This is a genomic window from Rhodococcus sp. NPDC019050 (assembly GCF_055664235.1).
The window spans coordinates 477714-534217 of sequence record NZ_JBVOON010000001.1; the positions used below are offsets into that span (position 1 = coordinate 477714).

Consider the following 56504-nt stretch of genomic DNA (forward strand, 5'->3'; position numbering starts at 1 on the left):
TACTGCAACCTCTACCTCGAGGACTGCACCGAGCAGCCGATCACCACGCTCGACGTGCCGGCGGGTTACCCGCTCCAGTTGTCGCTTCCGGCGGAGGTCTCCGACGCGCCGTGGCGGCTCATCGCCGTGTACGGCGACACCGAGACAGGACAGACGTATCTGGACGGCGTGATGTTCGAGTCCGGTGCGCAGCGCGCGGTCACCGTCCCGAGCGACCCGTCGATGCAGTTGCTGGGCGTCGAAATCCAGCTTCCGTCGGCTGTCGTCGACGAGGCGGGCGAGCCGATCGCGCACGCCGTGTGGGCCATTCAGACGTTCTGACCCGAACCACGGTCGAAGGTCCGAGAAAACAACGATGGCGCGTGTGGTCCGGTCCGGACCGCACGCGCCATCGCTTTCACGAAATCAGTGATCGAGTTCCCGGGCGATCGCGCGCATGACCTCGGAGATCGTCTGCCCCGCCTTGCGGTCCGGGTAGCGACCGCGCCCCAGATTCGGCTGAACCGTCGCCTCGAGCAGCTTGATCATGTCTTCGATCATGCTGTGCAACTCGTCGGGCGAGCGCCGCTGCTTCTGTTGCGGTGCTGCCTCCCGGCGACCCGCGGTCTGGCGGAGCGTCGGCTGCTCGAGCAGTTCGACCTTGAGGGCCTGCGGGCCTCGGCGGCCGGCGGCCATACCGAATTCGACGCGCTGTCCGGGCTTGAGCGCCTCGACGCCTTCCGGCAGCGCGGAGGCGCGGACGTAGACGTCCTCACCGTCGTCCTGGGACAGGAATCCGAATCCCTTTTCGACGTCGTACCACTTCACCTTGCCGGTTGGCACCGCGCTCACCCGCTCCTCGACAGCCGCGCCCCGTGGGCACGCGTGGATTGCACAACAACTGGACATGCACAACGCGCCCCGACTCGGTTGGAGCGGGACGCGTAGACGATTCCCAGTGTACCCCGAGTCATTTGCCCGGTTCCTTTTGCAGAGGACTACCGTGGACGGCGTGGGTAATTCTTCCTCCGCTTCCTCCAAAGCTCCCGGCAACGGCCTCCTCAAGGCCGCCGTTGCGTGTTTCGTCGTCGGTGTCGTCGCGGTCGTGGCCATCTTCCTGGTCCCCGCGCTGACGGACGGGACGCCCGGTCTGCTGCTGTATCTGCTCACGCTCGCGTGGCCGCTCGGATTCGCCCTGGCTGTCGCATTCGCCCTGAAGTCGGGCCGCCGCGCCCGGGACGGTAGGAATACATGAGGGTCCTGCTCAACATCATCTGGCTGGTCTTCGGTGGCTTGTGGCTCGCGCTCGGCTACTTTCTGGCCGGCGTGATCTGCTGCATCCTCATCATCACGATCCCGTTCGGGATCGCGTCGTTCCGGATCGGTGTCTATGCGCTGTGGCCGTTCGGCAAAACGACCGTCGAGAAGCCCGGTGCGGGCGCCGCGTCGCTGATCGGGAACGTCATCTGGATTCTGGTGGCGGGTATCTGGCTGGCGCTCGCCCACATCACCACCGCGATCGCCATGGCGATCACGATCATCGGCATTCCTCTGGCAATCGCCAACCTGAAGATGGTCCCGATCTCTCTGATGCCCCTCGGCCGGGAAATCGTTTCGGTGGACGCACGTCCCCAGTACCTGTGACCTTAGTCACATCACGGCGCAGTAACAAACCGGCCTCGATAGAGGATTGAGTCATAACGCACGCGACTACCTGCGCCTTCGCATGCCTCCCGCCCCTGATACCCGGAGTCCCGGCCGAATAGTCGCGCGTTATCAAATGGTGACACTCGACCGTCGAACCGTTACGGTCATGACCGGTCGAACCGCCTGGTTCGGCCGGTCCGAATCCGCCGCGCCAAATTCCTGTCCCGCGGATTCGGAGGTCCCGACGAAAGATCCACGGGGACAGGAAACGGGGGACCCAACCGGTCTCCCAGGGAATCGCCCGGTTCGCCGAACGATTTCCAGGAGGCCCGGACCGACGCCAGCGCCGGTCCTAGGGGTGAAGCCGTACCGCTCCCAGGAGCATGCGATCCGTCACCGACGGAACGCGACGGCCGGGCTACCTCTTCAGCCCGAACCCGACAGCTGACCTCGTAGGTGCGTACGGAGAGGAAATCCCGATCATGAGCGGACGCCATCGCAAGCCCTCCAACACCGGTCGTACCGTCGCGAAGTTCGCGCTGACCGGCGCAGTCCTCGGTGTCACCGGCGTCGCCTTCGGCGGCACCGCTGCGGCAGCACCCGATTCGGACTGGGACCGCCTCGCACAGTGCGAGTCCGGCGGCAACTGGGCCATCAACACCGGCAATGGCTACCACGGTGGCCTGCAGTTCTCCCCCAGCACCTGGAACGCGTACGGCGGCAACGAATACGCCCCCACCGCAGAGCAGGCCAGCCGCGAGCAGCAGATCGCTGTTGCCGAGCGCGTCCTCGCCGGCCAGGGATGGGGCGCATGGCCGTCCTGCTCCTCGAGCCTGGGCCTGTCCAGCGCCGCTACCCAGCGCGCTGTCGACGCGACCCCGAGCACGCCGTCCACGCCCGCTGCCCCGAGCGTCAGCAACGCGGTGCCGCAGCTTCCCGAGACCGCCGCACTGCCCCCCGAGGCCCAGAACATCATCGCCGGCTTCGAGCAGGGCGTCGAAGCCCTCCAGGATGCCGGCATCCAGCTCGATCCGAGCGTCCTCGACGCCGTCCGCGCCGTTCTTCCTCAGTAGTTCTTCACGGCACAGCAAAGAGCCCCGCACCGATGCCGGTGCGGGGCTCTTTGCTGTGCCGTGAAGGTGAACGAAGCGTCCACCGTCGATACGCCCGGCCCCTTCCGGGGCCGGGCACGACGAAGAATCAGCGGTTGATGACCGTGCGGGGATGCGTGTAGGGCAGGTCCTCGACCGGCAGAGGGAAGTGCATGTCCTCGCCGTAGGGCGAGAGCGGGCCGGTGCGCGTGGAGGACAGTTCGGTGACCGCATGGTCTCCGTCCGCCAGCTCCGGCCATCCGCGGTCGACGTACTGTTTCTTCGAAGAGGTAGCCATGCCGCCCATTTTGGCAGGTGAGTTCGTGGTGGGCCACCTCAGGTCTCTAATCTGAAACGGATGACCTCGACCACCCCCGCGCCCGACACCGCACCGGACTCCCTCGCCCTCTGGTTGTCGGGCCGACGCGACACCGAACTGGCCGCTGCCCTGCACGCGCGGCCCGACCTCGTCGTCCCGCCACCTGCGACGATGGCCGTCCTGGCGAGCCGCGCGCAGCAACGCGCGTCGGTCTTCCGGGCCGCCGACGACCTGACCACCGCAGACTTCGGCATCATCGCCGCGCTCGCCGGTCTCGGCGCGGTCGACGCGGCCGTGTCCCGCACCGACCTGCTCGAGGTGCTCGACGGACGCATCCCCGTCAAGGCGACCGACCGGATCCTGGGCAAGCTCCGTGGGCTGTTGCTCGTGTGGGGACCCGCCGAAAGCCTTCGGCTCGTCCCCGCCGCGGTGGACACCGTTCCGTGGCGGATCGGACGCACCGGCGACGTCGACCTGCCGTCGCGGGAAGAACTCGAGGCCATGCTCGACGAACTGGAGCCCGCACAGCGCGGGATCCTCGACACTCTGGCCCGCACTTCGCCGGTGGGGCGCACCCGTGATGCTGCTCCGGGCACCCCCGAGGACAGGCCCGTCCAGAAGCTTCTCGCTGCGGGACTACTCATCCGCATCGACGACGAGACCGTGGAACTGCCCCACCGCGTGGGTCAGGCGATCCGCGGGGACGCGCCGTTCGATCCCGGGTCGCTGACCGCACCCCGCGCGCCCAAGGCCGTGCGCGCCCTCGCGGACGTCAACGCCACCGCTGCCGGTGCCGCGCTCGAACTCCTCCGTCATTGTGAGGATCTGCTCTCGGCCCTGGGCGACCAACCCGCGCCCGTCCTCAAGGCCGGAGGGCTGGGAGTGCGGGAACTCCACCGCCTGGCGAAGACGGTCGGTATCGAAGATCAACATGCCGCGCTGCTCGTCGAGGTGCTCTCGGCCGCCGGGCTTCTCGCCCGCGGAATCCCCGACCCGCCTCCCCCCGGGGACATCGACGACCACTGGGCTCCCACCACCTCGGCCGACGCGTGGCTCACCGCCCCCACCGCGCACCGCTGGGCGGTTCTGGCGGGGGCGTGGCTGGGCATGGCCCGTCGGCCGTGGATGGCCGGCCGGCGCGACCAGAGCGACAAGCCGATAGCCGCGCTGTCCGACGAAGTGAAGTCCACGACCGCCGTCCGCGACCGGCGACTGCTGCTGGAGGTGCTCGCCGACGTCCCCGGTTCCGCACCGGACATCGCGGAGATACGAGCCGTTGCCGCGTGGCGCCGGCCGCGCTGGGCAGGCCGCTTCGACCTCGACACGGTGACCGAAACGGTGCGTGAGGCCACCGCGCTCGCTCTGGTCGCGCACGGCAGTCTCGCGTCGGCCGGAAAAGCCCTTCTGCACGGCGGAGACGCCGAGTCGGAGATCGCCGCCGCCCTACCCGAGCCCGTCGACGACGTGCTCGTGCAGGCAGACCTGACGGTCGTTGCGCCCGGGCGGCTCGTGCCCGAACTCGCCGATCGGATCGCACTCGTCGCCGACATCGAATCCGCCGGCGCCGCGACGGTGTACCGCATCAGCGATGCCAGCGTCCGTCGCGCGCTCGACGCCGGTGTGGGTGCAGGCGACCTGCACGCCCTGTTCGCCGCCCATTCGCGCACCCCGGTGCCGCAGGCGCTCACCTATCTGATCGACGACGTCGCGCGCCGGCACGGTCGGCTGCGCGCCGGAGTCGCCAGTTCGTTCGTGCGTGCCGACGATCCGGCACTTCTCGCGGAAGTGCTTTCTGCGCCTGTCGCGACCACGCTGGCCCTGCGCGCGGTCGCTCCGACCGTCGCGATATCGCAGGCGCCGCTCGCCGAGGTACTCACCGAGTTGCGGGCGGCGGGATTCGCGCCCGCGGGCGAGGATTCGTCGGGCGCGGTGGTGGATCTGCGTCCGCGCGGAGCGCGGGTCACGGTGCCCCGCAGCCGGGCCCGGTATGCGGGTCCCACTCCCCCGAACGAGGAACAACTCGCGACGCTCGTGCGCACGCTGCGTGCCGGAGATCGCACGGAGTCCGCGTCATCGGGCGCCTCCGCGCGGGGTGACGGTAGCCGTACCGGTGGCGCTGCGACGCTCGCGCTGCTGCAACTGGCGTTGCACGCGCACCGCAGCATCACGCTCGGTTACGTCGATGCACAGGGCGTGGCGACACGTCGCATCGTCGATCCCGTGGCGGTCGGCGGTGGGCAACTCGAGGCCTTCGATCCGGCCACCGGGTCGGTTCGTAGTTTCGTGCTCCACCGGGTGACCTCCGTCGCGCTCGTCGACTGAGCGCAACAGCCGGAGAACGCGCGAAATGCCCGACAGCTGAGCCCATTTCGGCGACGACCTAGACGACACCGTTGTCGTCGCGGACGAGCACGAACGGTGAGGCAGCCACCCGTGACCACGCGCCGCCCGCGAAGGTCATGCCGAGCAGCGTGCCGTCGTCGAGAGCGCGGAACTCGTCTCGCACCCAGCGCCAGGGCACCGGCGCGGCATGCTGCGGGTCGGTGCCGTACGAGACGACCAGTGCGTCCCCGCCGTCCAGCCAGGACGTGTCCACGAAGGTTCGCGTGGGCAGGATGTCGTGCACGGTGCCGTCGGCACCCCGGACCAGATTGACGGCACCACCCGTACCGTCGAACCGCTTGCCGTACCAGCGGCGCATGCCCGCGAGCGCGATGGCACGGGGCGCGACCGCACGCAGGATCGCGGGACCGACGAAGACCGCACGGTACGTCCCGTGGACCTCGCCGGGCGCGGGCGCCCGAAGGTCCGTGAACCGCGATCGCAGTTGCCCCAGGGACCGCGGCAACGTGTCGATCGCACTTACCTGTTCACCGTGCACGAGATCCTCCTTCGACGGCCGCACGTGCGCGGCGCAGTGTTCGCCGTCACAACCTACCGTCGCCCCCGTTCTGCACGAAAGCGCGGGGCGATCGGCGGTCCACCGGGCAACTGGCTTTTTTTATAAAATCCGTTATGGTCTGGACTTGTCGAATGTTCGACCATTCCCGAAAGGAACCAAAAATGGCCGACAAGGGCAAAACTTTGAAGAAGCCGTCGCAGTCCCTGAAGGAGCGACGTGCAGAAAAGCGCCAGAAGCAGGTCGAGGAGACCGAATTCATCAAGAAGCGCAAGCGGCACTGAGAGACCTCCGACGCACGACGACCTCCGGACACGACGTGAACACATCCTCAACCACCCTCCTCGACGACCTGTACGAGCACTTCACAGCCCTAGCCGAACGCGCGGGAGCCGATGACTCCCCTCCCCCTTTCGTGAACGGCTTCCGGTCGGGACTGGCGCGCGCCCGCCTGTTCGTGCTCGACGCACAAGCCGGCGAGTACTCCCGGACGGTGTGATTTCCGGAAGTTTTCCGGAAATTCGGCAACAAAAGAAGCGAAAGACGGGAATCGAAAAGTGAAAAGGACGATGTCGGCCCTGGACAGAATTCAGGAACGCCTCGAACACGAATTGGATTCTTCACCCGCCCTGTCGGAAAAGGACGCGGGTTACCGCTCCGGAATTTCGGAGGCGCTCGTGTGCTTGATGGAGGTGCGGCGCTCGCTCACAGGGTGACCTCGGCGGCACCGATGGCCCGTGGGTGGCGCACCGTGCCTCCGGCCGGGAGAATAGGAGAGTTCTACTCTCGAACCCAGGAGGCATTCGTGGCCGACGGACCCTTGATCGTCCAGTCCGACAAGACCGTGCTGCTCGAGGTCGACCACCCACGTGCCGCCGAAGCCAGACAAGCCATCGCGCCGTTCGCCGAACTCGAGCGAGCCCCTGAGCACATCCACACCTATCGGGTGACACCGCTCGCCCTCTGGAATGCGCGGGCGGCGGGCCACGACGCAGAGCAGGTCGTCGATGCGCTGGTCAGCCACTCCCGGTTCGCGGTTCCGCAACCGCTGCTCGTCGACATCGTCGACACCATGGGCCGGTACGGGCGACTGCAACTGGTCAAGAGCCCCGTCCACGGCCTCACGCTGGTGAGCCTGGACCGCGCGGTGCTCGAAGAAGTGCTGCGAAACAAGAAGATCGCTCCCATGCTGGGCGCGCGCATCGATGACGACACCGTCGTGGTGCATCCCAGCGAGCGCGGCCGCGTCAAGCAGATGCTGCTCAAGATCGGGTGGCCCGCCGAGGACCTCGCGGGTTACGTGGACGGCGAGGCACACCCGATCACGCTCGACACGGAGTCGAACCCCTGGCACCTGCGCGACTACCAGGAGATGGCGGCCGACGCGTTCTGGGCCGGCGGATCGGGCGTCGTGGTGCTGCCGTGCGGAGCGGGAAAGACGATGGTCGGCGCCGCCGCCATGGCAAAGGCCGGAGCCACGACGCTCATCCTGGTCACCAACACCGTTGCCGGGCGGCAGTGGAAGCGCGAGTTGATCGCGCGTACCTCCCTCACCGAGGAAGAGATCGGCGAGTACTCCGGCGAGAAGAAGGAGATCCGCCCGGTCACGATCGCCACGTACCAGGTGATCACCCGCAAGACGAAGGGCGAGTACCGCAACCTCGAACTGTTCGACTCCCGCGACTGGGGTCTGATGATCTACGACGAGGTGCACCTGCTTCCCGCACCGGTGTTCCGGATGACGGCCGACCTCCAGTCGCGGCGACGCCTGGGGCTCACCGCAACCCTCGTGCGTGAGGACGGCCGTGAAGGTGACGTGTTCTCCCTGATCGGCCCGAAGCGCTACGACGCGCCGTGGAAGGACATCGAGGCACAGGGGTGGATCGCCCCGGCGGACTGCGTCGAGGTGCGGGTCACGCTCACCGACGCGGAGCGGATGGCCTACGCGGTCGCCGAGCCGGAGGAACGGTACAAGCTGTGCTCGACCGCGCGCACCAAGATTCCGGTGGTCAAGTCGATTCTGGCGCAACACGCGGGCGCTCCGACCCTCGTCATCGGCGCCTACATCGATCAGCTCGACGAGCTGGGTGCGGCCCTCGACGCCCCTGTCATCAAGGGGTCCACGCGCAACAAGGAACGGGAGGCGCTGTTCGACCGGTTCCGGTCCGGCGAGCTCGAAGTGCTCGTGGTCTCGAAGGTCGCGAACTTCTCCATCGACCTGCCGGAGGCGTCGGTCGCCGTGCAGGTGTCCGGAACGTTCGGCTCACGGCAGGAGGAGGCGCAGCGTCTCGGGCGGCTGCTGCGGCCCAAGCACGACGGCGGGCAGGCCCACTTCTATTCGGTGGTCGCGCGCGACACGCTCGACGCCGAGTACGCGGCCCATCGGCAGCGCTTTCTGGCGGAGCAGGGGTACGCGTACCGGATCACCGACGCGGACGACCTGCTCGGGCCGCAGATCGGCTGACACCTCTCACGTTCCGCAGACGGTTCCGCCGAGTTGCCCTGCATCCGCGTCCAATATGCTGGGCCACGTGCGCCGATTCGAGTTTCCCGTCGACCTGTCCCACGCCAAGGCCGTCAACCAGACGCTCGCGGAGGTGCATAGCCTCCGCCGGTCCGCGGTGATCGTGGCGCTGCTGTGCGGCGCGGGTGCGGCGTGGCTCTTCGTCCTGGGGCACACCTGGTCGTACATCGTCGGCTCGGTGCTCGTCGTGGCTGCCGCAACGTCGGTGTGGGTCGCGCTGTGGGCTCCCCGCAAGGTCGGCACGATCGAGGAGCTCTACCACGACAGCCCGCTGGTTCCGGCTCTGGTCGCGAGGACACGGGCCCGTGGCCTGACGCTGCTCGCGCTGATCGACATCGCCAAACCGACCGAGGGCGCGGCCGAGGGCGCGCAGCGGCACCATTACGCCCTCGTCACCCGCGACGTCCAGGCCATCCCCGGCCACCGCGCGAAGGTGGGCGAGCGTGTGCCGTGCGTCGCCGTCCTGTCCGACCGCACCACGCGCAACAAGTCCGGCGTGTGGCAGATGGTCAGCCCCATGCCGATCGCATGGGCCACTCGCGATGCCTCGGTCCTCGCACGAGCCACCGCAGCGATCGACGAAGCGGAATGGACGCTGCTGAAGTCGAAACTGTCGTCCGCGGACGAAATCAATGCCAGCAACGAGCGCCGGGTCGAGCTCGAGCTGAAAGAACTTCCGCCGGGACTTCGCTGACATGCAGCCCTCGGTCCTGACCGACGGCACGGTCGTCCTCTCGGTCCCCGATAGCGGTGACGTCGACGCGATCACGGAGGGATGCCGTGATGCGGAAGTCGCGGCCTGGACCACCGTTCCGCACCCGTACAGCCGCACCGACGCCGTCCGTTTCGTGGAAGACATCGTTCCGAGCAAGTGGGCCGACGGTCTCCCCGACTGGGGAATCCGGATCGGTACCGACGGACCGCTGCTGGGGATGATCGGCTTCGTGCAGCACGGAAGCGGCGCGCCCGAGATCGGTTTCTGGATGGCTCCCGGGGCACGTGGCCGCGGTGTCGCCACCGCCGCCGCACGCCTGGTGTGCGACTTCGCCTTCGCCCGAGAGGGCTTGCACACCTGGCGCGTCGAGTGGCGCGCACTGGTCGGCAACGTGCCGTCCGCCGCCGTCGCGCGCCGTCTCGGGTTCCGGTACGAGGGGGTCGCCCGGCACGGCACCCTGCAGCGGGGCACGCCGCGCGACGTGTGGGTCGCGGCCCTGCTGCCGGACGACCCCCGCGAACCGGCGGACGGCTGGCCGATCTGAGCGCCCCTACGCGAGGTGCGGGAGAACTTCCTTCTCGAGCAGTTCGATGCCGGTTGTGTCGTAGGCCGCCTCGGGAAAGTAGAAGATGGCGTATTCGAGGCCTTGCTTCTTCAGTGCCGTGAGGTTCTCGACGATCTGCTCGGGCGTACCCACGGCGGGCATCCCCCGGAACGCGTTCAGCGACTCGTCCGCCTTCTCTGCGCCGACGATCGGTTCGAGTCGTGCCTTCAGCGCCTCGAGCCTGTCCTGCACCTCTCGTTCGGTGCGTCCGATCGCTACGTTGTAGTTGGCCGACCGCACGATCGCGTCGAAATCCGTACCGACGTCGGCACAGTGCTCACGCAGAATCTGCGATTTGTGGGCGAACCCTTCGGGAGTGCCGTCGAAGTTGGTGTACTGCGCGTACTTTGCCGCGATCTTCAACGTCACCTTCTCGCCGCCCCCGGCGATCCACAGCGGGATGCCACCCTCCTGGAGGGGCAGTGGCCGCACGATCGCCCCGTCGACCTGGTAGTGCTTGCCGTCGAGTGTCGCCTTTCCCGTGGTCCACGCCTGCTTGAAGATCTGCACGCCTTCGTCGAGGCGTCGCAGCCGTTCTCCGGCGGACGGGAAACCGTAACCGTAGGCGCGCCATTCCTGCTCGTACCATCCGCCGCCGATACCCATCTCCACTCGTCCGCCGGAGATGATGTCGGCGGTCGCTGCCACCTTCGCGAGGTAGGCGGGGTTGCGGTAGCTCATCGCAGTACACATCTGGCCGAGCCGGACGCGGTCGGTCACCGCACCGAATGCGGACACGAGCGTCCAGGCTTCGTGGGTGGCCTCGTCGGTGGGTTCGGGAACGGTGTGGAAATGGTCGTAGACCCAGATCGATTCCCACGGGCCGCGGTCGGCGCGCATCGCGAGATCGCGCATGACCGGCCACTGATGGGCGGGATCGATCCCGACCAGATCCAATCTCCAGCCCTGAGGGATGAAAAGTCCGAATCGCATGGGGTCCTCACTCGAGTCGATGGTCTGTGCCCATTGTTGCCGGGCCGAGTATTCCGAGTACGGTACGGGCGGTGCCCGTCCGTCCGCCCGCCGGGAGCGGGCCGGCGACATTTATCGTCCGGAACCGCCTGGGGTCGAGTGCTATTCGGTGCGGTAGAACCGCCCCACGTCGTCGAGCCGCGCGCGTAACGCCACCAGGATCGGACGTTGGCCCTTCACCAGTTTGTTTTCGGCATCGGACATCGTGATCCAGCGCGCGTCGTCGACTTCGGGAATCGTGAGCTTCTTCCCCGAGCGCGGCGGCCACTCGATTTCACACGTGTTGCTCGAGACGAACCGGAGGTCGGCCGACGTCTCCCCCGTGTAGACACTCACCACCTTGCCGGACGCCTGGCGATAACGACCGAGCAACGCCAGCGGCACCTCCGGGGCCGGAAAGCCGCACTCCTCGTCGAACTCGCGCAACGCGACCTCCCGAGGGTCCTCCTCGGGTCCGTACTCACCTTTGGGCACCGACCACGCGGCAGTGTTCTTGCCCTTCCAGTACGGCCCACCGGGATGTACGAGCCAGAGTTCGAGCAGTCCGGTGTCGTCGATGCGGTAGAGCAGCAGACCTGCGCTCGTCACCGGCATCGCTCACCTCCGTGGACCCTCCGGACGCGCCCGGACTCCGGTCCGTGACGGTGATCCTGCTCGTAGCATCGAGAATATGCGCGCTTCCGGGCTTGCGGAATCATTCGAGGAACACCGCGTTCACCTGTTGTCGGTCGCCTATCGCCTCACCGGGAGCGTCGCCGACGCCGAAGACGCCGTCCAGGACTCCTGGCTCCGCCTCGCGACCGTCGATGCCTCGCAGATCGGCGATCTGCGCGCGTGGCTCACCACCGTCGTGGGGCGGCTGTGTCTCGACAAACTCCGGTCCGCGGCGGTACGACGCGAGAAGTACGTGGGCCAGTGGCTACCCGAACCGATCGTGACCCCACTCGCCGGCACCCACCCGCCCGATCCGCTCGAGCAGGTGGTGCAGAACGAGGACAACCGGCTCGCAGCACTGATCGTCCTCGATGTCCTTCCACCGGCCCAGCGCATCGCTTTCGTGTTGCACGACGGATTCGGGGTGCCCTTCGACGAGATAGCGCGCATTCTCGGCGTCGCATCACCGGCGGCGCGGCAACTCGCGTCCCGCGCTCGGCGTGCCGTGGCCGATACTCCGCCTCCGACGTCGGCCACCGAGCACGACGATGCGGTGGCGGCGCTGATGGCGGCCTTCGCTGCGGGCGACATCGACGGCGTGATCGCGGTTCTGCATCCCGAGGCCCGCCTGATCGGCGACGCCGGCGGCACCACCTCGACCGCACTCAACGTGGTGCTCGGGGCCGACAAGTTCGCTCGCTTCTTCATCGGGCTGACCCGCCGTTACGGCGCGGACGCGTTCGCCGTGTTCGAACCGGTCCGTGTCAACGGTGAACTCGGCCTTCTCAACCACGGTGTGCGCGCGGATACCGGTAAGCGCGGATACCCGCCGCGGGTGACGGCGTGCACGGTCCGCGACGGCCGCGTGTGGGCCGCCTACGATCTGGCCAACCCGGCGAAACTCCGTCGCGGGGTCCTCGTGCCGTTGGGCCACAGCTGATTCCGTGCCTGGACCGACGATCGCCTCTAGGCTCGGCACTATGGAACAACGCCTCAGCTTGGTGACTCTCGCGGTCGAGGACGTCGACCGCGCCCGCGAGTTCTACATGGACGGGTTGGGTTGGTCCGCGGTGATCGAAGAACCCGGCGAGGTGGTGATGATCCGCGTCGGTGCGCACGTGATCCTGTCGTTGTGGGCCCGCACCGAATTCGAGGCGGAGGTCGGCCCGACATCGTGGAGCGGGGTTCCACCGGTCACCCTCGCCCACAACGTCGCGACCCGCGACGAAGTGGACGTGGTGCTCGAGACCGCCCGCCGGGCAGGCGCCGATCCGGTGTCGGGCGGCACCGAACGGGTGTGGGGCGGTTACACGGGCTACTTCGCCGATCCCGACGGCTTTCGGTGGGAGGTCGCCTGGAATCCCGGATCCATCGCCGCCATCGTGTTGCCCGAATGACTCACCGCTTCGTCGACATGAGTCACTGCTCCGTCGCCACGAGTCACTGCTCCGTCGCCACAGCACTCTCCGACCACGGCACACGGCACGCGTCGGTGCTGAATCCCTGATCGTAGATGCCGAGCGCCGAGTTCATCCGAGCGCGCATGTTCTCGAGGGCGATCTGATAGGTCAGTTCCACCGCACCCGCCGGCCCGAACCTTCGTTCGAGGTCCGAGACCTGCTCGTCGGTCACCGTCGCCGCGACGTCACCGGTCATTGCGTCCGCATAGGCGATCGCGGCCTTCTCGTCGTCGCTGTACAGGTCGGAGGTCGCGTAGTCGGCGATGTGGGCGAGGCGATCGGTGTCGAGACCTCCCAACCGCTGCAGCATCGTGCCGAAGTCGATGCACCAGGAGCATCCGAGTGTCCATGCGACTCGGTACACCGCGATCTCCCGTACGTTCGCCGGCAGCACCTTCGAGGCCCGTTCGACCAGCATTTCGTGCACCCCGGATGCCCGTATCAGTGGGGGATGGTGTGCGAGCACCGTGAACGGTTCGGGAACAACCCCGTAGCGGCGTGCAGCGTAGGCGTAGGTCGCGCGTGTGACGCGACTTGCCCGGTCGGGGGTGACCGGTTCGATTCGTGGCATGACGTCCTCCTGGTCTCGTCGCGGCCCGGAACTCCTCACCGGTTCCGTAGGAGCCGTTTCCATAGGGACGAGGCGGCAGGCCCGAACGTGACACGCCGGACGCTAGGCTTCACGCGTGGCTGATTCGACGAGACCGGGGACAGGACGCACCGTCGCCCGGTTACGACCGTTCGCGTCGACGATCTTCGCCGAGATGACCGATCTGGCGATCCGGCACGGGGCCATCAATCTGGGCCAGGGTTTCCCCGACGTCGACGGACCCCCGGAGATGCTCGAAGTCGCGCGGCAAGCCATCGCCGACGGCGTCAACCAGTACCCGCCGGGGTCCGGGATCCCGGCGCTGCGCGAGGCCGTCTCCGCCGACCGCGCCGCCCGCTACGGACTCGCGCACGATCCCGACGGGGAAGTACTCGTCACTGTCGGGGCGACGGAGGCGATCAGCGCGGCCGTCCTCGGTCTCGTCGAACCCGGCGAGGAGGTGCTGCTCACCGAGCCGTACTACGACTCCTATGCCGCGGCGGTGGCGCTGGCCGGCGCGACGCGCCGCACGGTCCCGCTCACCCGCGCCGGGGCCGGCTTCGTGCTCGACGTGGATGCGCTGCGCGCCGCGATCACCGACCGGACACGCATGATCGTCGTCAACACCCCGCACAACCCCACCGGCACCGTGTACGACGAGGAGGCGTTGACCGCCCTCGCCGAACTCGCATGCGAACGCGACCTGCTGGTGCTCTCGGACGAGGTGTACGAGCACCTGGTGTTCGACGGACGGCGGCACATCCCGCTCGCGTCCCTGCCGGGAATGGCGGAGCGTACGGTCACCGTGTCGAGTGCCGCGAAGACGTTCAACGTCACCGGATGGAAGATCGGCTGGGCACTCGGCCCGCGTGAGCTGATCGACGGAGTCCGCGCCGCGAAGCAGTTCCTGACTTTCGTGGGCGGCGCACCGTTCCAGCCCGCTGTTGCCCACGCCCTGAACCACGAACAGGCGTGGATCAGCTCGATGCGCGACGACCTGCAACGCAAACGCACCCTGCTGTCCGATGCCCTGAAAGATGCCGGATTCGGCGTGCTGGATTCGGCCGGAACATATTTCGTGTGTGCCGATCTCACACCTTTCGGCTATCGCGACGGTGTCGCATTCTGCCGGGAACTCCCGGAACGCATCGGTGTCGCCGCGGTCCCCGTCAGTGTGTTCGTCGACGATACGAAAGCCTGGAACCACCTGGTGAGATTCGCATTCTGCAAACGAGACGACGTACTCGCCGACGCGGTCGGCCGGTTGCGCACTCTGCAGGAGGCCGTTTAGACCATGTCGCGGCCCACCATTCCGTCCGACTTCGTGTCGCGGGCGGTGCGCACCGGCGCCGACGCGGGAATCGACCTGCAACCCGCGCTGGACGCAGCCCGGATCAGTCGCGCGGTGCTCGCCCATCCTCACGCGCGCCTGACGCCGGCGCAGGTCAGCCGCTTCACGCAGGTCGTATGGCAGATCACCGACGACGAATTGTTCGGGCTCGCACCGGGTCCGGTACCTCGCGGCATGTTCCGCGTCATGTGCCTGACGCTGATCCACTGCCCCGATCTCGCCCACGCCCTCACCCGCATGGTCGAGGTCAACCGCGTGGTGCGTTCGCTCCCCCAGTTGTCGCTGACTCGGGGCGATGCGACCACCCATCTCGATGTGGCGCTGCCCGACGTCGTCGACGAGAAAACGCGCGTGACCGTCGATTTCCTGCTCATGCTTCTGCACCGCTTCGCCGCGTGGCTGGTCGGGGGAAGAATCCGCCTCGAGTCCGTGATGCTGCCGTATGCCGAACCCGACCACGTACTCGCACGGAGCTACGACGCGATGTTCGGCGTCCCCGTGACGTTCGGTGCCGGGCGCGCGGCATTGGAAATCCACAATTCCGCGCTCACGTCGCCGCTCGTGCAATCCGAGGCATCGCTCGACGAGTATCTCCGCGACTCACCCAATCTCATTCTCTCCGAGCGGGATTACGAATCGACGGTGTCGGCACAGGTGCGGCGCATCTTCGAATCCGGTATCAACGGGCGCACCGCGACGGCGGAGGACATCGCGGGGATGCTCACGGTGAGCCCACCGCACCTGCGCCGCTTGCTGCGTCAGGAGGGCACGTCGCTCGGGCAACTGCGCGAGGAAGTGCTGCGTGATCTCGCGATCGCCGGATTGCGACGCGGTGAGCCCGTCGACGACCTGTCGGCCCGCCTCGGATTCTCCGAGCCGAGTGCCTTCCGGCGCGCATTCAAAAGGTGGACGGGAAACACGCCGAGCACCTACCGCGCGCACCGCTGACGATCCGAGCGAGCCACCGACGCACAACGGAACCGCTCCGCTTCTGTCACCGGTCACAAGATCCGTGCGCCACTCACTCGGGTTGCATAACCGCATCCGGAATGGGAACGTCGGAAGGAGTGAAACTCTGTCGACTGGGGAGAGGGTGAAGCGCCGTTATGCTCGCTGCGGTAAAGGACGAGTATCCGACCCGGAGCCGGACCACTTGTGAATCCTTCGAGAGACCGGACCCGGTGGTGTGGGGTACGGCCACCGAAGGACCGTTGGCGGCGGAGGCCGTCGCCGAATACGACCGTCGAGGATTCCATACCGCAGAAGCACTTCTCCCTGCGAGCGACGTAGGAAATCTCCTCGAGGAGACATCCCGGCTGGGTCTGGAACTCGGTGACGACGAGCGCGTGATCCGCGAGCAGGGTAGCGGGGACGTGCGTTCGGTGTTCGACGTCCACCTCCTCAGCGACCTCGTGGCTTCCATCGTCCGCCGCCCCGAAATAGCCGGAATCGCACGGCAATTGCTCGGATCCGACGTCTACGTCCACCAATCCCGGCTCAACGTCAAGCCGGGATTCCGTGGCGGCCCGTTCTACTGGCACTCGGATTTCGAGACCTGGCACGCCGAGGACGGGATGCCCAAGCCGCGCGCACTGAGCATCTCGCTCGCGCTCACCGAAAACTACGGCTACAACGGCGGGTTGATGATCATGCCGGGGTCGCACCGGACTTTCGTCTCGTGCGCCGGCGACACTCCCGAGAACTACTTCCGCCAGTCGCTCGTCACCCACGTGCCTCCGACGGGATCACCCGACGAAGACCATCTCACCCGGATGGCCGCCGAGTTCGGCATCTCGACGTTCACCGGATCTGCCGGTTCTGCAACGATTTTCGACTCGAACTGCATGCACGGGTCCAACGGGAACATCACGCCGTTCCCGCGCTCGAATCTCTTCGTGGTGTTCAACAGTGTGGAGAACACCCTTGTGGAGCCGTTTGCCGCAAAGGACCCGCGTCCCCCCTACTTGGGGAGCCGGGACTTCACACCGCTAGCCTGATCCGAGTCGGCGCCGCGCGAGGCTGGGGGCGCGTCGCGGAAGCGGTCGTTGTCGCGCCCGGCTTCGCCGGTCACAGGCGCGCTGCCCTTTGCGGACTCTCCCGACGTGTCGGCAGGCCGAGCTTTATCGGCAGGCAGGGCCGGATCAGCGGCGGAATCGGTCTTGCTCACGGGCATCGCGCGTCCGGCGCCACCGGAGAACAGTCGCGAGAGTGTGAATCGGCCTCGGGCCGGATCGTAGAGCCGATATCCGGCGTAGGCGGCGCAGTGAGCCAGCCACTGCACGCGCATGGCGCGTGCGGCCTCCGGGCTCATCCGGCCGTGCAGTTCGTAGATGCGGAACAGCGACCGGGTGTAATCGGTGTATGCCAGGGGCGGAGTCAGAGCCCGGCGGGGAGAGATGTCGACGAAGAGATCCGTCAATTGGGCGATCTCGATATCGTGCTCACGCAGACACAAGGCGAGGTCCACATCCTCGTGGATTCCGGGGTCGGTGCTGACCGCGTACCGCACCTGTTCCCATGCGGAGCGCCTGATCGCCATGTTGGCTCCGTGGATATTGTTGATCCGGCGTTCCCCACCGAAGGAACCTTGCGTCACTTGCTTTTCGTAGAACCGCTGCTTCACCCCGCGAAACGGGGAGTCGTACGAGTTGTTGAGACCACTGATCGCGCCGACGGCCGCCACGTCATCTCGGGCAAAGAACTCCCGAGCCGTACGCGCCCACCCCGGGCGCACCCGTGTGTCCGCGTCGATCCGCCCGATGATCGCGCCCTCGGCGGCATCGAAACCCGCGTTGCGGGCGAACGCGACACCGGGGGCGCTTCTCCGTGACGAGCCGGACGATCGGATTGGCGGCCGCGATGGCCTCGACGATCTGCACCGTATTGTCGGTGGAATTATTGTCTACCACAACAATTTCGAGAATGTCGTCCTGCTGCTCGAGAAGAGCCGCCAGGCAGGGCCCGATGTAGTGCTCCTCGTTGCAAGCCGGTACGACGATCGATAGTGCACCCCCAGACATGGCGTCGACGCTACCGCACGTCGGCGCCCTTCTCCTTACGTACCAACGCCGTTAGCGTTTCATTCTGATTGTCCGTATAAGGGACCGGGCTGCGTCCGCCTGCGCGTCAGTAGATCGGAAAATGCGCGAGGACAACAGGTTTCCACGGCGTCGGTGCCTTCGCTTCGATGTCTCCTGCATTCGCCCCGACAGGGCGTCGGGGCGAATGCAGGACACCGGGTAGATCAGGCGCGACGAACATCAGGCGCGACGCGCACGCACCGCCTCGGCGAGGCGATCGAGCTGGGCCACGGTGGTCGCCCAATCGATGCACGCGTCGGTGATGGACTTGCCGTATTCGAGCTTGTCGGCCTCCCCCAGCGTGAGGTCCTGGCGACCGGCTTCGATGAAGCTCTCCAGCATCAGGCCGACGATGCCGTCTTCGCCGGCTTCGAGACGCTCCGCGATGTCGGTGACGACGTCGACCTGCTTCTCGTGGTTCTTGCTGCTGTTTCCGTGGCTCGCGTCGACGACGACCCGCTCGGGCAGCCCGCCCTTGCGCAAACGCGCCATCGTGTCGGCGACGGTCGAGGCATCGTAGTTCGGGCCGGCGCTGCCACCGCGGAGGATGACGTGGCAGTCGGGGTTGCCGACCGTCTGGATGAGCGCGGCCTGTCCGTCGAGGTCGGTGCCGGGGAACACGTGGCTGGCGGCCGCGGCGCGGGTGCCGTCGACCGCGACCTGCACGTCGCCTTCGGTGGAGTTCTTGATCCCGACCGGCATCGACAGGGCGCTGCACAACTGGCGGTGCACCTGGCTCGCGGCGGTGCGGGCACCGATGGCGCCGTAGGTGACCAGGTCGGCGTAGTACTGCGGGAGGATCGGATCGAGGAACTCGCATCCGACGGGCAGGCCGAGGCTCGACACGTCGAGCAGCAGCTTGCGACCGATGCGCAGCCCGGTGTTGATGTCGTAGCTACCGTCGAGGTGCGGGTCGTTGAGCAGACCCTTCCAGCCGAGCGTGGTGCGCGGCTTCTCGAAGTACACGCGCATGACGATGTGCAGGTCGTCGCGCAGTTCGTCGGCCTTCGCGGCGAGCCGGCGGGCGTAATCCATGGCTGCGGCGGGGTCGTGGACCGAGCACGGACCGACGACCACGACGAGGCGGTCGTCGGTGCCGTTCAGAATGTTGACGGTGTCGGCGCGTCCGGATCGGACGGTCGCGGCCACGACTCCGTCGGGAGCGTATTCGGCACGGATCTCCGACGGCGCGGCGAGCGGGCTCACCCGCACGGTGCGCTGTTCGTCGAGGTCGGTGGTGGAGATTCCAGTGGTGGAGCTCATCGGGTTGCGTTCCTGTTCTCGGTGAAGGAAGCCGACCCGGAAGAACCCTGAGATCCCGTCGAGCCGGTCTGTATCCGGCTCGTGGGTGAGGAAGTCAGCGCGCGGTCACGCCGACCGACCCACCCAGGGCCGGCCCGCTAAACCAAAAATAGGTGCGCTGCATAGCGACGGACTCTACCAGACGGCCACGAGCGGGCACCGGGACCCACTACCGGGACCCACTACAAGGGCACGACTACGACCGACGAATATGGTGGAACACGCTGCGCCACAACGCGATACCCATCGCCTCGACAGCTCTCGAAAACGAACTTCTCGGCCGGCTTTCCGGCCGCGGTCATCGCCGTGCGCGCAGGATGTCACTGATCGTGTCGGCGAGTCCGGGTTCGTCGGCGAGGAGAGCCAGCGTCACCGCTTCGAGCGTCGCGTTGCGCTGCCGGATCACTTGGGCCATGCATCCCTGGGTGTACTCCCACGCGATCAGCGAGGCGTCGTGCATGTCGTGCAACTCGAGTAGGCGGGCCAGTTCGCCGACACTCAACTCCACGGTGCCGAACACCGGATCGGCCTCCGTGGCGACGGCAAGGCGGTTGCGGATGTCGTCGAGAAGACGATCGTCGGCCGGGGTGTCGTCACTGTGCACGCACGAGATCCTAGGTTTCGATGGCCGGGAGGCCACCCTGACGCCACGGGACCCGCTCCGGGTCGCGGAGCATCCGGCGGGCGGTCGACATGCGATGCACCTCGTCGGGGCCGTCGTAGATCCTGGCGTACCGAGCCCGCCGGTACATCGCTTCGAGCGGGGTGTCTGCCGTCAGGCCCAACGCGCCGTGCACCTGAATCGCGCGGTCGACGACGTCGTGGAGCATCCGTGCGCCCCAGAATTTGATGAGCCCGATCTGCACGCGGGCATCTTCGCCGGAGTCCATCACCCGGGCGGCGTCGAGCGTCATGAGGCGCGCCGCCTGGATCTGCGCCGCCGATTCGGCGACGTACCGCTGGATCTCTCCCTTTTCCGCGAGCAGCGACCCGTGTGCGAATCGGCTGTTGGCGCGCTCGCACATCAACTCGAATGCGCGTTGCGCCTGCCCGAGCCAGCGCATGCAGTGGAATATCCGGCCGGGGCCGAGGCGATCCTGCGCGACCAGGAAGCCGTTGCCACGCCCGCCCAGCACGTTCCCGAGGGGGACCCTGACATCGGTGTAGCGCACCTCGTAATGGTCGCTGGGGTCGTATCCCATCGTCGGAATCGACCGGACGATCTCGAAGCCCGGTGTATCGGTCGGGACGATGACAGCGCTGATTCTGCGATGGAGCGGTGTGGAGTCGGGTTCGGTACGCACGAACACGGTGCAGAAAGCGGCCTGCTCGGCGCCTGTCGTGAACCACTTGTGACCGTTGATCACCCACTCGTCCGCGTCCAGCCGGGCGGTGGTCTGCACGAGCACCGGGTCGGACCCGGCCACCTCGGGCTCGGTCATACCGACGGACGGCAGGATCTCACCGGAGACGAGACCGGGGACCCATCGTCGACGTTGTTCCTCGGTGCCGTGCCGATGCAGCATCAGCGCGTCCTGCATCGACACCGACCCGACGGCGAGCTGACCGTACTCGGACCTGCCGATGATCTCGTTGAGGTACACGAAGTCGAGGAACGGAACCCCTCCGCCGCCGATCTCCTCGGGGTGTCCGAGCGCCCAGAGGCCGAGTTCCTTCGCGCGCTTCCTCAGCCCGTCCAGAGCGGCGGCGCCGTCGTCGTCCTGTCGCGACAATTCGCCCTCGAGCGGGATAACCTCGTCGTCGATAAAGGAACGCATCCGGGTGCACAGCTCGGCCACCCGCCCCGTCGGCCGATTCGCAGTCATGGGCGCCAATCTATCCGCACACGTGTGCCCTCACATCGCTTTCAGCTGGGCAGGGTGTGGACGGCGCGACGCCGGGGAACCCTGATGATCCGCCCTGCAATTGACGAGCCCGGAGGTTTCATGCCAGCAGAAAGTCCAGCCGATCCGACGGCCCGAGCCGTGGAACCCGAGCACACCTCGGACGGGCACATCGTCGAGACACGGTCCGAGGATTTCGCACATGCACGCAACCTCCCCGTCGATCCCGATTGGTTCAAGACCGCGGTGTTCTACGAGGTTCTGGTGCGCGCGTTCAACGACTCGAACCACGACGGGACCGGTGACCTACGCGGGCTCACAGAAAAGCTCGACTACATCGCCTGGCTCGGTGCCGATTGCATCTGGCTGCCGCCGTTCTACGATTCTCCGCTGCGCGACGGCGGTTACGACATCCGCGACTTCCGCGCCGTCTTACCGGAATTCGGGACGGTCGACGATTTCGTGACATTCCTCGACGAGGCTCACAAGCGGGGCATCCGCGTGGTGACCGACCTCGTCATGAACCACACCTCGGATACGCACGCGTGGTTCCAGGAGTCCCGCAGCGAACCCGACGGGCCGTACGGAGACTTCTACGTGTGGTCCGATACCGAGGACGTGTACAAGGACGCCCGCATCATCTTCGTCGATACGGAGACTTCGAACTGGACGTGGGATCCCGTTCGCAAGCAGTACTACTGGCACCGCTTCTTCTCGCATCAGCCCGACCTGAACTACGACAACCCCGAGGTCCAGGACGCCATGCTCGACGTCCTCCGCTTCTGGCTGGAACTCGGCATCGACGGCTTCCGGCTCGACGCGGTGCCGTACCTGTTCGAGCGTGAGGGCACCAACTGCGAAAACCTGCCCGAGACCCACGCTTTCCTGAAGAAGTGCCGCGCGGTGATGGATGCCGAGTATCCCGGTCGGGTCATGCTGGCCGAAGCGAACCAGTGGCCGACGGACGTCGTCGAGTACTTCGGCGAGCCCGAGGTCGGCGACGAGTGCCACATGGCGTTCCACTTCCCCCTCATGCCACGGATCTTCATGGCGGTACGCCGCCAGAACCGGTTTCCGATCTCGGAGATCCTGGCGCAGACGCCGTCGATCCCCCGCACCGCGCAGTGGGGGATTTTCCTGCGCAACCACGACGAACTCACACTCGAGATGGTCACCGACGAAGAGCGTGACTACATGTACTCCGAGTACGTCACCGATCCGCGGATGCGGGCCAACATCGGAATTCGACGACGACTCGCACCGCTGCTCGAGAACGACCGGAACCAGTTGGAGTTGTTCACCGCACTTCTCCTGAGCCTGCCCGGGTCTCCGGTGCTGTACTACGGCGACGAGATCGGGATGGGCGACAACATCTGGCTCGGTGACCGCGACGCGGTGCGCACGCCGATGCAGTGGACACCCGACCGCAACGCGGGTTTCTCCCGCGCGGATCCGGCGCGGCTGCACCTGCCGACCATCATGGATCCCACGTACGGCTACCACGCGGTCAATGTCGAGTCCCAGCTCAATTCGACGAACTCGCTGTTGCACTGGACGCGCAGGATGATCCAGGTCCGCAAGCAGCATCCCGCCTTCGGCAAGGCGGCGTTCACCGAACTCGGCAGCGCCAACCCCGCGGTCCTGTCGTATCTCCGGGAGATGGACTCGGCCCCGGACCGCAACTACAGCGACGTCATCCTGTGCGTGAACAATCTGTCCCGCTATCCGCAGGCCGTGGTGCTGGATCTGTCGAGATTCGCCGGGTGGATCCCGGTGGAACTCACCGGGTCCGTGCCGTTCCCATCGATCACCGAGGAGGGCTACATGCTCACGCTCCCGGGACACGGGTTCTTCTGGTTCGCTCTGCAACCGGATCCCACCACTGAGGGTGCGGGCGCACATCCCGTCAGCAGCGAAGCGGAAGCGGCGGTGCAACCATGACCGAGAACAAGAGGCTTTATCCGGACGCCGACCTCGAAACCGGTCTGGCACACTGGCTCCCTCGCCAGCGCTGGTTCGCCGCGAAGGGGCACACTATCACCGGGGTGCGGATCGTGTTGCGGCAACCGCTCGCCGAAGAACCCGGTTTGGGTGCCGATCACGTGCTGGTGGCAGTGAGCTTCGAGGACACCGACGACCAGATCTACCAGGTACCGCTGGGATTCCGGTCCCACCTCCCCGACGACCTGGCTCCGTGGACGGTGGCGACGCCGGACGACGCCGGACACAGCGTGTTCGTCTACGACGGACTCCGTGATCAGGAGATCATCGGCCTGTACGCCCGGAGTCTGAGCAGCGGTAAGCCGAAGGGTCCCGTCGACCTGCACACCGTGCCGGGCGCGGAATTCGAGATGGACATGCGCGGGCGTGCGCTCGGCGCCGAGCAGTCGAACACATCGGTGGTACTCGGGGAACGTCTCCTCTTCAAGATGTTCCGGCGCCTGACTCTCGGCATCAACCCCGACGTCGAACTGCATCTCGCCCTCAGCGAAGTGGGGTGCCGCTCCGTGGCACCGCTTCGGGCCTGGATCGACGCGGACGTCGAAGGCATCCGCACGACCCTCGCGATGGCTCAGGACTTCGCGGCCAATTCCGCCGACGGGTGGGCGATGGCACTCGGAAGCATCCGTGATCTTCTCATCGAAGGAGATCTGCGGGCCGACGAGGTGGGCACCGATTTCGCCGGCGAGTCGTACCGGATGGGGATGGCGGTCGCCGAGGTCCATTCGGATCTCGCCGCCGCACTCGGACAAGAACAGCGTCCCGCGTCCGGTCTCGCCGCCGCGATGTCCCGCAGACTCGAGGCCGCGGCCGCCGAGGTCGAGGAACTCGCGGAGTTCGTGCCCGCGATCCAGGCGAGGTTCGACGAGGCTGCCGCGCTCGGCCAGGTCACGGTGCAGCGCATTCACGGCGACCTCCATCTCGGACAGGTGCTCCGCACGCCGGAACGATGGTTGCTCATCGACTTCGAGGGCGAACCCGCCAAGTCGCTCGTCGAGCGGCGGCACCCGGACACTCCCCTGCGGGACGTCGCCGGGATGCTGCGTTCCTTCGATTACGCCGGGCACCACTCGGTGCGGGAGCGCGAACCGGACGGCGCCACGGCGCAGCGTGAGTTCCGGGCGCGGGAATGGGCGGAACGCAACTCCGCCGCGTTCTGCGACGGATATGCCGCAGCCTCGGGATCCGATCCGCGCGATAACGGCGCGCTGCTCCGCGCGTACGAGATCGACAAGGCCGTGTACGAAGTGGTGTACGAGGCGAGGCATCGTCCGGGGTGGCTGAGGTTGCCTCTCAACGCTATTCGGCGGTTGTCGCAGGACTGAGAAGACCGTACGCAAAAGGGCGGGTGTGTGCAGTGCACACACCCGCCTTTTCCGGTCCGAACTCAGCTCACCTGCAACTCCAGTTCGTCGCCGGCAACGTCGACCTCGACTCGCCCGCCCTCGACGAGGGTGTCGTCGAGCAGCAGGTCCGCGATCCGGTCGTCGACCACCCGAGCGATGGACCGGCGCAACGGACGAGCACCGAACTCGGGCTGATGCCCGTGCCGGGCGATCCACTCCACAGCCTCGGGGCTGAAGTCGATCTCGATGCCCTTGGCCTGGAGCCGCTTCCGGCTCTCGTCGAGCAGGAGATCGGCGATCCGGTGCAGCTGCTCGTCGTCGAGCTTCCGGAAGACGACGATCTCGTCGATGCGGTTGAGGAACTCGGGCCGCATCGATTCGCGCAGCCGTCCCATCACCCGGTCACGCAGGGGCTTTTCGGCCGCCTCCGCGTCGCCGGTGGTGAACCCGATGGCTCCACCGCGGCTGGAGATGATGTCCGAGCCCAGGTTGCTGGTCATGATGACGACGGTGTTCGTGAAGTCCACCGTGCGGCCTTCGCCGTCGGTGAGACGACCGTCGTCGAGCACCTGCAGCAGGGTGTTGAACACGTCCGGGTGCGCCTTCTCGATCTCGTCGAGCAGCACGACCGAATACGGGTTGCGCCGGACCTGCTCGGTCAGCTGACCGGCTTCGCCGTAGCCCACGTACCCGGGCGGGGCACCCACGAGCCGGCTCACGGTGTGTCGTTCACCGAACTCGCTCATGTCCACGCGCAGCATCTTTCGCTCGTCGCCGAACAAGACCTCCGCCAGCGCTTTCGCGAGTTCGGTCTTGCCCACGCCGGTCGGGCCGAGGAACAGGAAGCTTCCCACCGGACGATGGGGGTCGCTCATACCCGAGCGGCTCCGGCGGACGGAACGCGCGACCGCGCGCACCGCCTCGTCCTGCCCGATGACGCGCTTGTGCAGCTCGTCCTCGAGGGTGCGAAGGCGTTCCTTCTCCACCCGGGTCATCTGCGTGACAGGGATTCCCGTCGCTCGCGAGACGACCTCGGCGATCAGTTCGGTGTCGACGACCGGCAGTTCCGCATCGGCGGGCGTGCCGGAGTCGATGCGCTTCTGGATGCGAACGATCTCGTCACGGACCCGCGAAGCCTCCTCGTAGTCTTCGGCTTGCACCGCGCGGTCCTTCTCGGCTTCGAGTTCGACGAGCCGGTCCCGCAGCTGCGCATCGTCGACCCGCGGGGTGTGGAGCCGCAGCCGCGCACCGGCCTGGTCCACGAGGTCGATCGCCTTGTCCGGCAGGTGCCGGTCGGGCAGGTAACGCACCGACAACTCGACGGCCGCGTCGAGAGCGTCGTCCGTGTAACGGACGCCGTGGAATTCGGCGTACCGGTCACGCAGTCCGTGGAGGATGGCGACCGTGTCCTCGCGGCTCGGCTCACCGACCATCACGGGACCGAAGCGCCGTTCGAGCGCCGGGTCCTTCTCGATGTGCTTGCGGTATTCGTCGAGCGTCGTCGCACCGACGATGTGCAGCTCGCCACGGGCGAGCTTGGGCTTGAGGATGTTCCCCGCGTCCATCGCACCGTCGTTGCCGCCACCGGCGCCGACGACCGTGTGGAGTTCGTCGATGAACACGATCAGTTCGCCCGACTGCGCGGTGATCTCGTCGAGCACCTTGGTGAGGCGTTCCTCGAAATCGCCGCGGTAGCGGGTGCCCGCCACCATGCCGGTCAGGTCGAGCTGAACGATTCGCTTGTCGCGCAGGTTTTCCGGAACGTCGCCGTCCACGATGCGCTGCGCGAGCCCTTCGACGATCGCCGTCTTGCCCACGCCTGCCTCACCCAGCAGCACCGGGTTGTTCTTGGTGCGGCGGGACAGGATCTCGAGTGTCTGCTCGATCTCGTCGGCGCGGCCGACGACGGGGTCGATGCCCCCGCCCCGAGCACGCTCGGTGAGATCGACACCGAACTTGTCCAGCGTCGGAGTCGCGGAGTCGCCACCCGCTTCGGCCGGCGGCACCGGTTGGAGGGCCGTCTGCAGGGACTGCGGGGTGACGCCGAGGGAGGCGAGCAACCGTCCCGGGGCGCGGGTCTGGTCCGCGGCCAGCGCGAAGAACACATGCTCGGGGTCGATGTAGGTCGAGCCGAGCGCGCGCGAGAGTTGATGTGCTTCCAGCAGCGCGGTCTTGACCGCCCCGCTGAGGGCGGGAGCCGAAACGCCGGAGTCCGGGTTGCTCTGCGGCAACCGCTGGTCCACAGCCGCGATCACGGCAGCCGGGTCGGCTCCGGAGCGGGTCATGACGGTGCGGGCCGGATCGGTTTCCGCCATGGCGCGGAGGAGGTGCAGGGCGTCGAGGTCGGCATCGCCGCGTTCGGCGGCGAAGCGAGCCGCGACCGCCATCAGTTCCTGCGTTCCGCGGCTCATGAAGCGGGAGAGGTCGATTCGGCCGGGTCCGCCAGGCCCGAAGAATGCCGTCATTCCGAAGCCTTTCTCTTGACTTGAGCCTTACTCACTCAACTAACGTGCCGAATACTTCATCAATTCCGGAGTCCGAGGGCAAATGAAGGTGAGCTACGTCACGAGGAGCGGGGAAGGCATTTGTATTGTGCACAACAGAACGGTGCGCTACTTTATTTCACGTGTCGGATCCTTTCGCTCTAGATCAACAGGTGTGCTTCGCGCTCTACCGCGCGTCGCGCGCCACGACGGCGGTCTACCGGCCGCTACTGGACCGACTCGGCGTCACCTACCCGCAGTACCTGGTGCTGCTCGCACTGTGGGAACGCGACGCGCGCGGAGTGCACGACCTGTGCGACGCGCTCGACCTCGACACCGGGACGCTTTCACCTCTGCTGAAACGCCTCGAATCGGCCGGGCTCGTCGAACGGAAACGGCAGCGCGACGACGAGCGGCGCGTCGTCGTCCATCTCACCGACGCCGGCAACGCGCTCCGGAAGGAAGCCGCGGACATCCCCGGCTGCGTCGCCCGCGCCGGACGGATGGACCTCGACGACCTCGTCCAACTCCGCGACACGCTCCACCGCCTGACCGTCGCGCTGCAGAACGCAGCCGACGACACCCCCGAGGAAAGGTAGGAACGCCATGAAGATCCTCTACACCGCAGAAGCCCTCGCCACCGGCGCCGGACGCAACGGCCACGCCCGTACCAGCGACGGCAAGCTCGACGTCGACCTCGCCATGCCCGTCGAGATGGGCGGCAACGGAGAAGGCACCAACCCCGAACAGTTGTTCGCGGCGGGTTACGCGGCATGCTTCCACTCCGCACTCCAGATGATCGCCCGCCAGGAGAACGCCGACATCAGCGATTCCGCCGTCGGCGCGCGCGTCGGCATCGGCCCGACCGACGGAGGCGGATTCGGCCTCGCGGTGACCCTCGAGGTCACCTTGCCGAAGCTGTCCACCGAGCAGGCCCGCGAGCTCACGGAGAAGGCCCATCAGGTGTGCCCGTACTCCAACGCGACCCGAGGCAACATCGAGGTCAACCTCGAGGTCTCCGAGGACTGATCTTCCGGTACCCACCGAACCGCCTCGACACGTGTCCACGCTGCGTCCGCGTAGCGTGGACACGTGCGTATGCAGGACGGGTCGCGGCTGACGAAGTTCGCGGCCGAGCTGGGATTCACCCTCGACGACTTCCAGGTCCGGGCCTGTCGTGCACTCGAAGACGACCGGGACGTGCTCGTGTGCGCACCGACCGGAGCGGGAAAGACCGTCGTCGGCGAATTCGCCGCCTACCTGGCCCTGGAGATACGTCACACCCCGCCGGCCGGGCAACCAGACTTCCGGCCCCGCGGCACCTGCTTCTACACAACGCCCATCAAGGCGCTGAGCAACCAGAAGTACAACGACCTCGTCGAGCGATTCGGTGAGGGCGAGGTCGGCCTCCTCACCAGCGACATCACCCTCCACCCGCACGCCCCCGTCGTCGTCATGACGACCGAAGTCCTCCGCAGCATGCTGCATTCCCGCTCGCCACTCCTCGACGGACTCACCCACGTCGTGATGGACGAGGTGCACTATCTGGCAGACCGCGAACGCGGAGCGGTCTGGGAGGAGACCATCCTCTATCTCCCCGCCGAGGTTCGGCTCGCCAGCCTCTCGGCGACCGTGAGCAACGCCGAGGAATTCGGGGAATGGATCCGCCGGGTGCGCGGCGACACCACCGTCGTCGTCGACGAAGTCCGGCCCGTACCGCTGACCCAGCACATGCTGGCAGGTGGACGCTTGTTCGACCTCTTCTCCCCCACCACCGGCATCGTCGACGACACGCTCGACCGCTACATCGCTCATCGGCAACTCGCCGACGCAGCCCCACCGCCGCCCGGCAGCAGGAAACGCCGCAGACGCCGCACCCCCACGCCCGTACCCGCCGGGGGCGACCGCCCGGAGATCGTGGCGCGACTCGAAGCCGAACAACTCCTACCCGCGATCTGGTTCCGTTTCAGCCGTTCCGGATGCGACGCGGCCGTCACCGAATGCCTCGACTCGTCGCTGCGTCTCACCGAATCGGCAGAGGTTCCGCAGATTCGGGCGATCGCCGACCTGCACACCGCCGCGCTGCCGCCGGCCGATCTCGACGCAGTCGGGTACGCCGACTGGATGGAAGGCCTCGAGCGAGGATTCGCCGCGCATCATGCCGGCCTCGTACCGGCATTCCGGCACGCGGTGGAGGACCTGTTCTCGCGCGGGCTCGTCCGCGTCGTGTTCGCCACCGAGACACTCGCGGTGGGCGTCAACATGCCCGCGCGCACCGTGGTACTCGAACGTCTGGTCAAACCGACGGCTTCCGGGCCTGTTCGATTGACGCCCGGCGAATACACCCAGCTCACCGGACGTGCGGGGCGGCGTGGGATCGACGAGCGGGGGCACGCCGTCGTGCTCTGGAACCCGGATACCCCGCCGGCCACCGTAGCCGGGCTCGCCTCGACCCGCGCCTACCCTCTGCACAGCTCGCTCCGCGTCGGCTACAACACCTGCGTCAACCTCGTCGATCGCCTCGGCCTCGACGACGCCCGGAAGCTTCTGGATCGCTCGTTCGCGCAATTCCAGGCCGAACGATCGGTGAGCGCGCTGTCCGACGCGGTCCGGGCGAACACGACGGTGATCGACGATCTCGAAGCGGAACTTGCCGGCGCAACTGGTTTCGCCGAGTACCGAAGTCTGTGCGAACGACTCACCGTCGCTCGGACCACCGCCTCGGCGGACACCGTCACCGCCCTCGCCCGCGCGGTGCGGTCGCATCCGGGCCACCGGCGACCGGATCGCGTCCATCTCCTGGCGACCGCGGGCCGGCTCGCGGACCTGCGCACCGACACCCGGCGGATGCGCGTCCGGATCGATGCGGTCACCGGTCGCCTGCGCGACACGTTCGATCGCACGCTCGCGGTGCTCGAGGAACGGGGCTACCTCCACCTCGATCCGGCCGGAAGGTCGGCATACGTCACGGACGAAGGCAGACGACTCGGCCGGATCTACTGCACCAGCGACCTTCTCGTAGCCGAGTGCGTGCGGACCGGTGCGTGGGCCGGGCTCGAGCCCAGCGAACTCGCGGCGGTGGCGTCGAGCGTTCTCGGCGAGAGCCGGCAGCGCAGCACGGCGGCGTCCGGATCCGCCACTCCCGCGGTGGACGAAGCGCTGCGCGCCACCACCCGGCTGTGGGGTGAACTCGCCGCAGCCGAGGAACGACACGGGCTGACGCCGACTCCCGACCCCGATCCGGTGGCCGTGAAGGCCGTCCACCGGTGGGCACGCGGCGACGGACTCGCCGCGGCGCTGAACGTCGCCTCGGAGTCCGGGCTCTCTGCGGGCGATCTCGTGCGTCGCTACCTGCGCATCCTCGATCTCGTCGACCAGACCGGTCTGTGCAGGCGCGACGCGCTACCACCGGTGTCGTTCACATTGATGTGAGCGGGGTCTGCACGTCGCAGAGTCGTTCCGACAGTTCCCACAACTGCGACGCGACGTATTCGTCGTGCGAGCGCGCGTTGGAACTGACCTTCTTGGGGTGCCCACGCATCTCGAACAGTCCACCCGGCCCGTAGAAACCACCGGCCTCCGCATCGGGGGCGGTCGCGGCGTACAGGGACGGCAACGCTCCCATCGCCGCGGATTGCCCGATCACCGGCGTCACGAGTTCGACGAGCTTTCCGTAACGCGACTCGCTCCGGTACTGCAGGTTCGTGGAGGAATATCCCGGGTGTACCGCAATGGATTTCACCGCGGAGCCGTGTGCGGCGAGTCGCCGTTGCAATTCGTACGTGAACAACAGATTCGCCAGCTTCGACTGGCCGTAGGCGGGCCACCGCTCGTAGCGGCGCCGCTCCCAGTTCACGTCGTCCAGGTCGATCTTGCCGATGCGGTGCATCGTGCTGCTCACGGTGACGACCCGGTCGGTGATGCGGCCGAGAAGTAGTGCGGTCAGCGCGAAGTGCCCGAAGTGATTGGTACCGATCTGCATCTCGAACCCGTCGGCTGTACGGCGGAACGGCACCGCCATCACACCCGCATTGTTCACGAGCACGTCGATCGTCTCGTGGCTCGCAGCCAGGCCCGCGGCGAATTCGCGTACCGACGACAGATCTGCGAGGTCCAGCCTGCGTACCTCGGCGTTCTCCCCGATGCCGTCGGCAACCTCCTGGCCCTTCGCGACGTCGCGGCACGCCAGGACCACCTGTGCACCGGCGCGCGCGAGCGCTCGGGCCGTCTCGGCTCCCAGGCCGCTGTTGGCCCCCGTCACCACCACGGTGCGGTTGCTCTGGTCCGGGATGTCGTTCGCTGTCCATGCCGCCATAACTGGCCACCCTACGTACGTAACGGCATCGAAAACAGGGGATCGTGGTGTTCGCGGGAACATCCCCGGCAGAGCCTCGGACGGGCGCACCGGCCGCGGAGATCTCGCTCTCCGCCGGTGAGCGTTCCCAGTCGGCAGCACGCCTCGTAGAGTGCACGCGGGCGCGAGTCCCGCAGGGGCGCACGGGGGCGCGGACAACAGGGGAGGTTTGCATCGATGGCGTACCGGAACGGGTCCACCGACCGCGAGGTCGGCGAGGCACTGCGGCAGGGAGATCCTGCCGCGACGAGGCGGCTGTACGACCTGTACGCACCCGGATTGTTCGCGTACGCGTGTGGCTTCGTCGACGGATCGACCGCGTCCGACGTCGTGTACGACTCGGTCTGGATCGCCACGCGGCGAATCGACGCCCTTCGCGACATCGGATTGTTGCGTGCGTGGCTCTATGCGATCGTCCGATCGGAATGTGGCAGACAGGGACGCGTGAGCGGTTCCGTCGGTTTCGTGCCCACGACCGATCCTGCGGCGCCGCCGCTGCGACCCGAGGTGTACGCGGTTCGCGATGCGGTCGGTGAACTCGGTGCCACCGAACGCGAGGTCCTCGAACTGTCGGTGCGACACCATTTCACCGCGCAGGAGATCGACGCGATTCTCGGATCGGTGGCCGGTGACGGCCGCTCGTTCGCCCGCGCCCAGGAAGCGGTGGACCTCGCCGTACCGACGGTCCCGAACGCCACCGGATTGTTCGCCTCCCTGCCGCCCGTCCCACTCCCGCCGCGTCTGCGCGACCGTGTGCTCACGGCGATTCCTCTCGACACCGAACTCACCGACATGGGGCGCCGCATCGAACCGTTGAACCGGAACGGTTTCCCCACCGTCCGGCGTGGACGCGGGAAGAGGTCGGCGATCGTCGTCGCCGCCGTTGCCGCGGTAGTGGCACTCGCCGTCGTCGCGGTCGCCGCGCGACCCGCTCCGGACCCCGCGGACCCGCCGGCGCCGACGTCCCAGACGTCGCGCCCGATGGATCGCCCGCCGTCACCCGCTGCCGTCGTCACGGTCGCTCCCACGAGTGAGACCACCACACCCGTCACGACGACCACCGAACCGGTTCCCGAACCGGCGGTGCCGGTCGCCGAAACAACCGTCGACTACTCCCCGCCGGCGTCCTCCCTCACCACCACGCCGCTGTCCACGTCGACGGCTGCGCCCACCACGACCAGCACCCAGGAAACGACGACGCGCTACCCCAGGCGGACGAGGCCGGCGGACGAATCCCGTGACGAGGACGAGAGGAAGGACGAGAGACCGGCCACTCCCACCGCAGCGCCGACCCGCACCGCGCAGCCGACCACGACCACCCGTGCAGCGGCGAACCGGCAGGGCAACGCGCAGCAACGGCCGGGACCGTCCGACACGGTGTCGTCACACGGGTGAGACACAGCCGACACGTTGCGGGCCTACCGTCACGCCGTTCGTCGTGTTCGCGGGAAGAAAGGAGCCACCGCCGTGGCCCCACGTCGCAGATCGGTGCTTCTCGACCGGCTCCGCGTGGACGTACCCGGACGACCCCAGGACGCCATCCTCGAGGAACTCAGGCGGGTGTTCCTGTCCGGGGCAGCGCCGCCGGGCACCCCGATACCGGTGGGTGACGTCGCGGAACTCTTCGGCGTCAGTCGGATCCCCGTCCGCGAGGCTCTCAAGACGCTGATCGGGGAAGGACTCGTCACCCATCGGCAGAACTACGGCTACACCGTGGCCCAGCTGACCGCTGCCGAACTGCGCGAGTTGTACCTCGTCCGGGAAACACTCGAGTCGGCGTCTCTCGCGGCGGCGGTTCACAACGCCACTCCCGAGGACGACCGGCTCGCCGAGCGTTCCCGCGAGATCCTCGAATATGCCGTCCGAGAACATGATTCGCATACTTATCACAGCGAGAGCCGGATCTTCCACATGACGTTGGCGCGTCCGTCCCGGATGCACCGGCTACTGCACATGCTCGAATACGCGTGGAACATCACCGAGCCGGTCCAGCCGATGGTCCACGTGAGCGACGCCGAACGCGCCGAACTGCACCACGAACACAAAGCCATGCTCGACGCGTTCCTCGAGCGTGACACCGAAAAGTTGCTCGCGGCGTACGAACACCACAACCGCCGCCTCGACGCGGCGATCTCGACGCTCCCCGCAGGCGCCGGGTTGCTCAGCCCGGAAGATATACAGTTCGGGTAATCCTGCGGCAATGTCACGCGGTTAGCGTCGGTGCATCGAAATCCCCCACCGCACAGGAGCACCCATGACCGAAGTGATGACACCGCAGGACGGAACGCCCGTACCGGGTCGGGCCGCCGCGGCCTACGATCCGCGGCTCACCAACGACGATCTGGCCCCCTGAAGAATCAGCGGTGGGGTTCGTACAACATCTTCGCGTTCTGGATGTCCGACGTGCACAGTGTCGGTGGATACGTCACGGCCGGAAGCCTGTTCGCACTCGGCTTGGCGAGTTGGCAGGTGCTGGTCGCGCTGCTGGTGGGCATCACCATCGTCTACTTCTTCTGCAACCTCGTCGCGAAACCCAGTCAGGTCACCGGGGTTCCCTATCCGGTCATCTGCCGAAGCGTATTCGGAGTGCTGGGTGCGAACATCCCCGCCATCATCCGGGGCGTGATCGCCGTGGCCTGGTACGGGATCCAGACGTTCCTCGCGTCCGCCGCGCTGGACGTGGTGCTGATCAAACTCTTCCCGGCACTCGCGCCGTACGCGGTCGTCGAGGACTACGGTTTCGCCGGGCTGTCCGCACTCGGCTGGGCCAGTTTCCTCACGCTGTGGGTGGTACAGGCCTGCGTGTTCTGGCGGGGAATGGAATCGATTCGGCGGTTCATCGACTTCTGCGGTCCCGCAGTCTATGTCGTGATGTTCCTGCTCTGCGGTTACCTGATCTCCCAGGCCGGGTGGGGTGCGATCGACCTGACCCTCGGTGACGTCACCCATACCGGCTGGTCGTCGGTACCTGTCATGCTCGGCGCGATCGCGCTGGTGGTCTCGTACTTCTCCGGACCGATGCTCAACTTCGGTGACTTCTCCCGCTACGGAAAGTCCTTCGCCGCCGTCAAGAAGGGGAACCTCCTCGGACTGCCCCTCAACTTCCTGGTGTTCTCGCTGCTCGTCGTGATCACCGCGTCTCTTACTCTGCCGGTCTACGGCGAACTGATCACCGACCCCGTCGAAACCGTCGCCCGCATCGACTCGACCTTCGCGATCGTCCTCGGCGCGCTCACCTTCGCGATCGCCACCGTCGGCATCAACATCGTCGCGAACTTCATCGCGCCGGCGTTCGACTTCTCCAACGTCAGCCCCCAGCGGATCAGCTGGCGAGCGGGCGGCATGATCGCCGCGGTCGGGTCGATTCTCATCACCCCGTGGAACCTGTACAACAACCCGGAGGTCATCCACTACACGCTGGAAACCCTCGGCGCGTTCATCGGTCCGTTGTTCGGCATCCTCATCGCCGACTACTACCTGGTGCGCAGGCAGAAGGTGATCGTCGACGACCTGTTCACGATGTCCGAGAAGGGTGCCTACTGGTACCGCAAGGGATACAACCCCGCTGCCGTCATCGCGACCGTCGTCGGTGCCGCCGTCGCGATGACCCCGGTGCTGTTCAACAGCGCTCCGGGCATGAGCACCGCGGCGCAGTACAGCTGGTTCATCGGGTGTGGGCTCGGCTTCGCCGTCTACCACGTGCTCGCCACCCGTACCCGGTTGGCGGTGCGCGTCCCCGAACCCTCCCCCGCCCAGGAAGCCGTCTGATCGAATGTTCCTCCAGGTCGTCAACCCCAACACCACGTTGGCGATGACCGCCAAGATCGAGGCGTGTGCCCGGGCCGTCGCCGGCCCGGGCACACGCGTAGAGGCGGTCAGCCCGGCGATGGGGCCCCCGTCCATCGAGAGCCACTACGACGAGGCGCTCGCCGTTCCCGGGCTTCTCGCCGAGATCGAGAAGGGTGAACGCGCCGGCGCCGACGGCTATGTCATCGCCTGTTTCGGCGACCCCGGCCTCGACGCGGCGCGCGAGATCGCGACCGGACCGGTCGTGGGGATCGCCGAAGCCGCGATGCACACCGCCGCTCTACTGGGGAGGAGCTTCTCGGTCGTCACGACACTGGGCCGCACGACCGGCCGCGCCTGGGATCTGGCCGAACGCTACGGGATGCGCGAGAAGTGCCGGGGAGTACATGCGTGTGAGGTCCCCGTGCTCGCACTCGACACCGACCCGGATGCACGCAAGATCATCACGGAAGCCTGCCTCGATGCGCTGTCGGAAGACGGATCCGACGTCGTCGTGCTCGGCTGTGCGGGCATGGCCGATCTGTGCACCCGAATCTCCGCCGACCTCGGTGTTCCCGTCGTCGACGGCGTCACCGCGGCAACGCTTTCGGTACAGTCGCTCGTCACGATGGGCCTGGCCACCGGGGGCAAACGCGGCGAGTTCGCGTCACCGCCTCCGAAACGCTATTCCGGTCTGCTGCAGAGTTTCTCCACAGACCACGATTTCACAACAGACCTGTGAGGCGCCGCGATCCGTCGTGAAGGAAGGTCAACTGCTCGTACTCCGAGGGCGACACGCGCAGTGGGGAACCTTGGAGACAGAGCCCTCCGACCACCTCGGCATCGTGGTTGCGGATCGGCACGGCCAGCGCCGACCGGCCCACCCGGCACTCCTGGTTCTCGAACGCGTGGCCGACGACCCGGATCCTCGACAACTCGGCTTCGAGCGTCTCGGCATCGCACACGGTGTTGTCCGTCAGTTTGCGCAGTTCGATCCCCGCACTCGTCCCGGGGATGTGCGCGAGCATGATCTTCCCGAGCGCGTTCGAGTGGAGGTTCTTGGCCAAAAGCGCGATTCCGACGATCTCGTGATCGGGATCCTGATCGACGAATCGCAATCTCCCACCCGCGAACGACGCCACATGCAACCCGAAACGGGTGTGTGACCGGAGGTCTTCGACGGTCTCGTGCAGCGTGGGTGAGGTGTCCGTCTCGGCCGCCGCGCGGGACAGTTCGGCGGTGCGCCGGCCGAGTGCGAAACCGGACAGGTCCGGTACCCGCACCAGAAAACCTTCGGCGACGAGCAGGTTGAGCATCCGGTACGCGGTCGTGGGTGCCATACCGGCGAAACGGGCGATCTCCTTCGCCGTGGCCCCGGGTCCGAGATGCGCCACCGCCTCCAGCATGCCCAGTGCCTTCCGTACCGCCTTGGGTTGCTGACCACCGAACCCCACATCGATATCCGCCTGGGCGGTCATCGTGCGTCCCCCGGCGACGGATGTGCCGATACGAGTTGGGGTCGCCCGGCGTCGTCGAGCACCAGTTCTCCCGCGCCCGGCAGCAGGTCGGCGGTTTCCGGACTGTCGAACGCACCCATGGTCGCCAGGGACTCCGGCCGCGTCCGCTTCAGGACGGCTGCCCACACCACGCCGGACATCCCGACGACGAGTACCGCGGACGGTATCCCCCATTGGCCGTCGACGATGCCGGAGAACGCGAGGAAGCCGAGTAGTCCGGCGCCCACACCCGTGATGCCCACTGCGATCACCGTGGTCGCGCGGGCATCCTCACCGATGCGCCGCAGGAAGCGCAGACAGGACACCGCCAGCAACGTGTAGGCACCGACCACGGCGACCTCCACGAAACCGTCGAACACCACCGAGTCGCCGAGGAAGATCAGCAGGTATGTCCAGGCGCCGATCACCGCTGCGAGGGTGAAGGCGACCACAGCGACATACGGTGTGCGGAATCGTGGATGGACACGCGACAGGCGTCGCGGAACGGTTCCCTCGATACCCATCGCCAGCAACAATCGCGAACCCGCCTGTGCGCATCCCAGCGCCGAGGCGAACCAGGAGAAGGTCACCCCGACCTTGACCGCCACCACCATCGCCGTGCTCGCTCCCGAGGCGGTGCCGTCGAAGTACGCGGCCACGACCACATCCGCGTGCCCGGTCAGTGCTGCCCAACCGGCGAACACGAAGACCGCGCCGCACAGGATCGGGGTGACGAGCACCGCACGGGTCACGGTGATCAGGGGGCGCCGGGCCTCGGCTCCGAAGAACGCCGCACTCTCGAACCCCGCCATTCCGAACACCACGATCAGCGCCAGGAAGGGCAACGTCTGGGCGGCACCGGGTGCGACCGACGGGGTCGGGGCACCGGGATCGGTGACCATCAGGACGCAGATGAGGACCAGGGAACACAGTTCCACGACGAGGATCGCCCGCGTCGCGAGGCGGACACCGCGCACTGCGATGAGCGCGACGACGCTCGCCACGAGCGTTACCTCCACCAGCAGCGGTAGGGTGCCGGATACGGAAATGTCCAGGGCGGTGGCGATTCCCAGCAAGCTCACGGCGGAGTTGGCCAGAACGGACACTGCGATGCCGAGATAACCGAGCAGCAGAGCCGCACCCATCGTGAGGGTGGCGCGTCGGGGAAGACCGTGGAAGGCGAAGCTGTACAACGACCCCGCAGCGGCGAGACGGCGGGTGAACTGGGAGATACAGAAGGCCACCGCAACGACCACCGCGGTGGTGCCGAGGATCGCGGCCAGCCCCGCAACTCCGGGATCGGCCGAAATGATCCACGACGCGATGAAGATCATTCCGGTCGCGGGGGCAACCGTCGACAAGGATTGGCCGATCAGGTCGATCTGCGAGAGCTGCCGGCGACTCAGCGCCCGCAGGGGTGAAAACACCGGTGTGGCGACCGGCGCCGCATTTCGGGACCGGGCGATCGCCGCTCCCAGCGCGCCACCGATCCGTGACCCACCACCGCCACGTCTGCCGCTCGTCACCGGCACTCCGATCTCCATCTGCCCGGCTTCGGACCCCGGGCTACCAGCAAAAACCGTAGAACGGCCTTGTTTCCACCTCGTAACTTCGTCACACCTGTCCCAAACGTTTCACCCGGGGTGCGCATGTGACAACCGTGTGAACCCAAGTGGAAATCCGGATGGTCAACGCGGCCTTCGGAATCCCCGCTCCCGGCTCCCCCGAAGCGATCCGCGTCACAGAACGCCGCGATGACCAGCGCAAACGGGCCCGGAACGACAACGGGCCGTTTTCCACTCGGCGACCGCACAGTGTTTTCCTGCGCGAAGCAGAAGTGCCGCATCTGCTCATCAGGATTGGCCCGACGACAGAGAGGGCGTGATCCATGTTGTGGGCGATGGTCGCATCGATACTCGGTGGGACGCTCCTGCTCGCGGGCATTCCGAAGCTCCGCGACCGGGACGGGCTGCTGACCGTGGTGAAGGGGTACCGGCTGCTGCCGGACCGGATGGAACGCGTGGTCGCCGGCGCACTGCCGCCGGTCGAGGTTCTCGTGGGAACCGCGTTGATCCTGGGGGTGGCGGGCAGATGGGCGGCTGCGGGCGCCGCGCTGCTGTTCACCGCCTTCGCGTTCGGACTGACCGTGAACCTGGCCCGCGGCCGGCGTGACCTCGACTGCGGGTGCTTCGCGTTCTCCGCGCACGAGGTGCCACGCATCGGCTGGTTCCACGCGGGACGCGCGGCATCGTTCGCTGTCGCCGCACTCGTCCTGTCGGTCACCCACCCGTCCGGGATCGCTCCGCTCGAACAGCTCATCGGAGCCTCGGCCGGATTGCTGACCGTGCTGGCCGTCGTCGCGGTCGTGCAGATCCGATCGGTCGTCCACTTCGGCCGTCGCCCCGTCGACGACTATCTGACTTCCGCCTCGATCAGATTGCGCGCAGTGAGCACCGAGTCGAAGTACGGCTCGTAACCCCCTCTCCGCCGAACCTTTTGCACAGATTGGACTGATTTCGATGACAACTTTTCTTCTGGTAGCCGTCGTGGTGCTCACCGTCGCGGTCGCACTGCTGTTCCTCATGACCCTGGCACTGGCCCGGGAGATCGGTCGCGTCCAGGTGCGCCTCGGGCCGCTGGGTGCGCGGATGATGGACACCGGCCCGAAGGTCGAGCAGGCCGGCCCGTCGTTCGCCGGACTGGTCGATCACGTCGGACGGTCGGTGCGCGTCGGCGGTCACCGCGACAAGGCGCAGCTGCTCATGTTCACCGCTCCCAGCTGCAGCACCTGCAAGAGCCTGCTTCCGGGTCTGCGTGCGATGGCCCGCGCGGAAACCGATCTCGACGTCGTCATCGTGTCCGACGGCACCCCGGAGGAGCACCGGGAGTTCCTGGCCGGCAGCAACATCGGCGACGAACTGAGCTACATCGACGCTCGCGACGTCGGAATCGCCTACCAGGTGGGCACCACACCGTACGGCGTGATCCTCGACGAGCACGGCAAGATCCGCGGTAAGGGCCTGTGCAACCACATGGCCCAGGTCGAGAGTCTGCTCAACGCTCTCGAGTCCGGCACTCCGTCCCTCCAGCACCTGCATGCGCAGGCGAAGTCTGCCTGACCCGTCCCGAGAGAGAGAAGGAGCCCAGCCATGGAAGAACACAACATGACCGAGAACCGATATCCGGTCGATGAGGAAACCGTCCGCGAACAAGCGGACTGGATGGCAGGCAAAGGCGGATCCTTCGTCAGCCGCACAGGACGCAAACTGTCCGAAAGTACCTCGCGCCGTTCGATGCTCAGCAAGATCGGCCGATGGACGATGGGCGTGTCCGGTGTCGCGCTGATCAGTTCGCTGCCCGTCACCCGGAGCGCGATGGCACAGGAACTGCCGCCGGAGCCTGCGGCACCCGAGGTGCCGGACCCCCAGTTCATCACGTTCGACGGCAAGGATCCGGCCGAGTGCGAGTACTGGCGCTGGTGCAACATGGACGGCACCTCGTGTGCGGCCTGCAACGGCGGCGGCGTGACGACATGTGCTCCCGGCAGCCGTCCGGGCGCCGAGTTCTGGGTGGGCTGCTGCACAAACCCGGACACCGGAAAGACCTACCTGATCGCCTATTACGACTGCTGTGGCGCACCGTCGTGCTCCAACGCTTTCTGCGGCGAACCCGACATGCAGGCCATCATGTACAACCCCGTCTCCGGCAGCTACGACCAGGAGATCATCTGGTGCGTCTCGGACGAGTCCCAGGCGTACACCTGCACGATGGCGCCCATCATCGGCGAGGACTGCCAGACCCGCCCCGCAGCTCGTCCGAAGGTCGGTGCCGGAGCATGACATCTCGATCCAGCAAGCGCATTCCCCGTACCGCCGCGATCGCCGTTCCGCTCGCCGCCGCGATCGTTCTCACCGGATGCAGTTCGAACGACGACGAGAGTCCCGCCGCCGGCGAGGTCACCTACCCCACCGTGCCTTTCACGACGCCCGGTGAGGGCATCACGCTCGGTAGCGAAGACCAGGAGATCGGGTCGACCATCCCCGAACCGGTCCACGTCTCCGAGATCGAGCCGATCAAGTCGACCGACGTTCTCGCCGTCGGCGACGGTTGGGGTCTCGAGATCGGCCTCAACGCGCTCGATCCCGTGACCGGCGTCGCGGGAAGCCGTTTCGTCGTGGGCCCGGGCATCTGGGATCCCGTGATTCACGGTTTCGTCGGTGAGACACCCAGCGATCCCGCTGTCATCGCAGCCGAGGTGTGGCGTCCGCGCGGTTCCCGCGGTGCCGCCGACTTCACGGTCAGCACCTATTCGGGGAACCTGCTCGAGCCCTCGGAGGTCATCCTCCCCGACTACGCGCGCGTGCACTCACGGCCGGGGTCGAACGCGGTCACCTCGGACGGCAAGTACTTCGTGACCTGGGACGACGGCCTCTACGGCGTGCGTGTGGTCGATCTCGAGACGAAGAAGGAAAGCGGCGCACTGCAGATCATCGGCTGCGGACCGTTCACCTGGATGGTCGGGCACGAGCTCTACAGCGTCTGCGAAGACACGCGGGAACTGATCCAGATCTCGATCGACGACGCCGGTGTGCCCACGGAAACCGCCCGCGCCAAGGTCCTTCCCGACGACTTCGTCAGCAACCGCACGGTCACCTGGGCCGACGAAGCCGACAAGGCACTGCTGGTGGGTGCCAACGGCGACGTGTACGTCCTCGATTTCTCGAACGGCCTCCCGTCGGAAGCAGTGACACCGATCGGAAACGCCGGCCAGGACTCCGGCCGGTTCGCGGGCAACGCCATCAACAACACCGGCACCCGGATCGCGATCGAGTACACCGACTCGGTGGTTCACCCCCACTCCGCTCGCGGTGGCGACGTGGTGAAGATCGACCTCTTCGACGCGGCCACGTTCGCGCCCGTGAAGACCCTCGATCTGGCGGCGCTCGGGCTCACCGACATCGGCAGCATGGCCTTCTCGGTCGACGGTGAGACGCTCTACGTCGTCGGTGGCGGCCCCGAGGTGGAGGGCGAATCGGCACAGACGATCGTCGGAATCTCCGCCGAGACCGGCGACAAGGTCAGTTCGGTGGCAATCACCGGGACCGTCGAAGACGTGAGCACGCTCCTGACCCCTCAGGTGCTGGAATGACCCGTTCGGGCCCGACCCTCGACCGCCGCGGTTTCCTCCGCGTCGGCTCCCTCGGAGCCGGCGCGGTGGGACTCGGAGTTCTGGGTCTCGGTGCGGCATCCTGCAGTTCGGGTGGGGCGGCGGAACCTGCCACCCCGCCGGATTACATCACCGCAACCGATCCCGAGATCGCGGCTGCGGAGCAGGCGCGCGGGTGGAACGGGCGCGAAGTCACTGCCGCACTGTCGGCAGCGGTGGCGACCGTCGACCTCGGCGGACGTCTCGTCGAGACGTGGTCGTACGGCGGTCGTGCGGTGGCTCCCGAACTGCGGGCGAGTGTGCGCGACAAGATGCTGGTGTCGGTGCGTAACGAACTCCCGACGGATACGACGGTGCACTGGCACGGCATCCGGATCCGCAACGACATGGACGGTGCCGCACCGGCCACCCAGGATCCGATCGGGCAGGGAGGCGACTTCCTCTACGACTTCGTCGTTCCCGACCCGGGCACCCACTGGTATCACTCGCACAGTGGGCTGCAGGCCGACCGTGGCCTGTTCGGCGCACTGGTAGTGGAGGATCCGAACGACACCTCGGGTGCCGACGTCGACGTCACGCTCGTCCTCGACGATTGGGTGGACGGCCTCGGGACGACACCCGAGGCAGTCCTGGCCGCCCTCAACCCCGCGATCTCAGGGGGCCACGGCGGGCACGGCGGGCACGGCGGCGGCGCAGCGGCCGAACCCACCCCGGAGCAGTCGTCGGTGGCGCAAACACTGGTGAACGGGGGGCACGGTTCGTCCGTGCCTCTCGGGGGCATGACCCAGCACATCGGGTACCCGCTGCACCTGATCAACGGGCGACCGCCGAACGACCCCGAGGTCGTCACGGCGGCACCGGGTAGCCGGGTGCGGTTGCGGATCGTCAACGCGGCCGCGGAGACGCCGTACCGGTTCGCGATCGCGGGACACGAACTCACCGTCATCGCCGCCGACGGGTTCGACGTCACCCCGACGACCACCGACACGCTGATCATCGGGATGGCGCAACGCTACGACGTTCTCGTCACGCTGAAGTCGGGTGCGTGGCCGGTGGTCGCGAAGGTCGAGGGCCGGGACGGATACGCGTCGACGGTGCTGCGGTCGACCGACGCCGCGCGACTGCCCGACCCGGATGTCCGGGGTGTCCTGGCAGAACTCGACGGGCGTCTGGTCGCCGAGAGCGAACTGCGACCGGCTGAGGCCGTTCGGCTGGAAACCCGTTCTCCGGACCGGGATTACCGAGTGGAACTGATTCAGGCCGGCGACCGCTACGTGTGGGGCATGGCCGGGCCCGACGCCGGGAAACTCGTGATGCGCCAGGGCGAACGAATCCGCATCACGATGGCGAACAACAGCACGATGTGGCATCCGATGCACACGCACGGACACACTTTCGCGGTGCCGGAATACGGCGGACTCCGGCGCGACACCGTGAACGTGTTACCCGGCACCGAACTCGCGATCGAGTTCGACGCCGACAACCCTGGCGAGTGGATGTTCCACTGCCACAATGCCTATCACTTCGAGGCAGGGATGACCGCGAACCTGCGGTACATCCGATGAGAGGACAGCTGTGAAGAAACTGACAATGCTTGCCGTGGCACTCGCCACCTCCGCCGCCCTGACCGCGTGCGGTTCGAGCGACACGTCCGACGAACCCGCCGTGGTCATCGACGTGGCGAACATGTCGTATTCACCCGCTTCGGTCACGATCGAGGCCGGACAGACCGTGCAATGGCGTTTCGACGACAACGGTCTCCCCCACGACGTCGCGGGTGACGGCCCGCTCGAGGGTGTGCTGCAGAGCGAACTGCTCACCGAGGGCACCTACGAATACACCTTCGACGATCCGGGCACGTACACCTACCACTGCACGCCGCACCCGTCGATGGTCGGCACCGTCATCGTCGAGTAGTGGAGCATCGGGAAATGCTGCGCCGCAGCCGAATCGGCAGCTGGGCGATCACAGGCGGGATCGCCGCGGCGACGCTGACCGGATGTGCCGCGGACGTTCCCGATGCGGTGATCGAGATCAGCAACGTCCAATTCAGTCCGATGGACGCCACCGTCGCCGTCGGCGACACCGTCGAATGGCGGTTCGACGACGGTGGTCTCCTGCACCACGTGGAATCACCCGGTGAGTTCGACAGCGGGATCACCGGAGAAGGCACCTTTTCGTACACGTTCGACCGTCCCGGCACCTACACCTATACCTGCTCGATCCACCCGTACATGACCGGAACGGTCACCGTCCGCTGAGAAACGAGCGGGACTCTCGTACACAGCAACGACTCTGGAGGTTACCGATGACCACCGTCCTCACCCACGAACCGATCGCAACCGACTTACCCGACATCCGCCCGACGCTCTCGGGCGCCGTATCCACCACGGCACGGCTCGGCCTGGCCGCCGGTGCCGCAGTGGTCGGCGCCGGTGCCGCGACGCTCGCCGCACCGGCGACGGCGACGGCCCTGACAGCCGCCGTGGTCGGTGCCGGACTCGTCACCTCGCTCGCGGCGAACTGGTCCACCTGCGGAATGTCCGTGGCGGGGGTCGTCGCGGCGCCGAAACAGCCGGGCCGCAAGGGAGCATCCACCCCGCTGCGCCGGCTCGGCTGGCACGCACTCGGATCGGTGACCACCGGCGCGCTCACCGGTGCCGCCCTCGGTGCGCTCGGATCCGTCACCGCAGCGAATCTGTCCCCGCTGTGGCTGCTGTTCGGATGGGCAGTGTTCGCCCTCGCCTACGGTCTCCACGAGATCGGCGTCCTGTCGATGCCCGCTCCGATGCGCCGTCAGCAGTTGCCCCGGCACCTGCGGCGGACGATGGCCCCGTGGAAGGTCTCGCTCCTGTTCGGCGCGATCATCGGCCCCGGATTCCTCATCTTCATCCGGTCCAGCGCGTACTACCTGCTGGTGCTCGGCGTACTCGCCGTCGGATCCCCCGCGCTCGGCGCCGCGATGTTCACCGTCGTGTCCCTCGGCCGGTGCATGCCGAGTGTCGCTGCGATCGCGCACACCCGTCGCGGTGGCTCGATGCCGGGCTTCCTGTCGGTGATGTGTGTCGTCGACCGCCGCGTGCAGGCCGTGACGGGTGCCGCCCTGGTCGGGCTCGCAGCGTTCGCGGCGATCTCGCTGATCTGACACGCACTCGAATCGACACGGCTTCGATCCGACGCGATCCTCACCGACGCATGTGCCCCGGTCCTCACTGGACCGGGGCACATGCGTGTGTCGGACGAGGCGGCTCAGAGACGGAACTGTACGCCCGTGACGCGTTCGGACAGTTCCCACAACCGGCGTGCCGTCTCGGGGTCACGAGCCCGGGCGGAGCACCCGGAGAGGTGCGGTGACCCGTACAGTTCCAGGAATCCGTCGGGGCCGATGTAGCCGCCCCGCAGCCCCGGTGTGGTGGCGGCGTACAGCACCGATTCGGCACCCCGTTCCGGGGTGCGCTGCAGGATCTTCTTCCCGAATCCGAACAGCCGGTCGAACCAGGTGCCGGTATTGCTGCCGACGTTCGTGGCCGCATATCCGGGATGCGCGGCGAGCGACCGTACCGGGGACCCCGCCGCATCGAGGCGTCGCGCCAGTTCGAAGCTGAACATCAGGTTGGCGAGCTTGGACTGGGCGTAGGCGGCAGCGCGGTTGTACCGGCGGCGCTCCCAGTTGGGATCGTCCAGGTCGATGCGCCCGAAGCGATGTGCGGCGCTCGACACCGTCACGACTCGATCGGTGACACGATCCAGGAGCAGACCCGTCAATGCGAAATGGCCGAAGTAGTTGGTTCCCATCTGCATCTCGAACCCGTCGGCGGTCCGCTGCAGGGGCACGGCCATCACGCCGGCGTTGTTGATCAACACGTCGATCGTCTCGTGTGTGTCACGCAGACCCGACGCGAACTCCCGCACCGACGCCAGATCGGACAGATCCAGCCGGTGCACCGACGCCGTCGGACCGATCTTCTCGGCGACCAGTTTGCCCTTGTCGACGTTGCGGCACGCCAGGACGACGTGCGCTCCCGCAGCCCCCAATGCCAACGCGGTGGCTTCCCCCACCCCGCCGGTCGGACCGGTCACCACGAAGGTGCGGCCGACCGGCGAGAGGGACGGCTCAGGCGCCAATCGAGTTCTTCATCATGGGGAGCATGGCCCACAGTTCGTCCTGCCAGTAACCCCACGTGTGGGTGCCGGCGACCGGGAAGGAGAAGTGGGCGGTGTCGATTCCGAGCGTGGCGAGCCGAACCTGGAAGGCGCGGTTCTGGACCCGGGCGAGCGACTCGAGGCCCATCGCGTTGGCGGTGTTGAACACACCGATTGCCGAGTTGGGGCGGTCGTACTGCCCGGGCAACCCGCTCGATGCCGAGATCCACATGGGCAGGCCCCGGAGATTCGGCGCGGCAACGAACGGATCGTGCCGCAGCCACGCGGCGTCCCAGGGCGGACCCCACATCGCGTCGGAGTTGTAGCCGCCGGCGTCGAGCATTGCGACCCGGATGGCTTCGCGCATACCGGGCGCCGACAGGTTCAGGTAACCGGACATCGATCCGGCGAACGTGAACTGGTCACGGTGGTAGGCGGCGAGGATGAGTGCCGCGTTGCCGCCCATCGACAAGCCGACCACGGCGTTGCTGTTGCGGCTGATCCCGTAGACGGCCGCGAGATGGTCGGGCAGATTCCGGGTCAGGAAGGATTCCCACTTGTAGGTGTAGGGCTGCGCGTTGAAGTTGCTCGGGGCGTACCAGTCGGCGTAGAAGCTCGACTGTCCACCGACCGGCATGATCACGTTGACGCCGTGGTCGGAGAGCCACGCGGCGTTGGTTTCGTGTTCCCACCCGCTGACGTCGTTGGTGGCGCGCAGGCCGTCGAGCAGGTAGACCGCCTTGTTGCTGCCGTTGTTCGCACGCCAGATACGGACCTTGATCTGGCCGACCCCGCCGGGTGCTGCGACCCAGTCCTCGTGGAAGCGCGAATACGGATCGGCGGAGGCGGTGCCGGCGCTCACCCCTGTGAACACGAGGGCGAGCGGGAGAACCACGGCCACGAGGAGACGGACGAGAGTGCGACCCCGTCGCCTGCTCGCAGTTCCGGACGAGTTCGTCACACCAACATCCCCTTTGCACATAAGTAACATCGGTCACATCCGACTCACGGTAATTGTGAGCGCGAGTCCGTTGAAGGCTTACACACAATTGTTATCCTGCAAAGCGGAAACGTTATCCCGCATAATCGAGCGCGAGTCGTATGGTGCCGAATCCGCACCCCGGGCTCGGCCCCGCTACCGTGGGAAGTTGTGCCAGACGCTCCGCTTCCCGTCCGCGACGGGCTGAACCCGTCCCGCCTCCGATTACCGGAAAACAGCAGGTGGGCGACGGTCGCGGAGTATCTCCTCGACCGATTCCCCGACGACGTGCGTCGCGTGTCCGAGAAGATCCGTGCCGGCGAAGTGGTCGGCGGGGACGGAATCGCGATCACCACGGACACTCCGTACCGGGCGCGCTCGTTCGTGTATCTCTATCGTGATCCGCCGGTGGAATCGCGGGTGCCGTTCGATATCGAGATCCTGCACCGCGACGACAGATTGCTCGTCGTCGACAAGCCCCACTTCCTGGCGACGACTCCCCGCGGGTCGTGGATCACCGAAACCGCCCTGGTCCGTCTCCGCCGGGAACTCGATCTGCCCGAACTCTCACCCGTCCACCGACTCGACCGGCTGACCGCGGGAGTCCTCGTCTTCACGGTCCGCCGCGAGGCTCGCAGGGCGTACCAGATGATGTTCGATCAGCGTCTCGTCGAGAAGGAGTACGAGGCCGTCGCACCCCACTCACCCGACCTCACGTTTCCGCGCGAGGTGAGCAGTCGCATCCTCAAGGAACCCGGCGTGCTGCAGGCACGTGAGGTGCCGGGCCCGGTCAACGCGCTGACCCAGATCGAACTGCTCGACACCGACGGCGACATCGCCCGGTACCGCCTTCGTCCCCGGACGGGAAAAACGCACCAGCTTCGTGTGCACATGAACTCCCTCGGCATTCCGATTCTGGGCGACAATCTCTATCCCGAGGTGTACGAGGTTGCACCGCAGGACTATTCGAATCCGTTGCAATTGCTCGCCGTCGCGATCGAATTCGACGACCCGATCACGGGTCGCCGGACCCGCTTCGCGAGCCGCCGAAACCTGGCAGCATGGAGGCACAACACACCAGGACCCCGTTGACGGCACGGGTTCACGTCTTGGAGGACCCCATGGACATCGGCTCGGTTTCGCGTACCTACGACGGCCGCGTCGCTCTGCGTTTCCAACGAGCCTTCCCCCACTCCCGGGACGAGGTGTGGACGGTACTCACCGATCCCGAGCACCTCCGGTGCTGGTTTCCCGCCGCCGTGGAATTCGAACCCGCCCCCGATACCCCGCTCGAGTTCCGGTCCTCCGAAGACGAGGAGGGGCGTCTGGGAGTGCCGGCGGGTCACGCCACCACCGGTAGCGTCCTCGTGGTCCGCCCCGGTCACGTCCTCGAGTACCTGTGGGATTCGGACGTGCTGCACTGGGAGATCACGCAGGACGGCTCGGGCGGATGCTGGCTCACCCTCACCCACACCACCGACGACGAAGACGACGCCCTCGCGCACGGCGCCGGATGGCACGCGGGGTTCGAGGTGATGGAAGCCCAACTCGAGGGGCGGCCCATCGACTGGTCACCGAGGGACCGGGTGGCCGAACTGGCCGAGCACTACCGCCGGCCGTCCGCCTGACCCGCCGTCACGGTGTCGTCCTCGTCGTGCTCGGAGACATCGTGCCGCGAGACATCATGCTCGGACACCTCGCGCCCCGAGACAGCGGGACCAGCGACATCGGGCACCGGGACAGCGGGCCCCGGGACATCCTGCTCCGAGACGCGATCGACGATCTCGGTGGCCCAGGACCCGATCGCGTCCCAGTCACGGAAGTCCCCCGCCCGGACACCACACATGCGTGCGATCGCGCGCTCGCCCACCCCGAGCCGCGACGGATCGAGCTTGCCCGTCAGCCTCCGGTGTCCCCGGGCACCCGTACGGGTCTCCACGGAAGACACCCCGTACGACTTGAGCGCCGCGCGAATGCCCTTGGTGACGGGGACCGACGAGAACAGGAAGACGTCCCGGTCACGCAGCGCCTCCTCGTGGGCCCGCACGAACGCCCGGGCCGCCCGGAGCCACCGGAAGCGGTACACCGCACTTCCCAGCACGACGGCGTGGTACTCGTCGACACTGCCGACCTGTCCGGGGGGCACCACGTCGACCTGTGCACCGCGGTGCCGCATCGCCGCTGCCAGCGCCGTGGCGATCTCCGCCGTTGAGCCGTGCTTGCTCGCCGCCGCCACCAAAATCCTCATGCCCCATCCTCCGCTACTCGCGAGTACGAACCATGATCACGTGCCACATTCCGCTCGGCCAGGGCCGAAGGACCCTTCGACAGCTCATTTCACGTCACACCCACCTGTGATTTACGACAATCCGGACAGGTGCTGACAAGGTGGGATGCGGGTACCCACCAGAGACCCGAACAGGAGTTCATCGATGCCCCAGCGCCCCACCGTGTCCTCGGCCACCGAAACCGAACGGAAGTACACGGCCACCGACGCCGGTTCACTGCCCGAACTGGCGGGACTCCCGGGAGTCTCCGGGATCGACGTCGACACGGTGGAACTGTCCGCGCAGTACTACGACACCCACGACCTGCGACTGCTCCGGTCGAAGATCACCCTCCGGCGGCGCGAGGGCGGGGAGGACGCCGGCTGGCACGTGAAACTCCCCAGTGGCGTCGACACCCGCACCGAACTGCACTTTCCGCTCGACAGCGACGGGGAGTCCTCCGCAGAGCCTCCCGCCGAACTGATGAACCTTCTGCTCGGGGTACGGCGGGGAATGCCCGTCTCCCCCGCGGCGCTCCTCACCACCTCGAGGCACCGGCGCCGGCTCCGGACCAGCGACGGCATCCTGCTCGCCGAAGTCGTCGAGGACGATGTCGTGGCGGTGCGCGGTATCGACGGTGCCGAACTGCACTGGCGTGAGATCGAGGTCGAGGCCGGTCCTTCGCTGAGCAACCACGACCGGGCAACCCTCCTCGACACCATCGAGGAGCGCCTCACGGCCGCCGGGATCACCCGGTCGTTCAGCCCGTCCAAGGTGCACCGGGTCCTGGGTGATCTCCTCCCGGTCGCACCCGGACTCACCGAGGGCATCCGCTACCTGCGGGACTATCTCGCGAACGAACTCCACACCCTCGATCTGTCCGACATCGCCTTGCGCCGGGAGGGACCCGACTCGGTGCACAGCATGCGCAAGGCGTCGCGGCGCATCCGGAGCGCAGTCCAGACCTATGCCGCGGATTTCGATCTCGACGAGGCTCTCGTCGACGAACTCCGCTGGTTCGGCCGGCGGCTGAGCACGTCGCGCGATCTCGAGGTCCAGTGGGAACGCCTGGCAGACAAGGTCGTCGAGATCCCCATCGATCGATATCGCGAAGCCACGAAAATGCGTATCGACGAATACTTTTCGGCCAAGACCGAGGGTGCCCGCATCGAAGCGATGGAAGCCCTCGACTCGGAGCGGTATCTCTCGCTGCTGCACTCCCTCGACACCCTGCTGGACGGGTTGGGAAAGACCCCGCCGGCGCGGCGGCGCAAGTCGATCCTGCAGCCGGAAAAACTGGCACAGAGCGTCGCCGCGGTTGCGAAGAACGTCGACAAACGTGTTGCCCGAGTGCGCAAGGCAGACGATCCGCACGAGCGTGACGAACGGATGCACCGCGCCCGGAAGGGCGCGAAGCGGATGCGATACGCCATCGAGGTGATCGCCCCCCTGCATCCGAAACGCACGGCGCGCATCCTCTCGGAGTTCGACGATTTCCAGGACATGCTCGGTGAGTTCCAGGACTCCGTCGTCTCGCGAGAACACCTGCTGGACATACTGTCCGAACAGGGCCACGCCGCCGAGTCGAGCTTCGGCCTCGGAGTCCTCTACCGTCTCGAGGCCGAAATCGGTCGCCGGCAAGCGGCTCACCTCGAGCCCGCGTGGAAAAAGGCCCTCGGATCGGCCGAGAAGCTCTGGGCATGAGCAGGTCCTCCGACTCTGGCCCGGTGCACGCCGAACGGACATGATGGAGGACAGGCGACTGAGGAGGTAGCCAGATGGGCGTCCCCGACATGATGCGGGCGTGGCGTGTCGAGTCTCCGGCTCCGATCGCGACGCACCCTCTCGAGCCCGTCCGCATTCCCGTTCCGGAGCCGAACCCGGGCGAACTGCTCGTGCGCGTGCTCTCGTGCGGCGTGTGCCGAACCGACCTTCACGTCGCCGAAGGTGATCTCCCCGTCCACCGGCCGGGTGTCGTGCCGGGTCACGAAATCGTCGGAGAGGTCGTCGGCGGCGACCTGGGCGACCACCACCTCGGCGACCGGGTGGGGATTCCGTGGTTGCGAAGCACGTGCGGGCGCTGCCGTTACTGCCTCCGGGGCGACGAGAACCTCTGTCCACGTTCGACATACACCGGATGGGACGCAGACGGCGGGTACGCCGAGTACGCCACCGTCCTGCGCGACTACGCACTCGCGCTACCGGCGGGCTACACCGACGCGGAACTCGCGCCGCTGTTGTGCGCAGGCATCATCGGGTATCGCGCGTTGCAGCGGGCATCCGTTCCGGAGGCAGGTGTGCTCGGTGTCTACGGCTTCGGCGGCAGTGCCCATCTGGCCTCCCAGGTCGCGATTGCGCGTGGTGCGCGCGTGCACGTGATGACCCGCGGCGCCGACGCCAAGGCTCTGGCGCTCGAACTCGGAGCAGCCTCTGCCCAGGGTGCCTACGACAGCCCTCCCGAACCGCTCGATTCGGCGATCCTGTTCGCCCCGGTGGGAGACATGGTGCCGCCGGCGCTGTCCGCACTCGATTCCGGAGGAACACTCGCAATCGCCGGGATCCATCTGAGTGATGTACCGCCGCTGAAGTATCAGCAACACCTGTTCAGGGAGAGGCAGATTCGTAGTGTCACCGCCAACACCCGATCCGACGCGCGGGCGTTCCTCGACTTCGCCGGAGAACACAGAATGCATGTGACCACGACGCCCTACCCACTCGAACAGGCAGACCGAGCCCTCGCCGATCTGGAGGCCGGCCGATTCGCCGGGGCTGCCGTCATCGTGGCGTAGCGTGAACCCGTAGTCGATCAAGGTGGCCGGTCCGCTCGGACACGGCACCGCCGGATCGTCGCACAAGGAAAATGAACAAGGAGACATCGATGAGCACACCGAGCAACCGCAACGCCGTCGTCGCAGGCGTCGACGGTTCCGAAACCGCGGCTGCAGCCGCCCGGTGGGCCGGCGCTCTCGCCGCACGTCTCGAGGCACCGCTGCACCTGGTGCACTCGCTGCCCAGCGAGGGCATCTTCTACAGCGAAGCCGCCGTCCTGATCCAGTCGCAGATGGTCGAGCAGCTCAAGGCCGACGGGGAGAAACTCCTCCGCGAGATCACCGCCAAGGTGCACGCCGACCAGCCGGACCTCGAGATCAAGAGCTTCATCGGCCCCGGCCCCGCCGCCACCTCGCTGCTCGAAGCGGCCGAGGACGCGCGCATCGTGGTGCTCGGTGCCACCGGCGCCGGAGCCGTCGAGAACTTCCTGCTCGGCTCGACCGTGCTGCGCGTCGCCAACAACGCGCCGTGCCCGGTCGTCGTGTGGCGCGGTGAGACCGCTAACCCGCTGCCCGATGCCCGTCCGATCGTGGTCGGCGTGGACGGAAGCGAACTCTCTGCTGCGGCAGTGCGTTACGCATTCCAGGTGGCGTCCTTCCTCGGTGCGCCGCTCACGGCGGTGCACTCCTGGATCGGCGACGCCGCCCTCGGCGTGGGCGCAACGTCCGCGCTCGTCGACTGGGATGCCGTCGCCGAGTCCGAATCGGTCGTACTCGCCGAAGCCCTCGCGGGCCTTCAGGAGGAGTACCCCGACGTCGAGGTTCAGCGAGTGCTCGACCGCGGCCCCGCGGCACGGGTGCTGCTCAAGCATCTGGGCGACGCCCAGCTTGCCGTCGTCGGCAGCCACGGCCGTGGCCAGTTCCGGGCCGCGCTGCTCGGTTCCACGAGCCAGAACCTGCTGCACAAGGCTCCGTGCCCCGTGCTGGTCGCGCGCAAGCTCTGATCCACCGCCGACGCGGAGCCGTTCCCGTTCGGGAGCGCTCCGCGTCGTCGCGTTTCGAGGGACCCTTCGAGACGCGCGCCTCACCAGGGCGCAGGACCGAGTTCCCTCTCCAGCCAAGCCCCGTCGACGGCACCGGGCCCGGTTGTGTCCACCACAACCGCGGCGGGCCACTCGTCCCGGCGTTCGAGTTGCGCGGCGAGCACGGCGGGTGTCGCATCGGACGGATCGTCGCCGCGTTCGGCCCGAGCGCGGATCCGCTGCACCAACACCGCCGGATCTGCGCGGCACTCGATTTCGATCGTCTCGACGCCCGCCGCCGCAGCCGTCTCCCGCGCCCGGATGCGCTGGGACTCGGAGAGCCACGTGGCGTCCAGAACCACCGACCGGCCGAAAGCGAGTTCGGCGGAAGCCCTCGTCGACATCTCCTCGTAGGTCGCGTCCGTATGGGCCGACGAATAGAGTCCGGCGTCCACGCCGTCGCCGGTGCGGTCCGTCGGACCGATGCCCGCGAGTTCTTTGCGGATGACGTCGCTTCGCAGCACCGAGGCGCCCAGATACTCCCCGATCGTCCGGGAGAGCGTGGACTTCCCCGTGCCGGCGACACCACCGACCAGCACCAGTCGCACCCGCCCGCGTTCGAGGTGACGCTCCACCTGCGTCAGGAACGCCGACGCGACCGCACCGGATGCCTCGTCTCCCTGCTCGTGCCGCAGCGCGGTCACCTTGGCGCGCACGAGTGCGCGGTACGCGATGTAGTGGTGGACGAGCGAACGCGGCGGCACGTCCCCGGAGGCCGCCGCGTAGTAGCGCAACAGTTGCCGAGCTCCGTCCGTCGCACCCACTCGCTCGAGATCCATTGCGAGAAAAGCGATATCGAGGAGCGCGTCGCCGTATCGCAGCTCGTCGTCGAACTCCAGGCAATCGATGATCCGCGGACCGTCGTCGAGGCAGAAAATGTCGTCCGCCAGGAGATCACCGTGACCGTCGACCGCGCGTCCCGCCTCGATCCTCGCGGCGAACAGCGGCGCCCGCCCCTCGATATAGCCGGCCGCGGCCGCGCGGATGCGCGCGACCGCAGACGCGTCCCGCCTGCCCACCGGCAACCGTTCGAGGTGGTCGAGGCTCAGGGTCCACAGGTTGGCGAGGAACTCCGCGGACGCACACCGGTCGATGGCGACGTCGCGAGGCGACAACGCGTGCAGTCGTGCGACCTGCCGCGCGACGGAGTCGAGGATCGACTCGATGTCCTCTCCACGCTCGGCCAGCATCGCCAGTCTGCGGTCGTCCGGTAGTCGCACCATCTCGACGAGGTGTTCGCACACCTGCCCGTCGGGTCCGTGCACATCGGCGACTCCGAGATAGACGTCCGGTGCAAGCCGGCGGTTGAGGTCCACCTCACGGTGACACGTGCGCTCACGTGCTTCCCGTGTCCGGTTGTCGAGGAAGCCCAGATCGAGCGGCTTCTTCATCTTGTGCACGCGATCGCCGACGAGGAAGAGCACCGATGTGTGGGTCTCCCGTACCGCCGCGTATCCGGCACCGGGTGTTTCGGCGGAACCTGGCACAGCCACTCTCCCGTCCGCGGGGTACCGGCCCCCGCGCCCTTGACATTCTCGTCCCGACCGCCGCACGGTACACGTGTTCGTACCCGGTTTCTCCGCCCGATGCGCCGAGTAAACCCCCCTCGTCGGGGTAGTTTTCAGATCGGGTGACCGAACGAACGGGGCGACATGAGGGAAGACGGGCAGGGTGGCTCGCGCACATCGACACGTCCGACCGTGGTGGTTGCGGCCGCGACCACCCCGATCGAGCAGAGGCTCATCACGGACTGGCTCCGGTCCGATCAGGTGCCCGCCGAATACCGCACACCGGTAGCCCCCGAGGCGATCGACCTCGATACGCAACTTCTCACCACTCACCTGCTCGGCCGCACCGACGACCCGCTCGTACTGCCGGTCCGGGTGGTGTGGCTTCCCGCCGAACGCGACGGCGCTCGCCGGGCGAGATTCTCCGATGTCCTCGCACTCACCAACCCCCGGAACCCGAACCGGCTGATCCAGAAGTGGCTCGTGGGCAAAGGCGCCGACCGTTACCGGATCGTGGTGGCAAGGCCCGCCCCGTTGAGCGAACTTCGCGAGCGGTTCACTGCGGAGTACGGGTCGGATGCGTCCGAAGCACCGGATCTGGCTCGCTACATCACGCGCCGCGCGGTGCTCGCGCTCGAGCGGGCCGAGCGCGCCGTGATCGGCGACCGGTACAAGGTGCCCAGACTCGTCGCCGAGCAGATCATGGATTCGTCGGCGTTCCGGCAGCGGCTCGACGCCCTCGCCACCGAACTGCGGTTGTCTCGTGCCGAAGTGGACGCACGGGCGCGTAACGCGCTGGGCGGACTCGTGGCGGTGCAGTCCCGTCTGGTCTCCGATCTGTTCACCCAGGCGATGCGGCCGCTGCACGCATCCGCGTGGACGGTGCACGCCGACGAATCGGGATTGCGTTCCCTACGCGGGCTAAATCGGACGCGCCCACTGGTGTTTCTGCCGTCGCACCGCTCGTACGCCGACGCGCTCGTCCTCGGCGACATCCTTGCGGCCAACGAATTCCCCCGCAACCATCTGATGGGCGGGGCGAACCTGACGTTCTGGCCGATCGGGCCGATGGCGCGCCGTACGGGGACCGTGTTCATCCGGCGCAGTTTTCACGACGACGCTGTGTACAAGGCGGCGCTCGAGGAGTATTTCGCTTTTCTCCTCGGCAAACGGTTCAACCTCGAGTGGTACTTCGAAGGCGGTCGTACACGGACCGGCAAGCTGCGGCCGCCGCGGTACGGGTTGCTCAACTACGTCGCCAACGCGATTCGCAGCGGACGGGTCGAGGACGCGATGCTCGTGCCGGTCTCCATCACCTACGAGGCGCTGGCGGAGGTCGCTGCGGTCGCGGCCGAGCAGACCGGTAGTGCGAAGAAACCCGAGGGACTGACGTGGTTGTTCCGGTACATGCGCAGCCAGCAGCGGAGCGCCGGCCACGTGTACGTGAGCTTCGGTGATCCGCTCTCGATGCGTTCGTGCCTCGCCGCGAACGGCGATCCCGACCTCTCCGGGGACCTTCCCGCCGACGACACGGAACGTTCCGATCGCCGCCGCAAGGCGCTCCAGAAGGTCGCGTTCGAAGTCGCGGTCGGGATCAACAGCAAGACGCCGGTCACGGTGAATTCCCTCGTGACGCTCGCCCTGCTCGGCGTACGCGACCGCTCGCTCACGCTCGAGGAGGTCCGGGCGGTGATCGGACCCGTGCGGGCTTACCTCGACCAGCGGCGTATCCCCCACGGTGAACTGAGGATTCTCGACATCGAAGGCGGACTCGACAAGGTGCTGGCGTCCCTCACCGACGCCGGGGTGGTGACCACGTACGCCGGCGGTGAGGAACCTGTGTACTCGATCCACCGCGGTCAGCATCTCGTCGCCGCGTTCTACCGCAACAGCGGTGTGCACTGGTTCGTCAACAGGTCGATCCTCGAACTCGCAGTTCTCTACGCGCACGACAGTCCTGCCGAAGGCGACCCCGTGCGCGTCGCGTGGGAGGAGGCCAAGCGTCTCCGGGATCTACTGAAGTTCGAGTTCTTCTTCCCCGACCGGGACACCTTCGAAGCGCAGATGCGCGAGGAACTCGAACTTCTCGTACCC

The 56504-nt window shown here is 67.1% G+C and carries 55 protein-coding genes, 1 pseudogene and 1 riboswitch (2 of these 57 cut by a window edge); of the genes and pseudogenes, 37 read left to right on the top strand and 19 right to left on the bottom strand.

All coding sequences use genetic code 11. The features are described from left to right. A protein-coding gene (locus AC0B44_RS02295) for a DUF2771 domain-containing protein (RefSeq protein ID WP_471901291.1) crosses the window boundary here: on the top strand, window positions 1–321 show its 3' portion. Its footprint begins 174 nt before the window's first position; only the last 321 of its 495 coding nucleotides appear in the window; its start codon lies beyond the left edge, outside the window; its stop codon occupies window positions 319–321. A gap of 84 nt (window positions 322–405) precedes the next feature. On the opposite strand, the gene AC0B44_RS02300 is transcribed toward AC0B44_RS02295, so the two are convergent. Next, a complete protein-coding gene (locus tag AC0B44_RS02300; protein WP_471901376.1) occupies window positions 406–822 on the bottom strand; it encodes a cold-shock protein in 417 nt (138 codons plus the stop codon). A 169-nt stretch (window positions 823–991) separates the two neighbouring features. Here AC0B44_RS02300 and AC0B44_RS02305 point away from each other — a divergent pair, with 169 nt between their 5' ends. From AC0B44_RS02305 to AC0B44_RS02315, 3 genes are all read left to right on the top strand, one after another. Continuing rightward, complete coding sequence (locus AC0B44_RS02305) at window positions 992–1234, top strand: hypothetical protein (RefSeq protein WP_471901292.1); 243 nt, start codon at window positions 992–994, stop codon at window positions 1232–1234. Beyond that, complete coding sequence (locus AC0B44_RS02310; RefSeq protein WP_471901293.1) at window positions 1231–1623, top strand: YccF domain-containing protein; 393 nt, start codon at window positions 1231–1233, stop codon at window positions 1621–1623. The genes AC0B44_RS02305 and AC0B44_RS02310 overlap by 4 nt, the downstream gene beginning before the upstream one ends. A 247-nt stretch (window positions 1624–1870) precedes the next feature. Beyond that, a riboswitch (cyclic di-AMP (ydaO/yuaA leader) is annotated at window positions 1871–2101 on the top strand. Window positions 2102–2108: 7 nt separating this feature from the next. Further along, entirely contained in the window at window positions 2109–2699 is a 591-nt protein-coding gene (locus AC0B44_RS02315) for a transglycosylase family protein (RefSeq protein ID WP_471901294.1), read from the top strand. 127 nt (window positions 2700–2826) lie between these two features. Here AC0B44_RS02315 and AC0B44_RS02320 read toward each other — a convergent pair whose 3' ends face one another. Then, window positions 2827–3015, bottom strand: coding sequence for a hypothetical protein (locus AC0B44_RS02320; RefSeq protein ID WP_072702024.1), 189 nt, complete (start codon window positions 3013–3015; stop codon window positions 2827–2829). 60 nt (window positions 3016–3075) lie between these two features. Between AC0B44_RS02320 and AC0B44_RS02325 the strand changes: the two genes are divergently transcribed. After that, on the top strand, window positions 3076–5358 hold the full coding sequence (locus AC0B44_RS02325; RefSeq protein ID WP_471901295.1) for a helicase-associated domain-containing protein: 2283 nt from the start codon (window positions 3076–3078) through the stop codon (window positions 5356–5358). Between the two features lie 58 nt (window positions 5359–5416). Here AC0B44_RS02325 and AC0B44_RS02330 read toward each other — a convergent pair whose 3' ends face one another. After that, the gene (locus AC0B44_RS02330) at window positions 5417–5917 is read right to left on the bottom strand and encodes a hypothetical protein (RefSeq protein WP_471901296.1); all 501 of its coding nucleotides are present in this window, start codon (window positions 5915–5917) and stop codon (window positions 5417–5419) included. Between the two features lie 337 nt (window positions 5918–6254). Here AC0B44_RS02330 and AC0B44_RS02335 point away from each other — a divergent pair, with 337 nt between their 5' ends. The 4 genes from AC0B44_RS02335 (at window position 6255) to AC0B44_RS02350 (ending at window position 9718) form a co-directional block, all read left to right on the top strand. Further along, on the top strand, window positions 6255–6434 hold the full coding sequence (locus AC0B44_RS02335; RefSeq protein WP_471901297.1) for a hypothetical protein: 180 nt from the start codon (window positions 6255–6257) through the stop codon (window positions 6432–6434). A gap of 306 nt (window positions 6435–6740) precedes the next feature. Then, complete coding sequence (locus AC0B44_RS02340) at window positions 6741–8399, top strand: DNA repair helicase XPB (RefSeq protein WP_471901298.1); 1659 nt, start codon at window positions 6741–6743, stop codon at window positions 8397–8399. 67 nt (window positions 8400–8466) lie between these two features. Continuing rightward, a complete protein-coding gene (locus AC0B44_RS02345; protein ID WP_471901299.1) occupies window positions 8467–9153 on the top strand; it encodes a DUF3239 domain-containing protein in 687 nt (228 codons plus the stop codon). A gap of 1 nt (window position 9154) precedes the next feature. Beyond that, complete coding sequence (locus tag AC0B44_RS02350) at window positions 9155–9718, top strand: GNAT family N-acetyltransferase (RefSeq protein WP_471901300.1); 564 nt, start codon at window positions 9155–9157, stop codon at window positions 9716–9718. A 6-nt stretch (window positions 9719–9724) separates the two neighbouring features. Here AC0B44_RS02350 and AC0B44_RS02355 read toward each other — a convergent pair whose 3' ends face one another. Further along, complete coding sequence (locus tag AC0B44_RS02355; protein WP_471901301.1) at window positions 9725–10711, bottom strand: LLM class F420-dependent oxidoreductase; 987 nt, start codon at window positions 10709–10711, stop codon at window positions 9725–9727. Between the two features lie 141 nt (window positions 10712–10852). Beyond that, window positions 10853–11344 carry an NUDIX hydrolase gene (locus AC0B44_RS02360; protein WP_471901302.1) on the bottom strand — a complete coding sequence of 164 codons (492 nt, stop codon included), beginning with the start codon at window positions 11342–11344 and terminating at the stop codon, window positions 10853–10855. A 76-nt stretch (window positions 11345–11420) separates the two neighbouring features. Here AC0B44_RS02360 and AC0B44_RS02365 point away from each other — a divergent pair, with 76 nt between their 5' ends. Both AC0B44_RS02365 and AC0B44_RS02370 read left to right on the top strand, forming a co-directional pair. Continuing rightward, on the top strand, window positions 11421–12344 hold the full coding sequence (locus tag AC0B44_RS02365) for a sigma-70 family RNA polymerase sigma factor (RefSeq protein WP_471901303.1): 924 nt from the start codon (window positions 11421–11423) through the stop codon (window positions 12342–12344). A gap of 40 nt (window positions 12345–12384) precedes the next feature. Continuing rightward, entirely contained in the window at window positions 12385–12801 is a 417-nt protein-coding gene (locus AC0B44_RS02370; protein WP_471901304.1) for a VOC family protein, read from the top strand. A 43-nt stretch (window positions 12802–12844) separates the two neighbouring features. Here AC0B44_RS02370 and AC0B44_RS02375 read toward each other — a convergent pair whose 3' ends face one another. Beyond that, window positions 12845–13435, bottom strand: a complete 591-nt coding sequence (locus AC0B44_RS02375) for a carboxymuconolactone decarboxylase family protein (RefSeq protein ID WP_471901305.1) — start codon at window positions 13433–13435, stop codon at window positions 12845–12847. Window positions 13436–13550: 115 nt separating this feature from the next. On the opposite strand from AC0B44_RS02375, the gene AC0B44_RS02380 reads away from it, so the two are divergent. The 3 genes from AC0B44_RS02380 (at window position 13551) to thpD (ending at window position 16801) form a co-directional block, all read left to right on the top strand. Beyond that, on the top strand, window positions 13551–14744 hold the full coding sequence (locus AC0B44_RS02380; protein WP_471901306.1) for a pyridoxal phosphate-dependent aminotransferase: 1194 nt from the start codon (window positions 13551–13553) through the stop codon (window positions 14742–14744). A gap of 3 nt (window positions 14745–14747) precedes the next feature. Then, a complete protein-coding gene (locus AC0B44_RS02385) occupies window positions 14748–15752 on the top strand; it encodes an AraC family transcriptional regulator (RefSeq protein WP_471901307.1) in 1005 nt (334 codons plus the stop codon). Window positions 15753–15910: 158 nt separating this feature from the next. Further along, the gene (thpD, locus tag AC0B44_RS02390; protein ID WP_471901308.1) at window positions 15911–16801 is read left to right on the top strand and encodes an ectoine hydroxylase; all 891 of its coding nucleotides are present in this window, start codon (window positions 15911–15913) and stop codon (window positions 16799–16801) included. On the opposite strand, the gene AC0B44_RS02395 is transcribed toward thpD, so the two are convergent. From AC0B44_RS02395 to AC0B44_RS02415, 5 genes are all read right to left on the bottom strand, one after another. Further along, the gene (locus AC0B44_RS02395; RefSeq protein WP_471901377.1) at window positions 16765–17568 is read right to left on the bottom strand and encodes a glycosyltransferase family 2 protein; all 804 of its coding nucleotides are present in this window, start codon (window positions 17566–17568) and stop codon (window positions 16765–16767) included. The two genes, thpD and AC0B44_RS02395, sit on opposite strands and share 37 nt — an antisense overlap. After that, window positions 17489–17824 (bottom strand): glycosyltransferase family 2 protein, encoded by a 336-nt coding sequence (locus AC0B44_RS02400; RefSeq protein WP_471901309.1) that lies wholly within the window; start codon window positions 17822–17824, stop codon window positions 17489–17491. The genes AC0B44_RS02395 and AC0B44_RS02400 overlap by 80 nt, the downstream gene beginning before the upstream one ends. A gap of 240 nt (window positions 17825–18064) precedes the next feature. Further along, the gene (locus AC0B44_RS02405; protein WP_471901310.1) at window positions 18065–19147 is read right to left on the bottom strand and encodes a 3-deoxy-7-phosphoheptulonate synthase; all 1083 of its coding nucleotides are present in this window, start codon (window positions 19145–19147) and stop codon (window positions 18065–18067) included. Between the two features lie 337 nt (window positions 19148–19484). Continuing rightward, window positions 19485–19790 carry a hypothetical protein gene (locus AC0B44_RS02410; RefSeq protein WP_471901311.1) on the bottom strand — a complete coding sequence of 102 codons (306 nt, stop codon included), beginning with the start codon at window positions 19788–19790 and terminating at the stop codon, window positions 19485–19487. Between the two features lie 10 nt (window positions 19791–19800). Further along, the gene (locus AC0B44_RS02415) at window positions 19801–21012 is read right to left on the bottom strand and encodes an acyl-CoA dehydrogenase family protein (RefSeq protein WP_471901312.1); all 1212 of its coding nucleotides are present in this window, start codon (window positions 21010–21012) and stop codon (window positions 19801–19803) included. A gap of 120 nt (window positions 21013–21132) precedes the next feature. On the opposite strand from AC0B44_RS02415, the gene treS reads away from it, so the two are divergent. Next, window positions 21133–22971 carry a maltose alpha-D-glucosyltransferase gene (gene treS, locus AC0B44_RS02420; RefSeq protein WP_471901313.1) on the top strand — a complete coding sequence of 613 codons (1839 nt, stop codon included), beginning with the start codon at window positions 21133–21135 and terminating at the stop codon, window positions 22969–22971. After that, window positions 22968–24356 carry a maltokinase N-terminal cap-like domain-containing protein gene (locus AC0B44_RS02425; protein ID WP_471901314.1) on the top strand — a complete coding sequence of 463 codons (1389 nt, stop codon included), beginning with the start codon at window positions 22968–22970 and terminating at the stop codon, window positions 24354–24356. Before treS ends, AC0B44_RS02425 begins: the two co-directional genes overlap by 4 nt. Before the next feature lie 62 nt (window positions 24357–24418). Here the strand turns inward: AC0B44_RS02425 and AC0B44_RS02430 are convergent, their stop codons facing one another. Continuing rightward, on the bottom strand, window positions 24419–26842 hold the full coding sequence (locus AC0B44_RS02430; protein ID WP_471901315.1) for an ATP-dependent Clp protease ATP-binding subunit: 2424 nt from the start codon (window positions 26840–26842) through the stop codon (window positions 24419–24421). Between the two features lie 161 nt (window positions 26843–27003). Between AC0B44_RS02430 and AC0B44_RS02435 the strand changes: the two genes are divergently transcribed. The 3 genes from AC0B44_RS02435 (at window position 27004) to AC0B44_RS02445 (ending at window position 30292) form a co-directional block, all read left to right on the top strand. After that, complete coding sequence (locus tag AC0B44_RS02435; protein WP_471901316.1) at window positions 27004–27459, top strand: MarR family winged helix-turn-helix transcriptional regulator; 456 nt, start codon at window positions 27004–27006, stop codon at window positions 27457–27459. A gap of 7 nt (window positions 27460–27466) precedes the next feature. After that, a complete protein-coding gene (locus AC0B44_RS02440) occupies window positions 27467–27889 on the top strand; it encodes an organic hydroperoxide resistance protein (protein ID WP_471901317.1) in 423 nt (140 codons plus the stop codon). 69 nt (window positions 27890–27958) lie between these two features. Then, the gene (locus AC0B44_RS02445; protein ID WP_471901378.1) at window positions 27959–30292 is read left to right on the top strand and encodes a DEAD/DEAH box helicase; all 2334 of its coding nucleotides are present in this window, start codon (window positions 27959–27961) and stop codon (window positions 30290–30292) included. Here AC0B44_RS02445 and AC0B44_RS02450 read toward each other — a convergent pair. Beyond that, on the bottom strand, window positions 30279–31175 hold the full coding sequence (locus AC0B44_RS02450) for an oxidoreductase (protein WP_471901318.1): 897 nt from the start codon (window positions 31173–31175) through the stop codon (window positions 30279–30281). The genes AC0B44_RS02445 and AC0B44_RS02450 overlap by 14 nt on opposite strands. Window positions 31176–31391: 216 nt before the next feature. On the opposite strand from AC0B44_RS02450, the gene AC0B44_RS02455 reads away from it, so the two are divergent. The 4 genes and pseudogenes from AC0B44_RS02455 (at window position 31392) to AC0B44_RS02470 (ending at window position 35742) form a co-directional block, all read left to right on the top strand. Then, window positions 31392–32609, top strand: coding sequence for an RNA polymerase sigma factor (locus AC0B44_RS02455; protein WP_471901319.1), 1218 nt, complete (start codon window positions 31392–31394; stop codon window positions 32607–32609). Window positions 32610–32681: 72 nt separating this feature from the next. Next, a complete protein-coding gene (locus AC0B44_RS02460; protein ID WP_471901320.1) occupies window positions 32682–33404 on the top strand; it encodes a GntR family transcriptional regulator in 723 nt (240 codons plus the stop codon). A 64-nt stretch (window positions 33405–33468) separates the two neighbouring features. Continuing rightward, window positions 33469–34982 (top strand): annotated as a pseudogene (locus AC0B44_RS02465) (NCS1 family nucleobase:cation symporter-1). Window positions 34983–34986: 4 nt separating this feature from the next. Further along, window positions 34987–35742 carry an aspartate/glutamate racemase family protein gene (locus tag AC0B44_RS02470; RefSeq protein WP_471901321.1) on the top strand — a complete coding sequence of 252 codons (756 nt, stop codon included), beginning with the start codon at window positions 34987–34989 and terminating at the stop codon, window positions 35740–35742. Here AC0B44_RS02470 and AC0B44_RS02475 read toward each other — a convergent pair. Both AC0B44_RS02475 and AC0B44_RS02480 read right to left on the bottom strand, forming a co-directional pair. After that, entirely contained in the window at window positions 35726–36478 is a 753-nt protein-coding gene (locus AC0B44_RS02475) for an IclR family transcriptional regulator (RefSeq protein ID WP_471901322.1), read from the bottom strand. The two genes, AC0B44_RS02470 and AC0B44_RS02475, sit on opposite strands and share 17 nt — an antisense overlap. Continuing rightward, entirely contained in the window at window positions 36475–38022 is a 1548-nt protein-coding gene (locus tag AC0B44_RS02480; protein ID WP_471901323.1) for an APC family permease, read from the bottom strand. The genes AC0B44_RS02475 and AC0B44_RS02480 overlap by 4 nt, the downstream gene beginning before the upstream one ends. Before the next feature lie 362 nt (window positions 38023–38384). Between AC0B44_RS02480 and AC0B44_RS02485 the strand changes: the two genes are divergently transcribed. Genes AC0B44_RS02485 through AC0B44_RS02520 form a run of 8 tightly spaced genes read left to right on the top strand, consistent with a single transcriptional unit; the run spans window position 38385 to window position 44808 of the window. Then, window positions 38385–38972 carry a MauE/DoxX family redox-associated membrane protein gene (locus AC0B44_RS02485; protein WP_471901324.1) on the top strand — a complete coding sequence of 196 codons (588 nt, stop codon included), beginning with the start codon at window positions 38385–38387 and terminating at the stop codon, window positions 38970–38972. Between the two features lie 43 nt (window positions 38973–39015). Beyond that, a complete protein-coding gene (locus AC0B44_RS02490) occupies window positions 39016–39615 on the top strand; it encodes a redoxin domain-containing protein (RefSeq protein WP_169621220.1) in 600 nt (199 codons plus the stop codon). A 30-nt stretch (window positions 39616–39645) separates the two neighbouring features. Next, window positions 39646–40335 (top strand): methylamine dehydrogenase light chain, encoded by a 690-nt coding sequence (locus AC0B44_RS02495; RefSeq protein ID WP_378528107.1) that lies wholly within the window; start codon window positions 39646–39648, stop codon window positions 40333–40335. Further along, window positions 40332–41645 (top strand): hypothetical protein, encoded by a 1314-nt coding sequence (locus AC0B44_RS02500; protein ID WP_471901325.1) that lies wholly within the window; start codon window positions 40332–40334, stop codon window positions 41643–41645. Before AC0B44_RS02495 ends, AC0B44_RS02500 begins: the two co-directional genes overlap by 4 nt. Continuing rightward, complete coding sequence (locus tag AC0B44_RS02505; RefSeq protein WP_471901326.1) at window positions 41642–43228, top strand: multicopper oxidase family protein; 1587 nt, start codon at window positions 41642–41644, stop codon at window positions 43226–43228. Before AC0B44_RS02500 ends, AC0B44_RS02505 begins: the two co-directional genes overlap by 4 nt. A gap of 25 nt (window positions 43229–43253) precedes the next feature. Beyond that, on the top strand, window positions 43254–43580 hold the full coding sequence (locus tag AC0B44_RS02510) for a cupredoxin domain-containing protein (RefSeq protein ID WP_471901379.1): 327 nt from the start codon (window positions 43254–43256) through the stop codon (window positions 43578–43580). A gap of 14 nt (window positions 43581–43594) precedes the next feature. Beyond that, window positions 43595–43924: a cupredoxin domain-containing protein gene (locus tag AC0B44_RS02515; protein WP_471901327.1), complete on the top strand. Its 330-nt coding sequence runs from the start codon at window positions 43595–43597 to the stop codon at window positions 43922–43924. A 47-nt stretch (window positions 43925–43971) separates the two neighbouring features. Beyond that, window positions 43972–44808, top strand: coding sequence for a methylamine utilization protein (locus AC0B44_RS02520; RefSeq protein ID WP_471901328.1), 837 nt, complete (start codon window positions 43972–43974; stop codon window positions 44806–44808). A 104-nt stretch (window positions 44809–44912) separates the two neighbouring features. On the opposite strand, the gene AC0B44_RS02525 is transcribed toward AC0B44_RS02520, so the two are convergent. Together AC0B44_RS02525 and AC0B44_RS02530 are read right to left on the bottom strand one after the other, a co-directional pair. Further along, entirely contained in the window at window positions 44913–45788 is an 876-nt protein-coding gene (locus AC0B44_RS02525; protein WP_471901329.1) for an oxidoreductase, read from the bottom strand. Continuing rightward, entirely contained in the window at window positions 45778–46788 is a 1011-nt protein-coding gene (locus AC0B44_RS02530) for an alpha/beta hydrolase (RefSeq protein ID WP_471901330.1), read from the bottom strand. Before AC0B44_RS02530 ends, AC0B44_RS02525 begins: the two co-directional genes overlap by 11 nt. 168 nt (window positions 46789–46956) lie before the next feature. Between AC0B44_RS02530 and AC0B44_RS02535 the strand changes: the two genes are divergently transcribed. Both AC0B44_RS02535 and AC0B44_RS02540 read left to right on the top strand, forming a co-directional pair. Beyond that, window positions 46957–47877 (top strand): pseudouridine synthase, encoded by a 921-nt coding sequence (locus AC0B44_RS02535; protein ID WP_471901331.1) that lies wholly within the window; start codon window positions 46957–46959, stop codon window positions 47875–47877. A gap of 29 nt (window positions 47878–47906) precedes the next feature. Next, window positions 47907–48413, top strand: a complete 507-nt coding sequence (locus AC0B44_RS02540) for an SRPBCC domain-containing protein (RefSeq protein ID WP_471901332.1) — start codon at window positions 47907–47909, stop codon at window positions 48411–48413. Here AC0B44_RS02540 and AC0B44_RS02545 read toward each other — a convergent pair. Beyond that, window positions 48392–49033, bottom strand: coding sequence for a flavodoxin domain-containing protein (locus AC0B44_RS02545; protein ID WP_471901333.1), 642 nt, complete (start codon window positions 49031–49033; stop codon window positions 48392–48394). The two genes, AC0B44_RS02540 and AC0B44_RS02545, sit on opposite strands and share 22 nt — an antisense overlap. A gap of 184 nt (window positions 49034–49217) precedes the next feature. Between AC0B44_RS02545 and AC0B44_RS02550 the strand changes: the two genes are divergently transcribed. The 3 genes from AC0B44_RS02550 (at window position 49218) to AC0B44_RS02560 (ending at window position 52824) form a co-directional block, all read left to right on the top strand. Continuing rightward, complete coding sequence (locus AC0B44_RS02550; RefSeq protein WP_471901334.1) at window positions 49218–50756, top strand: CYTH and CHAD domain-containing protein; 1539 nt, start codon at window positions 49218–49220, stop codon at window positions 50754–50756. 92 nt (window positions 50757–50848) lie between these two features. Further along, window positions 50849–51841: a zinc-binding alcohol dehydrogenase family protein gene (locus tag AC0B44_RS02555; RefSeq protein ID WP_471901380.1), complete on the top strand. Its 993-nt coding sequence runs from the start codon at window positions 50849–50851 to the stop codon at window positions 51839–51841. An 89-nt stretch (window positions 51842–51930) separates the two neighbouring features. After that, complete coding sequence (locus AC0B44_RS02560; RefSeq protein ID WP_471901335.1) at window positions 51931–52824, top strand: universal stress protein; 894 nt, start codon at window positions 51931–51933, stop codon at window positions 52822–52824. A gap of 80 nt (window positions 52825–52904) precedes the next feature. Here AC0B44_RS02560 and AC0B44_RS02565 read toward each other — a convergent pair whose 3' ends face one another. Continuing rightward, window positions 52905–54395 carry a bifunctional aminoglycoside phosphotransferase/ATP-binding protein gene (locus AC0B44_RS02565; protein ID WP_471901336.1) on the bottom strand — a complete coding sequence of 497 codons (1491 nt, stop codon included), beginning with the start codon at window positions 54393–54395 and terminating at the stop codon, window positions 52905–52907. A 159-nt stretch (window positions 54396–54554) separates the two neighbouring features. On the opposite strand from AC0B44_RS02565, the gene AC0B44_RS02570 reads away from it, so the two are divergent. Further along, window positions 54555–56504, top strand: the 5' portion of a protein-coding gene (locus AC0B44_RS02570; protein WP_471901337.1) for a glycerol-3-phosphate 1-O-acyltransferase. 411 nt of this gene lie beyond the right edge of the window; only the first 1950 of its 2361 coding nucleotides appear in the window; the start codon lies at window positions 54555–54557; the stop codon falls past the right edge of the window.

Coding starts and splice junctions, on each gene's coding strand:
- AC0B44_RS02310 (WP_471901293.1), top strand. CDS start 1,231: ATGAGGGTCCTGCTCAACATCATCTGGCTGGTCTTCGGTGGCTTGTGG.
- AC0B44_RS02315 (WP_471901294.1), top strand. CDS start 2,109: ATGAGCGGACGCCATCGCAAGCCCTCCAACACCGGTCGTACCGTCGCG.
- AC0B44_RS02320 (WP_072702024.1), bottom strand. CDS start 3,015: ATGGCTACCTCTTCGAAGAAACAGTACGTCGACCGCGGATGGCCGGAG.
- AC0B44_RS02325 (WP_471901295.1), top strand. CDS start 3,076: ATGACCTCGACCACCCCCGCGCCCGACACCGCACCGGACTCCCTCGCC.
- AC0B44_RS02350 (WP_471901300.1), top strand. CDS start 9,155: ATGCAGCCCTCGGTCCTGACCGACGGCACGGTCGTCCTCTCGGTCCCC.
- AC0B44_RS02355 (WP_471901301.1), bottom strand. CDS start 10,711: ATGCGATTCGGACTTTTCATCCCTCAGGGCTGGAGATTGGATCTGGTC.
- AC0B44_RS02360 (WP_471901302.1), bottom strand. CDS start 11,344: ATGCCGGTGACGAGCGCAGGTCTGCTGCTCTACCGCATCGACGACACC.
- AC0B44_RS02365 (WP_471901303.1), top strand. CDS start 11,421: ATGCGCGCTTCCGGGCTTGCGGAATCATTCGAGGAACACCGCGTTCAC.
- AC0B44_RS02370 (WP_471901304.1), top strand. CDS start 12,385: ATGGAACAACGCCTCAGCTTGGTGACTCTCGCGGTCGAGGACGTCGAC.
- AC0B44_RS02375 (WP_471901305.1), bottom strand. CDS start 13,435: ATGCCACGAATCGAACCGGTCACCCCCGACCGGGCAAGTCGCGTCACA.
- AC0B44_RS02385 (WP_471901307.1), top strand. CDS start 14,748: ATGTCGCGGCCCACCATTCCGTCCGACTTCGTGTCGCGGGCGGTGCGC.
- thpD (WP_471901308.1), top strand. CDS start 15,911: ATGCTCGCTGCGGTAAAGGACGAGTATCCGACCCGGAGCCGGACCACT.
- AC0B44_RS02400 (WP_471901309.1), bottom strand. CDS start 17,824: ATGTCTGGGGGTGCACTATCGATCGTCGTACCGGCTTGCAACGAGGAG.
- AC0B44_RS02405 (WP_471901310.1), bottom strand. CDS start 19,147: ATGAGCTCCACCACTGGAATCTCCACCACCGACCTCGACGAACAGCGC.
- AC0B44_RS02415 (WP_471901312.1), bottom strand. CDS start 21,012: ATGACTGCGAATCGGCCGACGGGGCGGGTGGCCGAGCTGTGCACCCGG.
- treS (WP_471901313.1), top strand. CDS start 21,133: ATGCCAGCAGAAAGTCCAGCCGATCCGACGGCCCGAGCCGTGGAACCC.
- AC0B44_RS02425 (WP_471901314.1), top strand. CDS start 22,968: ATGACCGAGAACAAGAGGCTTTATCCGGACGCCGACCTCGAAACCGGT.
- AC0B44_RS02430 (WP_471901315.1), bottom strand. CDS start 26,842: ATGACGGCATTCTTCGGGCCTGGCGGACCCGGCCGAATCGACCTCTCC.
- AC0B44_RS02440 (WP_471901317.1), top strand. CDS start 27,467: ATGAAGATCCTCTACACCGCAGAAGCCCTCGCCACCGGCGCCGGACGC.
- AC0B44_RS02445 (WP_471901378.1), top strand. CDS start 27,959: ATGCAGGACGGGTCGCGGCTGACGAAGTTCGCGGCCGAGCTGGGATTC.
- AC0B44_RS02450 (WP_471901318.1), bottom strand. CDS start 31,175: ATGGCGGCATGGACAGCGAACGACATCCCGGACCAGAGCAACCGCACC.
- AC0B44_RS02455 (WP_471901319.1), top strand. CDS start 31,392: ATGGCGTACCGGAACGGGTCCACCGACCGCGAGGTCGGCGAGGCACTG.
- AC0B44_RS02470 (WP_471901321.1), top strand. CDS start 34,987: ATGTTCCTCCAGGTCGTCAACCCCAACACCACGTTGGCGATGACCGCC.
- AC0B44_RS02475 (WP_471901322.1), bottom strand. CDS start 36,478: ATGACCGCCCAGGCGGATATCGATGTGGGGTTCGGTGGTCAGCAACCC.
- AC0B44_RS02485 (WP_471901324.1), top strand. CDS start 38,385: ATGTTGTGGGCGATGGTCGCATCGATACTCGGTGGGACGCTCCTGCTC.
- AC0B44_RS02490 (WP_169621220.1), top strand. CDS start 39,016: ATGACAACTTTTCTTCTGGTAGCCGTCGTGGTGCTCACCGTCGCGGTC.
- AC0B44_RS02495 (WP_378528107.1), top strand. CDS start 39,646: ATGGAAGAACACAACATGACCGAGAACCGATATCCGGTCGATGAGGAA.
- AC0B44_RS02500 (WP_471901325.1), top strand. CDS start 40,332: ATGACATCTCGATCCAGCAAGCGCATTCCCCGTACCGCCGCGATCGCC.
- AC0B44_RS02505 (WP_471901326.1), top strand. CDS start 41,642: ATGACCCGTTCGGGCCCGACCCTCGACCGCCGCGGTTTCCTCCGCGTC.
- AC0B44_RS02510 (WP_471901379.1), top strand. CDS start 43,254: ATGCTTGCCGTGGCACTCGCCACCTCCGCCGCCCTGACCGCGTGCGGT.
- AC0B44_RS02515 (WP_471901327.1), top strand. CDS start 43,595: ATGCTGCGCCGCAGCCGAATCGGCAGCTGGGCGATCACAGGCGGGATC.
- AC0B44_RS02520 (WP_471901328.1), top strand. CDS start 43,972: ATGACCACCGTCCTCACCCACGAACCGATCGCAACCGACTTACCCGAC.
- AC0B44_RS02530 (WP_471901330.1), bottom strand. CDS start 46,788: ATGTGCAAAGGGGATGTTGGTGTGACGAACTCGTCCGGAACTGCGAGC.
- AC0B44_RS02540 (WP_471901332.1), top strand. CDS start 47,907: ATGGACATCGGCTCGGTTTCGCGTACCTACGACGGCCGCGTCGCTCTG.
- AC0B44_RS02545 (WP_471901333.1), bottom strand. CDS start 49,033: ATGAGGATTTTGGTGGCGGCGGCGAGCAAGCACGGCTCAACGGCGGAG.
- AC0B44_RS02550 (WP_471901334.1), top strand. CDS start 49,218: ATGCCCCAGCGCCCCACCGTGTCCTCGGCCACCGAAACCGAACGGAAG.
- AC0B44_RS02555 (WP_471901380.1), top strand. CDS start 50,849: ATGCGGGCGTGGCGTGTCGAGTCTCCGGCTCCGATCGCGACGCACCCT.
- AC0B44_RS02560 (WP_471901335.1), top strand. CDS start 51,931: ATGAGCACACCGAGCAACCGCAACGCCGTCGTCGCAGGCGTCGACGGT.